The sequence below is a fragment of the Halorubrum sp. ARQ200 genome (assembly GCF_005435115.1).
In the GTDB taxonomy this organism is placed as follows: Archaea; Halobacteriota; Halobacteria; order Halobacteriales; family Haloferacaceae; genus Halorubrum; species Halorubrum tropicale.
The window spans coordinates 217,597-271,540 of sequence record NZ_SGTZ01000002.1; the positions used below are offsets into that span (position 1 = coordinate 217,597).

General features: G+C 70.6%; 60 protein-coding genes, 4 tRNA genes and 2 pseudogenes (2 of these 66 running past the window's edge). 41 read left to right on the top strand and 25 right to left on the bottom strand.

Going from position 1 to position 53,944, the window contains the following annotated elements; all coding sequences use genetic code 11:
- Both EXE50_RS04385 and EXE50_RS04390 read right to left on the bottom strand, forming a co-directional pair.
- On the bottom strand, positions 1-272 hold the 5' portion of the coding sequence (locus EXE50_RS04385; protein ID WP_137704457.1) for a hypothetical protein. It extends 133 nt beyond the left edge of the window; 272 of the gene's 405 nt are visible here — the first part of the coding sequence; the start codon lies at positions 270-272; its stop codon lies beyond the left edge, outside the window.
- Positions 269-877, bottom strand: a complete 609-nt coding sequence (locus EXE50_RS04390) for a class I SAM-dependent methyltransferase (protein WP_137704458.1) — start codon at positions 875-877, stop codon at positions 269-271. Before EXE50_RS04390 ends, EXE50_RS04385 begins: the two co-directional genes overlap by 4 nt.
- Positions 878-992: 115 nt before the next feature.
- Here EXE50_RS04390 and EXE50_RS04395 point away from each other — a divergent pair.
- Positions 993-1,070 (top strand): annotated as a pseudogene (locus EXE50_RS04395) (pirin family protein); the annotation flags it as partial.
- A 49-nt stretch (positions 1,071-1,119) separates the two neighbouring features.
- Complete coding sequence (locus EXE50_RS04400) at positions 1,120-1,644, top strand: hypothetical protein (RefSeq protein WP_053772762.1); 525 nt, start codon at positions 1,120-1,122, stop codon at positions 1,642-1,644.
- Between the two features lie 24 nt (positions 1,645-1,668).
- On the opposite strand, the gene EXE50_RS04405 is transcribed toward EXE50_RS04400, so the two are convergent.
- Positions 1,669-2,706: a succinylglutamate desuccinylase/aspartoacylase family protein gene (locus EXE50_RS04405; RefSeq protein ID WP_053772763.1), complete on the bottom strand. Its 1,038-nt coding sequence runs from the start codon at positions 2,704-2,706 to the stop codon at positions 1,669-1,671.
- Between the two features lie 112 nt (positions 2,707-2,818).
- Between EXE50_RS04405 and EXE50_RS04410 the strand changes: the two genes are divergently transcribed.
- Together EXE50_RS04410 and EXE50_RS04415 are read left to right on the top strand one after the other, a co-directional pair.
- On the top strand, positions 2,819-4,174 hold the full coding sequence (locus tag EXE50_RS04410) for a RimK/LysX family protein (protein WP_053772764.1): 1,356 nt from the start codon (positions 2,819-2,821) through the stop codon (positions 4,172-4,174).
- A 78-nt stretch (positions 4,175-4,252) separates the two neighbouring features.
- Positions 4,253-4,708 (top strand): hypothetical protein, encoded by a 456-nt coding sequence (locus tag EXE50_RS04415; protein WP_121599665.1) that lies wholly within the window; start codon positions 4,253-4,255, stop codon positions 4,706-4,708.
- A gap of 55 nt (positions 4,709-4,763) precedes the next feature.
- Here EXE50_RS04415 and EXE50_RS04420 read toward each other — a convergent pair whose 3' ends face one another.
- Entirely contained in the window at positions 4,764-5,360 is a 597-nt protein-coding gene (locus EXE50_RS04420) for a DNA-3-methyladenine glycosylase (protein WP_053772766.1), read from the bottom strand.
- A 140-nt stretch (positions 5,361-5,500) separates the two neighbouring features.
- On the opposite strand from EXE50_RS04420, the gene EXE50_RS04425 reads away from it, so the two are divergent.
- Positions 5,501-7,483: a 3-hydroxyacyl-CoA dehydrogenase/enoyl-CoA hydratase family protein gene (locus EXE50_RS04425; protein WP_137704459.1), complete on the top strand. Its 1,983-nt coding sequence runs from the start codon at positions 5,501-5,503 to the stop codon at positions 7,481-7,483.
- On the opposite strand, the gene EXE50_RS04430 is transcribed toward EXE50_RS04425, so the two are convergent.
- The 3 genes from EXE50_RS04430 to EXE50_RS04440 form a co-directional block, all read right to left on the bottom strand.
- Complete coding sequence (locus EXE50_RS04430; protein ID WP_137704460.1) at positions 7,446-8,153, bottom strand: class I SAM-dependent methyltransferase; 708 nt, start codon at positions 8,151-8,153, stop codon at positions 7,446-7,448. The genes EXE50_RS04425 and EXE50_RS04430 overlap by 38 nt on opposite strands.
- 70 nt (positions 8,154-8,223) lie before the next feature.
- Complete coding sequence (gene asd / locus EXE50_RS04435) at positions 8,224-9,270, bottom strand: aspartate-semialdehyde dehydrogenase (protein WP_137704461.1); 1,047 nt, start codon at positions 9,268-9,270, stop codon at positions 8,224-8,226.
- A gap of 351 nt (positions 9,271-9,621) precedes the next feature.
- Positions 9,622-10,704: a hypothetical protein gene (locus EXE50_RS04440; protein WP_053772795.1), complete on the bottom strand. Its 1,083-nt coding sequence runs from the start codon at positions 10,702-10,704 to the stop codon at positions 9,622-9,624.
- Positions 10,705-10,895: 191 nt separating this feature from the next.
- Here EXE50_RS04440 and EXE50_RS04445 point away from each other — a divergent pair, with 191 nt between their 5' ends.
- Both EXE50_RS04445 and EXE50_RS04450 read left to right on the top strand, forming a co-directional pair.
- Complete coding sequence (locus EXE50_RS04445) at positions 10,896-11,630, top strand: MBL fold metallo-hydrolase (RefSeq protein WP_053772771.1); 735 nt, start codon at positions 10,896-10,898, stop codon at positions 11,628-11,630.
- 64 nt (positions 11,631-11,694) lie between these two features.
- Positions 11,695-12,405, top strand: coding sequence for a hypothetical protein (locus tag EXE50_RS04450; RefSeq protein WP_137704462.1), 711 nt, complete (start codon positions 11,695-11,697; stop codon positions 12,403-12,405).
- Between the two features lie 20 nt (positions 12,406-12,425).
- On the opposite strand, the gene EXE50_RS04455 is transcribed toward EXE50_RS04450, so the two are convergent.
- Positions 12,426-12,498, bottom strand: a tRNA-His gene (locus tag EXE50_RS04455).
- A gap of 144 nt (positions 12,499-12,642) precedes the next feature.
- Here EXE50_RS04455 and EXE50_RS04460 point away from each other — a divergent pair.
- Complete coding sequence (locus EXE50_RS04460) at positions 12,643-13,098, top strand: DUF5814 domain-containing protein (protein ID WP_053772773.1); 456 nt, start codon at positions 12,643-12,645, stop codon at positions 13,096-13,098.
- Positions 13,099-13,169: 71 nt separating this feature from the next.
- Here the strand turns inward: EXE50_RS04460 and EXE50_RS04465 are convergent, their stop codons facing one another.
- Complete coding sequence (locus EXE50_RS04465) at positions 13,170-14,672, bottom strand: MATE family efflux transporter (protein ID WP_137704463.1); 1,503 nt, start codon at positions 14,670-14,672, stop codon at positions 13,170-13,172.
- Positions 14,673-14,889: 217 nt separating this feature from the next.
- Between EXE50_RS04465 and EXE50_RS04470 the strand changes: the two genes are divergently transcribed.
- From EXE50_RS04470 to EXE50_RS04490, 5 genes are all read left to right on the top strand, one after another.
- On the top strand, positions 14,890-15,786 hold the full coding sequence (locus EXE50_RS04470) for a COX15/CtaA family protein (RefSeq protein ID WP_255510282.1): 897 nt from the start codon (positions 14,890-14,892) through the stop codon (positions 15,784-15,786).
- Between the two features lie 112 nt (positions 15,787-15,898).
- Positions 15,899-16,702 (top strand): basic amino acid ABC transporter substrate-binding protein, encoded by an 804-nt coding sequence (locus EXE50_RS04475; protein ID WP_053772776.1) that lies wholly within the window; start codon positions 15,899-15,901, stop codon positions 16,700-16,702.
- A 1-nt stretch (position 16,703) separates the two neighbouring features.
- Complete coding sequence (locus tag EXE50_RS04480; RefSeq protein WP_053772777.1) at positions 16,704-17,510, top strand: amino acid ABC transporter permease; 807 nt, start codon at positions 16,704-16,706, stop codon at positions 17,508-17,510.
- Positions 17,507-18,253: an amino acid ABC transporter ATP-binding protein gene (locus EXE50_RS04485; protein WP_137704464.1), complete on the top strand. Its 747-nt coding sequence runs from the start codon at positions 17,507-17,509 to the stop codon at positions 18,251-18,253. Before EXE50_RS04480 ends, EXE50_RS04485 begins: the two co-directional genes overlap by 4 nt.
- Positions 18,253-19,179 (top strand): amino acid ABC transporter permease, encoded by a 927-nt coding sequence (locus EXE50_RS04490; protein WP_137704465.1) that lies wholly within the window; start codon positions 18,253-18,255, stop codon positions 19,177-19,179. The genes EXE50_RS04485 and EXE50_RS04490 overlap by 1 nt, the downstream gene beginning before the upstream one ends.
- A 3-nt stretch (positions 19,180-19,182) precedes the next feature.
- Here EXE50_RS04490 and EXE50_RS04495 read toward each other — a convergent pair whose 3' ends face one another.
- Complete coding sequence (locus EXE50_RS04495) at positions 19,183-20,259, bottom strand: zinc-dependent alcohol dehydrogenase family protein (RefSeq protein ID WP_137704466.1); 1,077 nt, start codon at positions 20,257-20,259, stop codon at positions 19,183-19,185.
- 158 nt (positions 20,260-20,417) lie between these two features.
- Here EXE50_RS04495 and EXE50_RS04500 point away from each other — a divergent pair, with 158 nt between their 5' ends.
- Positions 20,418-21,560 (top strand): PAS domain-containing sensor histidine kinase, encoded by a 1,143-nt coding sequence (locus tag EXE50_RS04500; protein ID WP_199241330.1) that lies wholly within the window; start codon positions 20,418-20,420, stop codon positions 21,558-21,560.
- Positions 21,561-21,575: 15 nt separating this feature from the next.
- Here the strand turns inward: EXE50_RS04500 and EXE50_RS04505 are convergent, their stop codons facing one another.
- A complete protein-coding gene (locus EXE50_RS04505) occupies positions 21,576-23,066 on the bottom strand; it encodes a replication factor C large subunit (RefSeq protein ID WP_137704468.1) in 1,491 nt (496 codons plus the stop codon).
- Positions 23,067-23,363: 297 nt separating this feature from the next.
- On the opposite strand from EXE50_RS04505, the gene EXE50_RS04510 reads away from it, so the two are divergent.
- From EXE50_RS04510 to EXE50_RS04520, 3 genes are read left to right on the top strand one after another with little or no spacing between them, the layout of a single operon-like run.
- Positions 23,364-24,062: a hypothetical protein gene (locus tag EXE50_RS04510; protein WP_053772783.1), complete on the top strand. Its 699-nt coding sequence runs from the start codon at positions 23,364-23,366 to the stop codon at positions 24,060-24,062.
- Positions 24,062-24,319, top strand: coding sequence for a hypothetical protein (locus EXE50_RS04515; RefSeq protein ID WP_053772784.1), 258 nt, complete (start codon positions 24,062-24,064; stop codon positions 24,317-24,319). Before EXE50_RS04510 ends, EXE50_RS04515 begins: the two co-directional genes overlap by 1 nt.
- 3 nt (positions 24,320-24,322) lie before the next feature.
- Positions 24,323-26,509, top strand: coding sequence for a type B DNA-directed DNA polymerase (locus EXE50_RS04520; protein ID WP_137704469.1), 2,187 nt, complete (start codon positions 24,323-24,325; stop codon positions 26,507-26,509).
- 272 nt (positions 26,510-26,781) lie between these two features.
- On the opposite strand, the gene EXE50_RS04525 is transcribed toward EXE50_RS04520, so the two are convergent.
- Entirely contained in the window at positions 26,782-27,624 is an 843-nt protein-coding gene (locus EXE50_RS04525; RefSeq protein ID WP_241982628.1) for a hypothetical protein, read from the bottom strand.
- Between the two features lie 76 nt (positions 27,625-27,700).
- Between EXE50_RS04525 and EXE50_RS04530 the strand changes: the two genes are divergently transcribed.
- Positions 27,701-28,339 (top strand): helix-turn-helix domain-containing protein, encoded by a 639-nt coding sequence (locus EXE50_RS04530; RefSeq protein ID WP_053772786.1) that lies wholly within the window; start codon positions 27,701-27,703, stop codon positions 28,337-28,339.
- 260 nt (positions 28,340-28,599) lie between these two features.
- On the opposite strand, the gene EXE50_RS04535 is transcribed toward EXE50_RS04530, so the two are convergent.
- The 6 genes and pseudogenes from EXE50_RS04535 to EXE50_RS04560 all read right to left on the bottom strand — a co-directional run bounded on the left by EXE50_RS04535 (position 28,600) and on the right by EXE50_RS04560 (position 32,023).
- A tRNA-Pro gene (locus EXE50_RS04535) sits at positions 28,600-28,670 on the bottom strand.
- A 46-nt stretch (positions 28,671-28,716) separates the two neighbouring features.
- Positions 28,717-28,941 (bottom strand): annotated as a pseudogene (locus tag EXE50_RS17940) (deacylase); the annotation flags it as partial.
- The gene (locus EXE50_RS04545; protein ID WP_053771110.1) at positions 28,942-29,940 is read right to left on the bottom strand and encodes an RNA-guided pseudouridylation complex pseudouridine synthase subunit Cbf5; all 999 of its coding nucleotides are present in this window, start codon (positions 29,938-29,940) and stop codon (positions 28,942-28,944) included.
- 19 nt (positions 29,941-29,959) lie between these two features.
- On the bottom strand, positions 29,960-30,538 hold the full coding sequence (gene cmk / locus EXE50_RS04550; protein WP_053771109.1) for a (d)CMP kinase: 579 nt from the start codon (positions 30,536-30,538) through the stop codon (positions 29,960-29,962).
- Positions 30,539-30,624: 86 nt separating this feature from the next.
- Entirely contained in the window at positions 30,625-30,993 is a 369-nt protein-coding gene (locus EXE50_RS04555; protein ID WP_053771108.1) for a hypothetical protein, read from the bottom strand.
- Entirely contained in the window at positions 30,983-32,023 is a 1,041-nt protein-coding gene (locus EXE50_RS04560) for a zinc-binding dehydrogenase (RefSeq protein ID WP_137704470.1), read from the bottom strand. Before EXE50_RS04560 ends, EXE50_RS04555 begins: the two co-directional genes overlap by 11 nt.
- Before the next feature lie 229 nt (positions 32,024-32,252).
- Between EXE50_RS04560 and EXE50_RS04565 the strand changes: the two genes are divergently transcribed.
- The 13 genes from EXE50_RS04565 (at position 32,253) to rpsB (ending at position 38,471) form a co-directional block, all read left to right on the top strand.
- Positions 32,253-32,338: transfer RNA gene (locus EXE50_RS04565), tRNA-Ser, on the top strand.
- A 55-nt stretch (positions 32,339-32,393) separates the two neighbouring features.
- On the top strand, positions 32,394-32,915 hold the full coding sequence (locus EXE50_RS04570; protein WP_053771106.1) for a 30S ribosomal protein S13: 522 nt from the start codon (positions 32,394-32,396) through the stop codon (positions 32,913-32,915).
- Positions 32,912-33,439, top strand: a complete 528-nt coding sequence (locus EXE50_RS04575) for a 30S ribosomal protein S4 (protein WP_053771105.1) — start codon at positions 32,912-32,914, stop codon at positions 33,437-33,439. The genes EXE50_RS04570 and EXE50_RS04575 overlap by 4 nt, the downstream gene beginning before the upstream one ends.
- Positions 33,440-33,445: 6 nt before the next feature.
- Positions 33,446-33,835 carry a 30S ribosomal protein S11 gene (locus EXE50_RS04580; RefSeq protein WP_004046448.1) on the top strand — a complete coding sequence of 130 codons (390 nt, stop codon included), beginning with the start codon at positions 33,446-33,448 and terminating at the stop codon, positions 33,833-33,835.
- Position 33,836: 1 nt separating this feature from the next.
- Positions 33,837-34,589 (top strand): DNA-directed RNA polymerase subunit D, encoded by a 753-nt coding sequence (locus tag EXE50_RS04585; RefSeq protein ID WP_137704471.1) that lies wholly within the window; start codon positions 33,837-33,839, stop codon positions 34,587-34,589.
- A gap of 149 nt (positions 34,590-34,738) precedes the next feature.
- Positions 34,739-34,823: transfer RNA gene (locus EXE50_RS04590), tRNA-Leu, on the top strand.
- A 39-nt stretch (positions 34,824-34,862) separates the two neighbouring features.
- The gene (locus EXE50_RS04595) at positions 34,863-35,216 is read left to right on the top strand and encodes a 50S ribosomal protein L18e (protein WP_053771103.1); all 354 of its coding nucleotides are present in this window, start codon (positions 34,863-34,865) and stop codon (positions 35,214-35,216) included.
- Entirely contained in the window at positions 35,213-35,662 is a 450-nt protein-coding gene (locus tag EXE50_RS04600) for a 50S ribosomal protein L13 (protein WP_053771102.1), read from the top strand. The genes EXE50_RS04595 and EXE50_RS04600 overlap by 4 nt, the downstream gene beginning before the upstream one ends.
- On the top strand, positions 35,656-36,054 hold the full coding sequence (locus tag EXE50_RS04605) for a 30S ribosomal protein S9 (RefSeq protein ID WP_053771101.1): 399 nt from the start codon (positions 35,656-35,658) through the stop codon (positions 36,052-36,054). Before EXE50_RS04600 ends, EXE50_RS04605 begins: the two co-directional genes overlap by 7 nt.
- Before the next feature lie 12 nt (positions 36,055-36,066).
- A complete protein-coding gene (locus tag EXE50_RS04610; RefSeq protein ID WP_006628058.1) occupies positions 36,067-36,261 on the top strand; it encodes a DNA-directed RNA polymerase subunit N in 195 nt (64 codons plus the stop codon).
- 2 nt (positions 36,262-36,263) lie between these two features.
- The gene (locus tag EXE50_RS04615; protein ID WP_006628057.1) at positions 36,264-36,440 is read left to right on the top strand and encodes a DNA-directed RNA polymerase subunit K; all 177 of its coding nucleotides are present in this window, start codon (positions 36,264-36,266) and stop codon (positions 36,438-36,440) included.
- Positions 36,440-37,642: a phosphopyruvate hydratase gene (gene eno, locus EXE50_RS04620; protein ID WP_137704472.1), complete on the top strand. Its 1,203-nt coding sequence runs from the start codon at positions 36,440-36,442 to the stop codon at positions 37,640-37,642. The genes EXE50_RS04615 and eno overlap by 1 nt, the downstream gene beginning before the upstream one ends.
- A 16-nt stretch (positions 37,643-37,658) precedes the next feature.
- Entirely contained in the window at positions 37,659-38,471 is an 813-nt protein-coding gene (rpsB, locus tag EXE50_RS04625; protein WP_053771099.1) for a 30S ribosomal protein S2, read from the top strand.
- Between the two features lie 82 nt (positions 38,472-38,553).
- Here rpsB and EXE50_RS04630 read toward each other — a convergent pair whose 3' ends face one another.
- The 6 genes from EXE50_RS04630 to EXE50_RS04655 all read right to left on the bottom strand — a co-directional run bounded on the left by EXE50_RS04630 (position 38,554) and on the right by EXE50_RS04655 (position 42,602).
- Positions 38,554-38,904, bottom strand: a complete 351-nt coding sequence (locus EXE50_RS04630; protein ID WP_053771098.1) for a DUF4870 domain-containing protein — start codon at positions 38,902-38,904, stop codon at positions 38,554-38,556.
- Between the two features lie 232 nt (positions 38,905-39,136).
- Positions 39,137-39,826 carry a metallophosphoesterase family protein gene (locus EXE50_RS04635; protein ID WP_053771097.1) on the bottom strand — a complete coding sequence of 230 codons (690 nt, stop codon included), beginning with the start codon at positions 39,824-39,826 and terminating at the stop codon, positions 39,137-39,139.
- 99 nt (positions 39,827-39,925) lie between these two features.
- Positions 39,926-40,360, bottom strand: a complete 435-nt coding sequence (locus EXE50_RS04640) for a hypothetical protein (RefSeq protein WP_053771096.1) — start codon at positions 40,358-40,360, stop codon at positions 39,926-39,928.
- Positions 40,361-40,373: 13 nt separating this feature from the next.
- On the bottom strand, positions 40,374-40,787 hold the full coding sequence (locus tag EXE50_RS04645) for a hypothetical protein (RefSeq protein ID WP_053771095.1): 414 nt from the start codon (positions 40,785-40,787) through the stop codon (positions 40,374-40,376).
- 44 nt (positions 40,788-40,831) lie between these two features.
- Positions 40,832-41,635 (bottom strand): hypothetical protein, encoded by an 804-nt coding sequence (locus EXE50_RS04650; protein ID WP_137704473.1) that lies wholly within the window; start codon positions 41,633-41,635, stop codon positions 40,832-40,834.
- A gap of 13 nt (positions 41,636-41,648) precedes the next feature.
- The gene (locus EXE50_RS04655) at positions 41,649-42,602 is read right to left on the bottom strand and encodes a halo transducer protein (RefSeq protein ID WP_137704474.1); all 954 of its coding nucleotides are present in this window, start codon (positions 42,600-42,602) and stop codon (positions 41,649-41,651) included.
- Between the two features lie 207 nt (positions 42,603-42,809).
- Between EXE50_RS04655 and EXE50_RS04660 the strand changes: the two genes are divergently transcribed.
- The 10 genes from EXE50_RS04660 to EXE50_RS04705 all read left to right on the top strand — a co-directional run bounded on the left by EXE50_RS04660 (position 42,810) and on the right by EXE50_RS04705 (position 52,986).
- Positions 42,810-44,057, top strand: a complete 1,248-nt coding sequence (locus EXE50_RS04660; RefSeq protein WP_053771092.1) for a PstS family phosphate ABC transporter substrate-binding protein — start codon at positions 42,810-42,812, stop codon at positions 44,055-44,057.
- A gap of 159 nt (positions 44,058-44,216) precedes the next feature.
- Complete coding sequence (gene pstC / locus EXE50_RS04665; RefSeq protein WP_053771091.1) at positions 44,217-45,350, top strand: phosphate ABC transporter permease subunit PstC; 1,134 nt, start codon at positions 44,217-44,219, stop codon at positions 45,348-45,350.
- Positions 45,350-46,978, top strand: a complete 1,629-nt coding sequence (gene pstA / locus EXE50_RS04670) for a phosphate ABC transporter permease PstA (RefSeq protein WP_137704475.1) — start codon at positions 45,350-45,352, stop codon at positions 46,976-46,978. The genes pstC and pstA overlap by 1 nt, the downstream gene beginning before the upstream one ends.
- Positions 46,979-46,984: 6 nt before the next feature.
- The gene (gene pstB, locus EXE50_RS04675) at positions 46,985-47,908 is read left to right on the top strand and encodes a phosphate ABC transporter ATP-binding protein PstB (RefSeq protein ID WP_053771089.1); all 924 of its coding nucleotides are present in this window, start codon (positions 46,985-46,987) and stop codon (positions 47,906-47,908) included.
- 4 nt (positions 47,909-47,912) lie between these two features.
- On the top strand, positions 47,913-48,584 hold the full coding sequence (gene phoU / locus EXE50_RS04680; RefSeq protein WP_053771088.1) for a phosphate signaling complex protein PhoU: 672 nt from the start codon (positions 47,913-47,915) through the stop codon (positions 48,582-48,584).
- Positions 48,585-48,586: 2 nt separating this feature from the next.
- Positions 48,587-49,597 (top strand): AbrB/MazE/SpoVT family DNA-binding domain-containing protein, encoded by a 1,011-nt coding sequence (locus EXE50_RS04685; RefSeq protein ID WP_137704476.1) that lies wholly within the window; start codon positions 48,587-48,589, stop codon positions 49,595-49,597.
- Positions 49,598-49,667: 70 nt separating this feature from the next.
- A complete protein-coding gene (gene mvk / locus EXE50_RS04690) occupies positions 49,668-50,684 on the top strand; it encodes a mevalonate kinase (RefSeq protein WP_053771086.1) in 1,017 nt (338 codons plus the stop codon).
- Positions 50,681-51,496, top strand: coding sequence for an isopentenyl phosphate kinase (locus tag EXE50_RS04695; RefSeq protein ID WP_053771085.1), 816 nt, complete (start codon positions 50,681-50,683; stop codon positions 51,494-51,496). The genes mvk and EXE50_RS04695 overlap by 4 nt, the downstream gene beginning before the upstream one ends.
- A gap of 81 nt (positions 51,497-51,577) precedes the next feature.
- Positions 51,578-52,615: an Mrp/NBP35 family ATP-binding protein gene (locus EXE50_RS04700; protein WP_137704477.1), complete on the top strand. Its 1,038-nt coding sequence runs from the start codon at positions 51,578-51,580 to the stop codon at positions 52,613-52,615.
- Entirely contained in the window at positions 52,612-52,986 is a 375-nt protein-coding gene (locus EXE50_RS04705; RefSeq protein WP_137704478.1) for a hypothetical protein, read from the top strand. Before EXE50_RS04700 ends, EXE50_RS04705 begins: the two co-directional genes overlap by 4 nt.
- Positions 52,987-53,034: 48 nt before the next feature.
- On the opposite strand, the gene EXE50_RS04710 is transcribed toward EXE50_RS04705, so the two are convergent.
- A protein-coding gene (locus tag EXE50_RS04710; protein WP_137704479.1) for an aldehyde ferredoxin oxidoreductase family protein crosses the window boundary here: on the bottom strand, positions 53,035-53,944 show its 3' portion. 950 nt of this gene lie beyond the right edge of the window; only the last 910 of its 1,860 coding nucleotides appear in the window; its start codon lies off the right edge, out of view; its stop codon occupies positions 53,035-53,037.

Consider the following 53,944-nt stretch of genomic DNA (forward strand, 5'->3'; position numbering starts at 1 on the left):
AAGCCGACCGCGCCCGCGGCGGCGACGCGTCGGGGGCGCCACGCCCGCGAGTCGGCGGTGTCCCCCGCCGGACCGAGGACGCGGTCGCCGGAGGCGACGACGACGTGGCCGAGGCCGAACACGGCGCCGAGCGCGGCGGAGCCGGCGAGGTCGACGGCGACGCTCGTCTCGAAGAGGCGGTACCAGAGGACGTGCGCCAGCCGCGCGGCCGCGCCGAGCGTCAGGGCGAGCGCGAGGTCGAAGCCCCCGGCCGCGACGCGGCGGGGCGTCACGGGAGCGTCCCCACCAGGGCGTAGAACGGGTCCTCGCCCGGGCGCTCGGCGATCCGGTCGGCGACCGCGAACCCGCCCGCGTCGAGGTACCGCTCGACGAGGTCGGCGCGCTCGGCCATCGAGGCGGCGCGCCACGCGCGGACGGCCTTCGTCGGGAACATGCGGTTCGAGAAGCTCACGACGACCGTCCCGCCGGGCGCGAGGACGCGCGCGAACTCCGCGAACACCTGACCGGGGTACTGGAGGTACTGGACCGACAGCGCGCAGCAGACGGCGTCGAAGGATCCGTCGGCGAACGGGAGCGACGGGTCGGCGTTGAGGTCGCTGACGACGAACTCGTCGAGGCGGTCGTTGGCGGCCAGTTCGGCCTCGTTGAGCCCGTGGCCGACGACGCGCTCGTAGTCGGTCTCGGGCAGGTGCGACACCCAACTGCTCATCGCGTCGAGGACGCGGTCGCCGGGCTCGGTGACGGAGGCGTACAGCGCGGTGAGCCGGGCGAGGAACGCGTCGTCCGCGTGGGTGACGAACCGCGGATCGTCGTAGAACGTCCCGTCCGGCCGGTCGTCGCGCTTGCGGCGCTCAAGGTCCGAGAGGACGGTCGTCACGGTATCGAAACGAGGTGCGCGGGACACAAGAGCGCGTCGCCCCCACCGGACCGCTTTTTAACCGCGTAATTTTACAAGTCGGTAATGGACTCCACCACCGCCGCCGACCGCGGGCGACGAGGGCGCGACGGTCGTGGCGTTCCTGGTGGACCCCGACGCGCCCGTGACGCGGCAGGGGACGATCGGTCGGTAGCGCGGCGGCGACCCCGAACGCTCAACTCCCGGCCCGCCGAACGCGGCGTATGCGCACCCCGCTCGCGGCCGCCGGGCTCGCCGCGCTCGGCGTCCTCCTGATGGCGAATCCCCTCTACCTCCCCGTCGCCGTCGGCGAGCCGAGCCCCGCCTACACGCACACCGTCCAGCCGGTGACCGAGGGGTCCGTCGCGGGCTTCGAGTCGCCGGCCGCGAGCGGGGGGAACGGGTCGGACGCGTCGGACGCGGTCGTCGCGTACGCCGACCTCCCGCCCGACGCCCGAGAGGCCTTCGACCGCGCTCGCGACTCGCCCGAGGGGGGCTTCGGCGTCGAGGACCCCGCCGAGCGCGTCGACTCGCTGTCGTACCCGACGGAGCCGGCGCTCGGGGACGGGATCCTGATCGTCGAGCGCGACGGCGAGCGGTACGAGTTCTGGACGCGGACCGTCGAGCGCGAGCCGGGCGCCGTCGTCGCGCAGCGCGTCCTCCTCCAGCCGGCGGCGTTCCTGATCGGCTTCCTGGCGCTCGTCGCCGGCGCGGCGGTCGGACTCCGTGGACGGCTCGGTGGTGAGTGACGGGAGGCGCGCCGCCGCGACCCCTCACTCCGAGGGCGTCGGCTGGCCGACGGGGCTGGGCGCGTCGCCGGCCTCGATCGCCCGGCGGGTCGACGCGCCGATCTCGACGAGGTGACACAGGGGGTTGCCGGGGTAGACGACCGGGTTCTCCAGGAGGCCGATCAGGAGACCGGTGAAGGGGGCCTCGACCCCGACGGCGTCCTCCTTGAACGGGTTGGTGATCGTCGCGATGCGCTCGCCCTCGCGGACGAGCGACCCGCTCTCGAAGTGGGTGTCGACGATGCCGCCGGAGTCGGCGCGGAGCCACGTCTTCTCGCCCGCGCCGGCGACGATGGTGCGCCAGCCGGGCCAGCGCACCGCGTCGGTCTCCAAGAGCCCGTACTCCGCGAACACGGAGCGGACCCCGTCGAGCGCGTCGTCGATGAGCGGGCGCTGGAACCGGTGCGCCTCCCCCATCTCGACCGTGATCGTGGGGATGTCGTCGTCGGTCGCCTCGCCGCGGAGGGTGCCGCTCGGCCCGTCGCTGTCGATGACGACCTTCGAGCCGAACGCCATCGCGAGACGGTAGACGGCCTCGTCGGTCATGTCCGCGCGGACGTGGAGCATGTTCGTCCGGCCGCGGGTGGAGGTGTGGAAGTCGAGTCCGAAGTCGCACGGCGCGATGAAGTTCTCGTAGATCTGGTGGGCCATGCGCTTCGAACTGGTCGACCCGGGCTTCCCCGGGAACGACCGGTTCAGGTCCCGGTCGTAGACGGGGAGGTACCGCTGCTGCGCGAGGAACCCGGGGACGTTGAGCACGGGCAGGCAGACGAGGGTGCCGGCCAGCTCGGAGAGGTCCCACTCGTGGGCGACCTCGCGGACGACCTCGATCCCGTTCAGCTCGTCGCCGTGGGCCGCGGCGGTGAGGAACGCGGTCGGCCCGTCGCGCTCGCCGTTGACGATGGTGACGGGGATCCGCACCGGGTCGCCGAGGTACGTCTCGCTGATGCCGTAGCGGATGTTCTGCGTGTCGCCGGGCGGCACCGCCCCGCCGTTGTACGTGAACGCCCGGTCGTCGCTCATGCCTGAGCGGAGCGGGGGGCGGGCTATATATATGGCGACCCGTCACTCCCCGGGCGGCCCGTCGGCCGAGTCGATCGGTCGAACTTTTACGCACGCCCGCGCAGGAGTCGCTATGAGTTCGGACCCGGTTCGGGTGGGAGTCCTGTCGCTGCACAACAGCAAGGAGACGAAGGCGATCTGTAACGCGGTCGAGGACCTCGGCCACGAGCCGGTGTGGCTCCGCGAGGAGAACGCCGCGGTCAGCGTCGAGGACGGCGACGTCTCCGTCGAGCCCGCGGTCGACGTGATCGCGAACCGCCTCCTCCTGTCGAACACCGACCAGCCCGCGGAGCTGCTGGGGCTGGCGGCGACGTTCGAGCGCATCCGCCCGATGCTGAACGAGCCGAACGCGGTGCTGGCGTCGATCCATAAGTTCGCCACGGCCGCGACGCTCGCCGACTGGAACATCCGCGTACCCGACGCGCTGCTGGCGCTGTCGAACGACCGCCTCAACGAGGGCCGCGAACGGTTCGGCGACGTGGGCGTGTACAAGACCGCGATCGGCACCCACGGCGGCGGGACGTGGAAGGTGGACCTCACGGAGCGGGTGAACCCGAAGGTCGGCAACCGGCAGGCGTTCCTCCAGAAGCTCATCGACCGCGACGACGAGAAGCACCGCGACCTGCGCGTGTACGTGGTCGGCGACGAGATCGTCGGGTCGATGTACCGCTACGCGCCCGAGGGCGACTGGCGCACCAACGTCGCGCTCGGCGGCGCGGTCGAGGATGCCACCGACGACATGCCCGAGGAGGCCGCCGACACCGCCCTCTACGCCGCCGAGGTGATGGGGCTCGACTACGCCGGGGTCGACCTCGTGGAGGGGTACGACGGCTGGTACGTCCTCGAAGTGAACCCCACCGCCGGGTTCAAGGGCCTCTTCGAGGCGACCGGGACGAGCCCGGCCCCGTACATCGCGAAGCACGCGATCGAGACGGTCGGCGGCGAGGTGGACGAGGCGGCGGTCGAGCGCGTCGCCGCGACGCTCGACGACTCGCGGCCCTCCTGCGCGCCCGCCCCGAAGCCGAGCACGACCGAGCAGCCCGACATCGGCTACATCGAGGAGGTCGTCGTCACCGGCACCTCCGGCTCGACGCAGGCGCTCGCGAAGTCCGACACGGGCGCGACTCGGACGAGCATCGACACCCAGCTGGCCGCCGAGATCGGCGCCGGCCCGATCAAGAGCATGACCCGCGTCAAGTCGGGCAGCGTGAAGGGCGGCAAGGCCCGCCCGGTCGTCGACCTCGTCATCGGGATCGGCGGGAACCAGCACACCGTCACCGCGAGCGTCGAGGACCGCGGCCACATGGAGTACCCGCTGCTGCTCGGCCGCGACATCCTCACCGACTACCGGGTCGACGTGCGCCGGCGCGCCGACACCGACGAGGCCGAGCGCGGCGAGGCGGGCGAGATACTCGAAGAAGAGGAGTAGACCGTCCAGACGGCGCCGGTTCGGGCGTCGGGCCCGTCTGGCGAAGGTATAAGACCGGGGGTGTCAATGTGACGGCATATGGTGAAGAGCACGGTTCGATTCCCCGAGCCGGTCGTCGAGGAGATCGAGTCGCTCGTCGACGAGGGGCAGTTCGAGAGCAAGTCCGAGTTCTATCGGTTCTCCGCCGACTACGTGCTCTCGCGGACGCTCGACGAGTACGATCCGTCGACGATCGACTACGACGCGATCGAGGCGGAGGTGATCCCCGAGACGGAGCGGAAGCTCGGCGGCGACGACGGCGAGACTGGGGAGCCGCCGTTCTTCGACTCGGTGGCGTTCGTCCGGAAGCTCGCGCTCCGCGGACGGTTCAGCGACGCCGAGGACTTCATCGACCACCAGTACGTCCCGGGCGACCGGCACGCCGTCCTCCTCGAAGAGCTGCTCCGGCTGTACCGCGAGGACGCCGCCGGCGACGAGCCGGCGCCGGTCGAGGGCGAGGGGCGGCGCCCGCGACAGGGCAGCGAGACCAACTGAGCCGCACGTCTACGACCGACTCCCCGCGCTCGACCGCCGCCGGCTCGTCGCCGACTCACGACTCGTACTCGGCCCAGACGTACCGCGTGCCGTAGCTCCGGTAGGGGCGCCACGCCTCGCCGATCTCGCGCATCTCCGCGCGCGACAGCTCCTCGCCGTCGTTGTAGATCCGTTCGATTCCCTTCCGCACTGCGAGGTCGCCGAGCGGCAGCACGTCCTCGCGACCGAGCGCGAAGATCAGGTACATCCGCGCCGTCCACTCGCCCACCCCGCGGATCTCCGTGAGCCGGTCGACGACGGCCGCGTCGCTCAGGTCCGCCAGCCCCTCCCGGGTGAGGTCGCGCTCGCCGTCGCGGAACGCGTCGGCGGCGTTCCGCAGGTACTCGACCTTCGTGGCGCTGAGCCCGGCCTCGCGCAGCGCCGCCTCGTCGGCCGCGAGGACGCGGTCGGGCGTCGGGTCGCCGCCGAGGGCGTCCACGAACCGCTCGCGGATGGCCGCCGCGGAGGCGGTCGAGAGCTGCTGGTTCACGATCGAGGCACAGAGCCGCGCGAACTCGTCGCCCGCGGGCGCGACGTCGAGGGGGCCGTGACGGTCGATCAGCGCGGCCATCGTCGGGTCCTCGCGCAGGGTGGCCGCGACTCGGTCGTCCATGTCGGAACCCGGGGACGCACGCGGGAGTACGATTCGGTTCGGACCGCCGCGGCGGGGGCGGCCCGCCCGAATAAACTTACTTCGAGTTTGGCGTTTGGAAGATGGAAACGTTCAACCATGACGGTTCCGACCGTTCGAGTATGCAACTCGAAGACGTCCAGCGCGTGGCAGTGCTCGGCGCCGGGAACATGGGACACGGCATCGCGGAAGTGGCCGCCCTCGCCGGCTACGACGTGTCGCTCCGGGACATCAACGACGAGCTCGTCCAGAAGGGGTACGACCAGATCGAGTGGTCGCTCGGCAAGCTCGCCGAGAAGGACCGGATCGGCGACGACGAGGCCGACGCGGCGCTCGACCGCGTCGACGCCTTCGTCGACCTCGGAGACGCGCTCGACGGCGCCGACGTGGTCGTCGAGGTCGTCCCCGAGAAGATGGCGATCAAGAAGGACGTGTACGACGAGGTCGTCGAGCACGCCCCCGAAGAGGCCGTCTTCGTCACCAACACCTCCAGTCTCTCCATCACCGAACTGTCCGAGGTCACCGACCGGCCCGAGCGCTTCTGCGGCATGCACTTCTTCAACCCGCCGGTGCGGATGGACCTCGTCGAGGTCATCTCCGGGAAGCACACGAGCGACGACACCCTGGAACTGATCGAGGGGCTCGCGGAGTCGATGGGGAAGACCCCCGTCCGCGTCCGGAAGGACAGTCCCGGCTTCATCGTCAACCGCATCCTCGTCCCGCTGATGAACGAGGCGGCGTGGATCGTCGAGTCCGGCGACGCGACGATGGAGGCCGTCGACTCCACGACGAAGTTCGACATGGGCCTCCCGATGGGCTCGTTCGAGCTGGCCGACCAGGTCGGCATCGACGTGGGCTACCACGTGTTGGAGTACATGCACGAGGTCCTCGGCGACGCCTACCGCCCGTGCCCGCTGCTCGGCGAGAAGGTCGAGGCGGAGGACCTCGGCAAGAAGACCGGCAAGGGGTTCTACGACTACGAGGACGGCGACGGCGCCCAGATCCCGACCGACGCGGTCGACGCCGACGTCCGCCGCCGCCTGCTCGCGGTGATGGCCAACGAGACGGCCGGCCTCATCGGCGACGACGTGGCCGACGCCGACGACATCGACGAGGCGGTGAAGCTGGGCGCCGGCTTCCCTGACGGCCCGGCCAAGCTCGCGGACGAGGAGGGGCTCGCCGCCCTCGTGGAGACGCTCAACGCGCTCGCGGAGGAGACCGGCGAGGCGCGCTACGAGGCGACCGACTACCTGCGCGAGGCGGCCGAGGAGGGCGGGTTCCGCGGCGACGGCGACGCCGACGCGGACGACGGCCCCGACTACGAGGTGCTGAACGTCGAGGTCGACGCCGAGAGCCGGGTCGGGCACGTCGAGATCGACCGCCCGCACCGGATGAACACGATCAGCGGCGAGGTCCTCGACGAGCTCGCCGACGCGGTCGACCGGCTGGACGACGACGACGAGGTCCGAGCGATCCTGCTCTCGGGCGCGGGCGACCGCGCCTTCTCCGCGGGCGCCGACGTCCAGAGCATGGCCGCCGGCGGCGCGGACCCGATCCACGCGGTCGAGCTCTCCCGACAGGGCCAGCAGACGTTCGGCAAGCTGGAGTCGTCCGACAAGCCCGTGATCGCCGCCATCGACGGCTACTGCCTCGGCGGCGGGATGGAGCTCGCGACCGCCGCGGACATGCGGATCGCCTCCGAGCGCTCCGAGCTGGGCCAGCCCGAGCTCGACCTCGGCCTGCTGCCGGGGTGGGGCGGCACGCAGCGGCTCGCGCGGATCGTCGGCGAGGGGCGCGCGAAGGAGATCATCCTCACCGCCGACCGCTACGACGCCGAGACGATGGCCGAGTACGACTTCGTCAACGAGGTCGTCCCGGACGACGAGCTCGACGAGCGCGCGCGGGAGCTGGCCGAGCAGCTGGCCGGCGGCCCGCCGATCGCCCAGAAGTACACGAAGCGCGCGATCCACGCCGGTCGCACCGACAACGAGGCCGGCCTCGAAGTGGAGGCGATGGGCTTCGGCCACGTGATGAACACGGACGACCTCATGGAGGGCATCACGGCGTTCATGGGCGACGGCGAGCCGGAGTTCGAAGGGAAGTAACGACGGACCCGGCCGCGGTGCGGGTCTCCCACCGGACTGCGGTCTGGCCCTCCAACCGCGCCGTGAAGAACGTCCAGCGCGCGTCGTCGCCCTCCGCGAGCGAGTCTCCCGCCCTCGACTCCCGTTCGACGACGAAGCCGGCGGTCCGGAGGTGTCGCCGGGGCGCTTCCGCCCCCGCGATGTCCCACTGCATCTCGACGCCGGTGTCTAGCCAGTCCGCGTTCTCGCCGTGCCACGGTTCCGGTCCCTCGGAACAGAGGAGTCGCCCGCCGTCGACGAGGACGCGCGCGAACTCGTCGACCACGGCCTGATGCTGTTCGGCCGGAACGTGGATCAGCGAGTGGTACGCCGTCACCGCGTCGAAGGCGCCGTCGCCGAAGGGCAGCCGAACCATGTCGCCCTGCGCGAGCGCCGCGTCCGGGACGCGGTCCGCGGCCAGCTCCAGCTGCCGGCGGGAGACGTCGAGTCCGGTCGCGGTCGCCGACGCGCTCAGATCGCTGAGGACGGGGGTACCCTGTCCGCACCCGGCGTCGAGAACGCGCGCCGACGCGGGGAGCGCGCCGAGGAAGTCGGCCAACACCTCGCGTCCGCGGCCGGTCTCGTTGCGGTCCGCTGCGTACGCCTCGGCGAGCCGGTCGTACCCGCGGCGTACCGTCTCCTTGTCCACCATGGATCCGAGACGTGAGGGCGGCCGGTTCAATACTTCGCTGAGGTCGCCCGCCGCATCCGACGGCGACCGCTCAGACGTACCCTTCCTCGACGAGCAGCTCGCCGTTGAGCAGCGAGGCGCCGGCCGCGCCGCGGATCGTGTTGTGCGCGAGGCAGTTGTACTTCGCGCCGGCGTCGGTCGACTGGACGCCGCCGGCGACGATCCCCATCCCGTCGGCGTACGTGCGGTCGAGGCGGGGCTGCGGGCGCTCGGGCTCGTCGTCGCCGAACACCTTGATGAGCTGGTCCGGCGAGCTCGGCAGGTCGCCGACGCCCTCGAACGAGCGCATCGCCTCGCGGAGGTCAGCGGCCGAAGGGTCCTCGGCGAACTCCGCGAAGACGTTCTCAAGGTGGCCGTCGAGCGTCGGGATCCGGTTACAGGAGGCGGCCACGTCGGCGTCGTGGAGCGCGACCTCGGCGCCGTCGAACTCGCCGAGCAGCTTGCGCGACTCCGTCTCCATCTTCTCCTCCTCGCCGCCGATGTGCGGGATGGCGTTGTCGATGATCTCCATCGAGGTGACGCCGGAGTAGCCGGCGCCGGAGACGGCCTGGAGCGTGGAGACGCGGACGCTTTCGAGGCCGAACTCGTCGATCGCCGCGAGCGTCGGCACCATCGTGATCGTCGAGCAGTTGGGGTTCTTCACCAAGGCGCCGTCCCAGCCGCGCTCGTCGCGCTGGACCTCGATCAGGTCGAGGTGGTCCGGGTTGATCTCGGGGATGGTGAGCGGCACGTCCGCGGCCATGCGGTCGTTCGAGGAGTTCGAGGAGACGACGTAGCCGGCCTCCAGGAACGCGGGCTCGACCTCCGCGGCGACGCCCGAGGGGAGCGAGGAGAAGAGGAGGTCCACGTCGGCGTCGGCGATCCCCTCCGGGGCCGTCTCCGCGACCTCCATCTCGGCCGCGTCCGCCGGGATCGGCGTGTCGACGCGCCACTTGGCCGCCTCGCGGTACGTCTCGCCCGCGCTCTCCGAACTCGCCGTGACCGCGGCGAGGTCGAAGGTCGGGTGGTCGTCGAGCAGCTGGATGAATCGCTGGCCCACGGCGCCGGTGGCGCCGAGGATACCGACTCGGACAGACATTGCGCGTGGGTCCGTGACAGGGACGTAAGTGCGTTCGGATAGGCGTCGATACCGCCGGACGCCCGAGGCCGGCGGCGAGCGGGGCCGTTAAGCCCCTCCGGGCGCAACGTCGGCTCGCGCGCCATCAGTCCCCGCCCGAGTACTCCCCGATGGGAGCGATGACAGCGCGGAGAACCCAGGCGCGTGACATCGGTCGCACACGCGACCCGCCCGTCGCCGCGCAGGCGACCGCCCGCCACGAGGGTTTCCCGGTCGACGCGGCACGCCGCCGGAGATGAGACCGGTCGTTAGTGTCGCGGGCGACATCTTCCGCCGCCGAGCGCGCGGTCTCCCCGAGAGCGACCGCGCTCGCTACTCGGAGTCGCGCAGCACCAGCGGCCCGATGGCGAGCGTGCGCTTCGCGAGCGTGAGCACGCGGAGCAGGTAGGAGACGAAAAGCGAGAACGGGAGGAGCGCGACCGCGAACGCGCCGCCGACGGCGAGCGTCACGTGGGCGACGCCGAGCGTGCTCCCCGGGAACGTGCCGGCGTCGACGACCGTGACCATGAGGCCCGCGACGGCCAGCGCCGGCACCGCGGCGTACAAGATCAGGCGCGAGAGGTCGATCAGCGCCCACTGGAAGTACAGCGTCTTGACGTGCTCGCGGGCGGGCCCGTACAGCGACACGGTCGCTTTCAGCTCCCCGAGGAGCCCGCGCTCGTCGTCGGTGAGGGCGTCGTCGTGCTCGGTGGCGATGCGCTCTATCTGTCCGATCTTCGGCCCGTAGTCGAAGTTGAGCGCGGCGAAGACGACGTCGAAGGAACCGAACTCGGCGCCGTCGAGCTGGCCGCGCACGGCGTCGGCGTTCCCGGTGAGTCCGGTCGCGAGGTCGTCGACCTCCGCTCGGAGCGCGTCCCGACTGGACCCGTCGCCGTCGTCTCCCTGACCCTCCACCGAGTCGCGGAGATCCCGAGCGCGCCCCGCCGCCGCGCCGAGGATCGCGTCGAGGAACGCGGCCGGGTCCGTGGGCGCCGGCCCGCCGGTCAGGTCCGCGATGTCGTCCCGGACGGCGAGCGTGTCGTCCATGCGGTCCCGCTGGTCGCCGAGCGGGCCGTTCTCCTGCGTGAGCACGAGCTGTCCGATCGTGACGACGAGCGTCGCCCCCGTGACGATCGCGGTGATCATCGACGCGAACAGCGTCTCGATGGGGTCGCTCGATCCGACCTTCGTCGCGAGCGACGGCGAGAGCGCGACCGCGACGGCGACGAACGCGACGAAGACGGCCAGCGTCAGCACCGCCGCGACGACGAGCCGGTCCGCGCGCAACAGCAGCCAGAGCTTCACCCGGTTCTCGCCGGCGCGCTCGCGCATCGTGTCGGCGGTGTCCGTTTCGCCCGCGTCGGCGGCGTCCGCGTCGTCGCTCGCGCTCGACGACCCCTCGGACGACCCGCTCATCCCGACCCGACGCCCGTCGCGCGGTCGCCACCGGTCCCGTCGCTCGTGGAGCGCAGACCGCGCGGGCTCACGTCGACTCACGTCCGTTCATGACGCAGGGGTTGACCCGCGGCCGACAAATAACTCGCGGACGCCGCGGTCGGCGGCGGTCCCGCCGCAATCCACAACATGCCGCTCGTCGAAGGGGCGGTATGTCGACCGACGCCGCCCTCGACGTCACCCTCGTCCGCAACGCCACGGTCCTCGCGACCGTGGACGAGACGACATTCCTCGTCGACCCGGTGTTCGCCGAGCGGGGCGCGCTGCCGCCGATCGACGACACGCCGAACAAACGGAACAACCCGCTCGTGCCGATGCCGGACATCGACCTCGCGCACGACGCGGTGGTCGTCACCCACCGCCACCCCGACCACTTCGACGAGGCGGCGGTCGAAGCGCTCGACCCGGACGTGCCGCTGTTCTGCCAGCCGGCCGAAGCGGACGCGTTCGTCGAGGACGGCTTCACCGACGTGCGGCCGGTCGAGGGGCCGGCGTCGTTCGACGGCGTCACGCTCCGCCGGACGCCCGGCCGCCACGGACACGGGGAACTGGCCGAGGCGATGGGCCCCGTCTCCGGGTTCGTCTTCGAGGGTGCGGAGACGCTGTACCTCGCCGGCGACACGGTCTGGTACGAGCCGGTGGCGGAGACGCTCGCGCGGGTCGAGCCCGACGCGGTCGTCCTCAACGGCGGCGCGGCGCGGTTCAATCGGGACGAGCCGATCACGATGGGCGTCAACGACGTGCGGGCCGTGCGCGATGCGACCGACGCCGCGGTCGCCGTGGTCCACATGGAGGCGATCAACCACTGCCTGCTCTCGCGCGAGGAGCTCCGGGCGGCGACCGAAGACGTGCTGGTCCCGGAAGATGGGGAGCGGATCGGGTTCTGACCGCCACGCCGTCCCGCGCTGCGGACCCCCGGCGGTTTTGTGTGTCACCCCGGTACGCAGTCGTATGTCCCGCGCTTCGGACCTCGATCGGTTCTACGACCTCCTCGATCGTCTCGAAGCGAACGTCGGCGGGAAGCGGCGTCTCGCGGAGTGTACCGGGCGCATGGACTGGCCCGAGCGAGGGGTCTACTTCTTTTTCGCGAGCGGAGGGGCCCGAGAGGCGACAGACCAGCTGCGAGTCACGCGCGTCGGCACGCACGCCGTCTCGACGGGGTCCGGAACGTCGCTGTGGACTCGGCTGCGGGCGCACCGCGGAGCGAACCGCGGGAGCTACGAGGGCGGCGGGAATCACCGCGGCTCGGTGTTCCGCAGGCACGTCGGCCGGGCCATGATCGAACGGGACGAGCTCGGCGACGAGTACCCCCGCTGGGGCAAGGGGTCGACCGCCGACCGCGAGCGTCGCCTCGCGGAGCTGGCCCACGAGCGCCGAGTCAGCGAGTATATTCGCGACCTCCCGTTTCTGTGGGTCCACATCGGGGACGAGCCGGGCCCCGAGAGCGACCGCGCGTACGTCGAACGGAACGCGATCGCGCTCGTCAGCAACTTCGAGCGAGACTCCGTCGACCCCCGGAGCGACGAGTGGTTAGGACGAGAGAGTCCTCGCAACGAGATAACCGACTCGGGACTGTGGAACATCGCGCACGTTGACGAGCGACATGAAGCGGGGTTTCTGGATCGACTCGCCGACGCGGTCGACGGAACCTCCGGTCTCTGACTTACGCCGATTCAAAGAAGGTCCGGGTGCGAGAATTGAACCCGCGTCTCAGCCTCCACAAGGCTGAAGGATAGTCCACTACCCTAACCCGGACACGCGTCGAAACGTATCTCGCTTCGGTAAATAACGGTTACGACTCCAGGACGGGCGTGGCATCGAGTGGCGTCCCGAGCGGGCCGTCGTCGGCCCCGGTCACCGCGTCGTTTTTGAGGCGCGCCGGCGTATCGACGGGTACCCGTGGCCTTCACCGACAAGATCTACGTGAAAAACCACCGGCAGCTCGCCTCACAGCTGGAGGCGAACATCCCGAAGGGGGCGTTCGCCGGCGCCACCCTCGACCTGCTGTTCACCGGCGACGGGCTCTCGAAGCTCGACGAGACGACCCGCGACCGCGTGCTCGACTTCGCGGAGGACTTCCTCGACTGCGACTGCGATTCGAACCCCTACTGCGGCTGCCCCGAGGAGAAGTTCATGCGCTACGTCCTCGAACTGCGCGCCGAGGGGCTCGGGCCGCAGGCCATCGTCGACGTGATGACCGACGACTACATGGTGTACGCGTACACCGGCGACGTGCTCTCCTTCCTCGACGACTCCGTCCGCAAGCTGGAGGCGATCGAGACGCTCGCGGACGTCGACGGCAACGGCGAGATGTCCGAGCGGGCCCGGAAGGCGAAGCGGGAGCTGTCCGGATAGCGACCGGATCGAAGTCGAGCTGTCGACGCCACGCCCGCTCACTGGGTCCGCGCCCGCGAAAGTTCACGGTGTCAGTCGTCGTCCGGCGACGTCACGTCGGTACCGATCTCGTCGACGGCCGCGCCGTCCTCCGTGAGGTTCCCGTCGCGCCACGTGTCGCGTTCGAACCAGAGGTACGCGACGACGCCGCCGACGACGTTGGAGACCGGGAACGCGATCCAGAGGCCCATCGCCCCGAGCGAGCCGGCCGCGACCCACGCGACCGGGAGCCGGACGAAGCCGAGCGTGATCAGCGAGATGACGGCCGCGATCATCGTGTGGCCGGCGCCGCGGAAGCCGCCGGTGTAGGCGCGCATGGCGCCGATGAACCCGAAGGAGAGACCGCTCACTTGGAGGAACGTCGTCGCGTGGTCGACGACGGCGGGGTCCGGGGAGAACACGCCCGCGATCGGCCGCGCGGCGAGGACGATGACCCCGCTGCCGACCGTGAGCAGCCCGAGCATGGCGCGGGCGCCGAAGTGGTTCGTCTCGGCGGCGCGGTCCGGCTCCCCGGCGCCGATGTTCTGCCCCGTCATCGTCTCGATCCCCTGCGAGACGGCGAGCGCCGGCAGGAAGATGACCGAGAAGATCCGCGTCCCGATGCCGTACGCCCCGCTCACCGCGTTCGGGAAGTTGGCGACGACGAGGAGGAGCGCGGTGATCGAGACCGAGCGGGCGGCGCCCTCCGCGGAGGCCGGCAGCCCGATGCCGAGGATCGTCTTCCCGAACTCCGGGTCGGGGAGCATCTCCGAGAGCCGGATCTGGACCCCGCGGTCCCCGCGGACCATGATCCGGAGTCCGACGAGGAGCGCGAGCGCCCGGGACCCGACCGTCGCGATCGCGGCGCCGCCGATGCCCCACCCGGTGAACCCGGTCGCGTCGAGGGCGGCAGCCTCGACGCCGCCGAGGCCGAGCGCGCCGAACAGCGGGTTCGCGTCGAACCCGAAGATGAATATCGGGTCCAGGAGGATGTTGAGGACGACCGAGCCGGCCATGACGTACATCGGCGTCACGGTGTCGCCGTAGCCGCGCATCAGCGACATGAACACCGCGAAGCCGAACACGGCGAAGAGGCCCACCGCGTACACGCGCATGTACTCGACGACGAGCGGCGCGACGGTCTCGTTCACGCCGAGGAGCGCCGTGATGTCGTCGACGAGGACGTAGCCCAGCACGCCGAAGACGACGGAGATGACGGCGGCGTACGCCATCGTCTGCGAGGCGGCGTAGGCGGCGCGCTCCTCGTTGCCGGCGCCGGTGTGTTGGGCGACGAGGACGCTCCCGGCGACGGAGACGCCGAGCGCCAGCGAGATCATCAGGAAGACGATCGGGAACGCGAACGTGATCGCGGACAGCGCCTCGGTGCTGTAGCGCCCGAGCCAGAAGGTGTCGGCCAGGTTGTACAGCACCTGAAAGAGGTTCTGGACGACGATCGGGAGGGAGAGGAAGAACAGCGGCCACCCGATGTCGCCGGAGGTGAGGTCGAGCTCGTCGGCGCCCTTGAACAGCGAGCCGACGGCGTCGCGGAGGCCCATCAGGCGATCGCCTCCGCGTGGGTCGGGCCGTCGCGTTCGGGGAGGGGACTGTGCGGGGGATCGGGGCTCCGGCGGTCCGTGTCTGCCATTCGGTGTACACCGATACTGACTGACTGGTCAGTCAAAAGCGTTCGGAAGCCGGCGGCCCGCGGCGAGCGCTTCCCGGCGACGAGGAGCGGCCGAACGGTCTAAGTGCGCGCGCGCCCGAATCCAGCCAATGAGTCTTCGGCCCGCGTGGCTAACGTTCAGGCGATACGCGGCGGCGACGACGGGGATGACGCTCGTCCTCTTCTCGCTCGGCGTCTACACCGCGGCGACGGGATCCGGGCTGGCGTGCCAGGCCCAGTGGCCGCTGTGTTCCGACCAGCTCATCCCCGCGCTGACGATCAACCCCGACTTCATCGAGTGGTTCCACCGCGCGTGGGCGATGGTGACCGGCTTCCTCATCATCGGGGTCGCCGGGTGGACGTGGCTCGGCTCGGGGTTTGAGCGCCGGACCAAGCTGGCGGCGACGCTCGCGGTCGCGATCCTCCCGCTCCAGATCACCGTCGGCGCGATCACCGTCACCCTCAGCGGGCTCGTGCCCGGCGGGTACACGGTGTCGACGCACGCCGCGCACCTAGTCGTCGCGCTGACCATCTTCACGCTGCTCGGACTGGCGACCATCTGGGGCGGCGGGCGCGGGACCGCGCGGCTCCTCCGGGCGGCGGGGGGGATCGCGGTCGCCGGCGTCGTCGCCAGCGCGGCCTTCTCGCGCGCGGTGCCGTTCCTCACCTACGCGCCGCCCGCGCAGGCGGCGTTCTACATCACGGGCCTCGCCGGTCACCTCGGGCTCGTCGCGACGGTCGCGTACGCCACGGAGGCCGTCCGCGTCGGGTACGACGGGCTCGACGCCGGCACCGCCGGCACCGTCCGCGCGCTCGCCGTTGGCTCGATGGGCGCGCTCGTGGGCACGCTGCTGCTCGGCCGCGACCTGGTCCTGTACACCGCCGTCTGGCAGCAGGTCAACCTCGTCGCGCTGGGCGTCGCGATCGCGCTCGCCGCGGGCGCGGCGTGGACCCTCCGCGGGGCCGACGAGATGCGCGACGGCGCCGCGCCGATCGGCGGGGACTGAGCGGCGCAGTTTTTGCCAGATCCGTCCGTCCGAGCCCGGTCTCCCCGTCGATACGTGGAAACCACCGTCCGAGGGAGGAAAGGTTAAAACCAATCGCCGCACTCGCACAGGTATGACACACCACGCCGATTCCGACGTGAGCCGTCGGACGTACCTGAAGCTGACCGGCGGATCGGCCGCCGTCGGACTGACCGGCGTCGCCGGCTGCCTCGGCGACAGCGGGAGCGCCACGACGATCACCCCCGGAACCGCGCCCGGGTTCCCGCCGTTCGAGATGCGGCAGGACGGCGAACTGGTCGGGTTCGACGTCGACCTGCTCGAAGCGGTCGTCGCCGAGACCGACTACGAGATCGGCGAGTGGGCGACCTTCGAGTTCGAGGGGCTCATCCCGGCGCTCACGCAGAACGAGGAGATCGACGTCATCGCCGCCGCGATGACGATAAACGAGGAGCGCCGGCAGACGATCGCCTTCTCTGACCCCTACTGGGAGTCCGACCAGGCGATCCTCGTGCGCGAGGGGGGCGACTTCCAGCCGTCCGGGTGGAGCGACTTCGAGGGCACCCGGGTCGGCGCGCAGTCCGGCACCACCGGCGCGAACCAGGTGGAGACGAACCTCGTCGACGAGGGGATCATCTCGTCGGACAACTTCTCGACGTACGGCAGCTACGTCCTCGCCGTCGAGGACCTCGCGAACGGCAACATCGACGCTGTCGTCGTCGACAACCCCGTCGCCGAGACCTTCGCCGCGAACCGCGACGTGACGATCGCGTTCGTCGAGGAGACCGGCGAGCAGTTCGGCTTCGGCATCCGGCAGAACGAGTCGGAGCTCCAGTCCGCGCTCAACGACGGCCTCCAGACCGTCCGCGACGACGGCACGTACCAGGAGATCACCAACACCTGGTTCGGGCAGGAGTAGGATGTCGGTCTCGGGGTCGCTCGCGCTCGCCGCGGCCGCCAGCCTCGGGGCCCCGGACCCGACGGCGAGCGGCGCCCTCCTGTCGGCCGTCGAGTCGATCGACTGGTGGCTCGTCGGCGACCCCGCGGACTGGTGGTTCGTCGTCCGGAACGCCGACTACCTCGGCGGCGGGCTCCTGTTGACCGTCGGGCTCACCGTCGCGTCGATCCTGCTCGGCTTCCTCGTCGGCTTCCCGGCCGGCGCGGTGGAGGTGTACGGGGACGGGCTCTCGAAGCGCCTCGTGGAGACGGCCGGCGTCGTCCTCCGCGGGACCCCCATCGTGGTCATCCTCCTCGTCATGTACTTCGTCCTCGGCGTCCCGCAGGTGAACCTCGGCGTCGGATCGATCTCGCCGGCGATCTCGGCCGGGATCTTGGGGCTCGGACTGCGGAGCGCGGCGTACCAGTCGCAGATCTTCCGCGCGTCCCTGTCGAGCGTCGACGACGGGCAACTGGAGGCGGGCCGGGCCGTCGGTCTCTCCCGGTTCGAGGCGATCCGCTACGTCGTCGTTCCGCAGGCGCTCCGCCGGTCGATCCCGGGGTTCCAAAACGAGTTCACCATCGTGTTGAAGGACACGAGCATCGTCTTCGCGATCGGCCTCGCGGAGCTTCTGACCCGCGGCTACGACCTGTTCACGGAGCAGACGACCGCGGTCCTCGAAGTCATCCTGTTCATCAGTGCCATCTACTTCGTCCTCACGTTCACGACGAACCGCGCGCTCGATTACCTCGGCACCCGCTACGCGATCCCGGAGGGTGAGTCGGCGTGACTGACGACGGCTTCCTCCGCGTGAGCGAGGTCTCGAAGTGGTACGGCGACGAGCAGGTGCTCGACGAGGTCTCCTTCGGGATGGACCGCGGCGACGTGACCGTCCTGATCGGGCCGTCCGGCTCCGGGAAGTCGACGATGCTCCGCTGCGTCAACCGGCTCGCGGAGGCCCAAGAGGGGTCGATCACGCTCGACGGCGAGGAGGTGCTCTCGCCCGACACCGACGTCGACGAGCTCCGGCGCGAGGTGGGGATGGTGTTCCAGAGCTTCAACCTGTTCGCGCACCTCACCGCGGTCGGCAACGTCGCGCTCGGCCCCCGGCGCGTGCTCGGGCTCTCCGAGGACGCGGCCCGGGACCGCGCGGCGGACCAGCTGGAGCGCGTCGGGCTGGCCGCCCAGCTGGACTCGTACCCCGCGGAGCTGTCGGGCGGGCAACAGCAGCGCGTCGGGATCGCCCGCGCGCTGGCGATGGAGCCGAAGCTCATGCTGTTCGACGAGCCGACGAGCGCGCTCGACCCGGAGCTCATCGGCGAGGTGCTGGAAGTGATGCGCGGGCTGGTCGACGACGGGATGACGATGCTCGTCGTCACCCACGAGATGAGCTTCGCGCGGGCCGTCGCCGACGAGGTCGTGTTCCTGGACGACGGCCGGGTCGTCGAGCGCGGGCCGCCCGAACAGCTGTTCGAACGACCCGAGCGGGACCGGACCGCCCGGTTCCTCGACCGCATCGCGAGCCACGAGTGATGGCGGGGGCGACGCGACCGCGGACGGTCGGCGAGCGCGTGGCCGACGCGGACGAGTCCGCCGGCCGGCTACTGCTGGTCGCCGCCGGCGCGCTGTTCTGGGGCTGGCTCGTCGTCAGCTGGGGCAACCGGTGGCTCGGCGGCGCGATCGCCCCGGTCGGCGAGCCGCTCGTCGCACCGGACGCCGTCGAGGCCGCGCTCGCCGGCGTGCCGGGGCTCGCCGGGGTGGCGGCCGACGCCGCGTTCGTGGTCGAGCTCACGCCGGTCCTCGCGCAGGGGACGTGGCTCACCGTGGTCATCACCGGCGTGAGCCTCGTCTGCGGCTTCTTCATCGCCGTGCCGCTGGCCGTCGCGCGGGTGTACGGTCGGTTCTCCGCGTGGCTCTCCTTGGGCTACACCGAGCTGTTGCGCGGCACGCCGCTCCTCGCGCAGCTGTTCGTGCTCTACTACGGGCTGAACCTGGCGGCGTCGGTCCCGGCGGTGCTGTCCGGCGTCTTCCCGCGCGAGGTGGTCTGGGTAGCGATCCTCGGGTTCACGCTCAACGGGGCGGCCTACCAGGCCGAGTACATCCGCGGCGCTGTCGAGAGCGTCGACGACGGGCAGATCACCGCGGGGCGGGCGATCGGGCTCTCGAAGCTGGAGTCGATATACCACGTGGTCCTCCCGCAGGCGCTCCGCTACGCGATCCCCTCGTGGACGAACGAGTTCGTCTACCTGATCAAGTACTCGTCGCTGGCGGGCTTCATCACGGTCCCGGAGCTGTACTACATGGCCAACCAGGTCGCGAGCGACACCTTCCGGTACACCACCGTCTTCCTCGTGCTCGGCGCGATGTACCTCGCGCTCGTGTTGACGGCGTCGAAGGTCATGGAGCGCGTCGACGAGCGCGTCGCGATCCCCGGGCTCGGGGCGGACCGCGAGCGGTGACGCTCACCCCTCGAAGTCGGTGACGACCTCGACGCCCCGCACGTCGTACTCCTCCATGGCGGCGAGCCGGTCCGACACCTCCGACAGCGACAGCTCCCGGGCGACCAGCGCGCCGGGGTCGATCCCGGTCGCCTCGATCAGCGCGAACAGGTCGTCGTAGCTCGTCGGGGGCATCCCGCGCGAGCCGAGGAAGGAGATCTCCCAGCGCGTCATCCAGTCGGTCGGCAGCGACACCTCGCCCCGCTCCGCGTCCGTGGTGAGCCCGACCTGGACGTGCGTGCCGCGCGGGCGCAGCGACCGGACGGAGTTGCGGCAGGTCTCCGCGATCCCCAAGGCGTCGAGCGAGGCGTCGGCGCCGCCGTCGGTGAGGGCGCGGACCCGCTCGGGGACGGACTCGTCTCCCGGGAGCGACCCCGCGTTCACGGTCTCGGCCGCGCCGAACTCGGCCGCGAGCGCGAGGGCGTCGGGGTCGAGGTCGACCGCGATCACGCGGGCGCCCAGCGCGGCGGCGATCTGGACCGCGGAGAGCCCGACGCCCCCGCAGCCGTGGACCGCGACGGCGTCGCCCCCGCCGACGGTCGCCCGCTCGGCGAGGGCGTGGTACGCGGTCATGTAGCGGCAGCCGAGCGCAGCGGCCGCGGTCGCGTCGAGCCACTCGGGGCGCTCGACGAGGTTGTAGTCAGCCGCCGGAACCGCCACGCGCTCCGCGAACGCGCCCGGCGCGGCGGCCTCGAACCCCAGCGCCCGGCCGTCCTCGCAGACGTTGCCGGCCCCGCGGCGGCAGTGCGGGCAGGTGCCGTCGCCGAGCGAGAAGGGGACGACCACGCGGTCGCCAGGTTCGAACCGATCGACCTCCCCGCCGACGGCGACCACCTCGCCGGCCGGCTCGTGGCCGAGGACCTGGCCGCGCGCGACGCGGTCGGCCGCCCACTCGCCGTGGCCGGCCCAGGCGTGCCAGTCGCTGCGGCAGACGCCGCAGGCGTCGACGCTGACGACGGCGCCGTCCGGGCCGGGGTCGGGCTCGGGGAGGTCGCGGACCGCGAGCGGCTCGCCGTACTCTCGCAGGATCGCTGCGCGCATACGGCGATCCACCGGGGGCCGCGACAAAGGTCTCTCGGCGTCGCGGGGGCCTGCCCTGTTATTTTCGCACTTTTCAGACTTGATCTCAGCGTATGACAAGTGATAGTCGAGTAAGGTTTATACTGACCGAGTAGCCTCGTTGACACGTGTCCGCAGCGATGGAACGACGCCCCGGAATCGCCTACCGCCGGCCTGCGGGGGATCCGGCGCGGTTCGTGATCGAGGCGTCCGGGGAGTCTCGGATCGAGGTCCCGGAGCGCGCGGAGGGCGGCTGGCTCGACTGCGTGGTCGACGAGGACCGCGAGCGGCTCCGCGAGGCGCTCGACGCCGCCCCGGTCGACGTGGTGTACCGCGTCGTCTCCGGCGGCGAGCCGCAGTGGGTCCACGAGCGCGGCCGGGCGACGGAGGGCGGCGACGTGGTCGGGTACCTGTTCCCCGCGGACGAGCGCGTCGAGCGGCGGAAGCGGCTGGAACGCCAGCGCGAGCGGCTCGACGAGTTCGCGAGCGTCGTCTCGCACGACCTCCGGAACCCGCTCTCCGTCGCGTTCGGGAACGTCGAACTGGCCGCCGAGCTCGACGGGGACGCGTCGAACGAGCGGCTGGACCGCGCCCTCGACGCGCTCGACCGCATGGACGACCTCATCTCGGACCTCCTGACGCTGGCCAAGGAGGGGAAGACGGTCCGGACCGCCGAGCCGACCGACCTGCGGTCGGTCGTGGACCGCGCGTGGCGGACCGTCGGCGAGCCGGCCGATGCCGCGCTCGTCGTGGACGGACCGCTCCCGACCGTGACGGGCGACTCGGAGCGGCTCCGGCAGTGCCTCGAGAACCTCTTCCGGAACGCGATCGAACACGGCGCCCCCGACAGAGCCGGCGCGGGCGCCCCCGCCCACGGGAACGACGGAGCGGGCTCAGCCGGGGGAGTCACGCCGGGCACGTTCGCGACGGGTTCGGGATCGGCGGACGCCGACCCGAGCGACCCCGACGCCGCCGCGGTCCGCGTCCGCGTCGGACGGACGGACGGGGGATTCTACGTCGCGGACGACGGCCCGGGGATCGACCCCGGCCAGCGGGACGCCGTCTTCGAGCCGGGCCACACGACCGCCGCCGACGGCACCGGCTTCGGACTGGCCATCGTCGAGCGGATCGCGGCGGCGCACGACTGGACCGTCTCGGTGACCGAGAGCCGCGAGGGCGGCGCGCGGTTCGAGTTCCGCTGCGCGGACGCGGTCGACTCCCCGACGCCGAGCGGAAGCGACGCGGATCCGAACTCGCCCCGGCTCGGCGGCGGGAGCCTGTGAGCGACCGCCGCCGGGTCACATGAAGTCGGTCAGTCCCGCCTGATCGTCGTCGCTCTCGTTCGGAGACTCGTCGTCCGCCGGCTCCTCCCCCGAGTCGGCCGGGTCGCTCTCGGGGTCAGTCGATCCGGAACCGTCGCCGTCGCGGTCCGCGGCCGCGTCGCCCTCGTCGCCGCGGCGGGCGCCGTCGACCGCGAAGGCGCCGTCGGCGTGTTCCTCGATCAGCTCCTCGCGGCGGGCCTGCGCGTCCTCGACGATCGACGCCACCTTGTTCGTCGACTCGCCGGAGCCGGTGACGAAGGCGACGCCCGCCTCGTCGAGGTCGTAGGCGGCCGCCATCGCGACGGTCAGCTCGCGGGGCTTACAGTGGTGGGTGACGGCCTCGAGGAACGGCAGCACCTCGCGGCGAGCCGTCGCGACGCTACACCCGCTCGCGGCCGCGATCTTGCCGACGACCTCGTCCGCGGTCGCGTCCGACGACGACCAGAACTGCGGGCGGCCGTACCGCGTCCACCCGCCCTTCTCGCCGTCGCGGGCGGCCGCCACGCCCGCGGCCGCGTTGTCGGTCGCGTACCGCCAGTAGGAGTAGTTCTGCGTGGCGCGCACGCGGCCGAGCCACACGTCCGCGTTCGCGAGGAAGTCGTACGCGCGGACCGCCTCCGCGGGCTCGTACACGTCGAGGACGTTGTTCTCGATCCAGCGCGAGATGTCGTCCGGCGTCTCGTCGACGGCGTACGCGGACTGGAGCGCCTCCTCCGCGGACTCCTCCTTGAGGACCGCGTCGAGGAACGGGAAGAGGCCCAGCGCCTTGTCCCGGTCGCCGGTGACCACGTCCTCGACCGTGACCGAGTCGCGTCCCTGCGTCGCGGCCTGGAGGTCGTTTATCGCGCCGCGGAGGTCGCCGCGGTTCCCCTCCGCGATCCGCTGGAGGGCGTCGGACTCGAACTCGATCCCCTCCTTGCGACAGACGTCGCGCAGGACGGGGACGATGGAGCGCGCGGAGACGTCGCGGAACTCGATCTCCTGGGTCGCGTTCCGGAGCCCGCGCGACATGTCGTAGTAGTCGTTGGCGATGAGCACGATCGGCTGGCCAGACTCCTTGACCAGCTTCGTGATCGCCGAGGCGCCGCCGCGGTCGTAGTTGCCGTGGATGTTGTCGGCCTCGTCGAGGACGACGAGCTGGCGCGAGGCGGTGTCGCCGCCGGCCGCGCCGCCCCCGGCCGCGCTCCCGCCGAGGGTGGCGTTGCGCGCCGCGCGCCCCGCGAACCGCTCGATGACGTCGGCGGTGCGCTGGTCGGAGGCGTTGAGCTCCACGGTCTCCCACCCCATGTCGTTCGCGAGCGCGTGGGCCGCGCTCGTCTTCCCGACGCCCGGGCTCCCGTGGAGGACGACCGCCTCGCGGTGGTCGTCCCACGACCGGGCCCACTCCGCGAACGCGTCGCGGGCCTTGTCGTTGCCGCGCACCTCCGAGAGCGTGCTCGGGCGGTACTTCTCCGTCCAGTCGGCCATTACCGGAGCAAGGAGCGAGCCGCGTTTAGTGGTTGCGGAGCGGGCGGGATCGCCGACCTCCAGAGCAAACTGACTCCTGGGTGAGCGGTAATCGGTGCGGAGTACTCGAGCAGGCCCGCCTCCCATTCCGCGGGTCCGCGATCCGGAACGCCGCCAGGTACTTTGTCTCGTCACAACCCCGAGATCCGTCTCGTGTGCGTCCCCCGTCGTTCGACGGGTCCAACCCTCGTCACCACTTCCACTTTCACCGCCCGTCCATGGCTCACCCCTTTTAGGTAATTCCCCGTCGGCCCTACCATGTCCACTCGTTCCCGACGACCGACCGCCGACCTCCCGGAGCTCGCGCCCGGCGTCACGCTCGTCGACGTCGACGACGAACTCGGCGTCACGCCCGTCCAGGCGCTCCTGCTCGACCGCGTCCTCGGCGCCGACGGCCCCGCGTTCTGGGTCGACGGCGCGAACAGGGCCAACACGACGCGCCTCCGCGAGCTCGCCCCGGCCGACCGCGTCCTCGACCGCATCGAGGTCGCCCGCGGGTTCACCGCCCACCAGCACACCTCGCTGCTCGACCGATTGGGCGGGCGGCTCGCCGCCCGCGAGTCGCCCTCGGTCGTCGTCGCGACCGGCCTCGACGGCATGTACCGCGCCGCCGACGTCGACGCCGACACCGCCGAGCGGCTGTTCGTCCGCGCGATCGCGTCGGTCGCCCGCGTCGCTCGCGTCCACGACGTGCCGGTCCTCGTGACGCGGTGCCGCGACGACGAGTTCTCGACGCCGGTGCGCCGCGCCGCGGCGACGCATCTCACCTGCCGGCAGACGCCGTTCGGCCCGCGCTTCGAGGACGCTAACGGCGACACGGAGACGCTCGTCTACCACACCGACGACGGCTGGCTCCAGACGACGCTCGCGTACTGGCAGGAGGTCCTCGAACACCGCGCCCGGATGTACGAGGGAGCGACCGTCGACCGCGCCGCGGCCGCGCCGAGCGTCCGGTAATGGGTCGGACGAACCCGACGTACCGGGATCAGTTGAGCGCGATCGAAGACGACTGGCGCTCGTTCCGACGCGTCCTCCGCCGGCAGGACAAGCCCCGATTCGACCGGCTGTTCGCGTACGCTCGCGACCACGCCGACGCGGCGGGGAACCTCAACCCCGCCGACCCGCTGGCGCCGGTGTGGATGGCGATCGCGCTCGAACAGGAGCGCCGGATCGCCGAACTGGAAGACGAAGTCGAGTCGCTCACCGAGGCGTAGCCCGTGACGCTCACGCTGGAGTACCTCGGTGACGGCCGCGTCGCCCGATGGACGCTCACCCCGGACGGCGCCGCTCGCGAGGTCCACGAGGACCACCACCCGACGCTCTTCGTCGGTGACTCAGCGGGCGATCTCTACGGTCGATCGGGCGGCCCAAATCCGACGCCGCCGTCCCGCGACGGGCTCTCGGACGCGCTCCGCGACCTCTGGTCCTTCCTCGACGGACAGGACGCGGTCGAGCGACTCGGCGTCGAGGCCCACCGGCAGACGTTCCGGACCGACGCCCGGCCGCTGCTCCGCGTCGACGCCGCCTCGATCGACGCGGTCAGAAGGGTCGCGAGCCGAACCGAGCAGTTCGGACAGCCCGACGCCTACACCTGCTACAACGTCGATTTTACCCGCCAGCTCCGCTTCTGCCTCGAAACAGACACGCCCGCCGCTCCGGACCGCTCGGTGCGCGACCTGCGGACGCTCCACCTCGATTTACCCCGGCACGAGTCGGGCATCGAGTCGCTGCCGCAGCTCGCCGTCGACGGTGACCGAGTCTGGTCGTCGCCCGCCGAGACCGTCGCCGGCGTTCAAGCGGCGCTCGACGAACGTGATCCCGACGTCCTGGTCGTCTCGACGGCGGACCTCGTGCCCCTGCTGTTCGAGGCGGCCGACGCCTACGGCGTCGATCTCGAACTCGGTCGGCGGGACGGCTACACGAAGCTCGCCGGCGAGTCGACGTACGCCTCGTACGGCAACGTGGGGCACTCGCCGGCTCGGTACTCGGTCCCCGGACGCGCCATCATCGACGAGTCCAACTCGTTCTTCTACCATGAGTCCGGGCTGGAAGGCTGTCTCGACCTCGTCGAGCGCTCCGGGCTCCCGTTACAGGAACTCGGGTGGGCGTCGATAGGGCGAGTGCTGACGGCGATGCAGATCCGCGAAGCGAGGGACCGAGGCGTGCTCGTGCCGTGGCGCGCGTGGCGTCCGGAACTGTTCAAGCGGGCGTCGACGCTCGACGACGCCGACCGCGGCGGCACGACGTTCGCCCCCGACGTCGGCGTCCACGAGGACGTTCACGAACTCGACTTCGCATCCCTGTATCCCAACATCATCAGGACCCGGAACATCTCGCCCGAGACCGTCCGCTGCGGGTGTTGTGACACCGACGACGTGCCGGGGCTCGGCTACTCCGTTTGCGACCGGGACGGCTACCTGCCGGAGGTGCTCGGCCCGCTGATCGACGCCCGGAGCGAGATCAAGGAACGGATTCCCGACGCCGCCGGCGACGAACGGGAGCGATTGGAGGCCGCCTCCTCCGCGATCAAGTGGATCCTCGTGTCCTGCTTCGGGTATCAGGGCTTCTCGAACGCCAAGTTCGGGCGCATCGAGTGCCACGAGGCGATCAACGCCTACGCTCGCGAGCTCCTCCTCAATGCGAAGACCGCACTGGAGGCGGCCGGCTGGCGCGTGGTCCACGGCATCGTCGACTCCATCTGGGTGACTCCGGCCGACGGTCGCGAGCAGCGCCCCTTGGAGGAAGTCGCAGCCGAGATCAGCGAAGAGGCGGGCATCGAGTTGGAGTACGAATGCGCGTTCGAGTGGGTCGCGTTCTGTCCGATGCGGAACTCCGAGTCGGGAGCGCTCACTCGGTACTTCGGCAAGCGCCGCGGTGAGGACTACCCCGAGACGGGAGTCGGCGACGCGGTCAAGACGCGAGGCATCGAGGGGCGACAGCGCTCGACGCCGGAATGGGTCGAAGCGGTCCAGAGCGAGGCGCTCCGCGTGTTCGACGAGACGCGCTCTCCGGAGGCGGTGTGCGACGTACTCCGGCGGCGCCTCGGGGACCTACGAGAGGGGACGGTCGACCCGGACGCGCTCGTCGTCGACAATCGCGTGTCGAAGGACCCAGACGAGTACTCGATGGAGACGCTCACCGTCGCGGCCCTGAAGCGGGCGCAAATCGAGGGCGCGGGGCTCGCCCCGGGACAGACCGTCCGGTACGTGGTCGTTGATGCCGACGCACGAGGTGCGTCGCGGGTCAGATTGGAGTTCGAAGAGATACCACGATACGACGCCGCGTGGTACGAGGACGGCGCTGTCCGCGCCGTCGAGAGCGTGTTGGCGGCGGTCGGTTGGGACGAGGGAGCGATCCGGCAGTATCTCGGTGAGACGAGAGACGAGACGCTGGCGAGCTTCTGAGAACTGGTATCTGATTCTCCGGTCCCTCTGGCCCTAATCAGAACTGATCTTGTGTCGCCTCGGTCGGCAGGGATTTCGACTCCATCCCCCGCGGGGGTGGGGAGGCTGGCGCACACGCGGGCGCGAAATCTCGTCGGAGAGACGTTCAGTCTCGATTGGCGTGAAATCGCCATGTGCCGCAGTTCCTCTCGGCGCGTGGTGATGTGGCTGCTACTCAGGTATCAATATCTGCTGCTGTAAGCGTTATCGCCCACGCTTCGTGAGATCCCTCGTCAGATGAGGACCGGTGCGACGCCGAGGGCGGCGGTCACGAGAAGGACCGCGACGTATCCGGCAGCGACGAGGTATACGACGCGTCGCGGATAGTCGACGAGGCCTCGACGGTGTCCAACTGCCGCGAGGTAGCCGGTCAGCGGCAACAGCTGGAGGGCGTGGAGGCCGACGAAGTGCGCCCGGCGGAAGTCGCCGACGAGCTGCCAGCCGACGACCGGGACCGTCGGCTCCGTCGTCTCGACGACCCGGGACTGGATCGCGATCATCGCCGCCCCCTCGAACGCGCCGACGACGAACCACCCGACCCCGAGGAGGATGCCCGCGGCGAACGCCGGGTGGACGTCGAACTCGTCGCCGCGTGCCCGGACGGCCAGCGCGGCGATCGCGACGGTGACGATGACGATTGTAACGCCCATGACGCCTCCGATCGCCCCGTCGATGACCGTCGCCCGATTGAAGTGAGAACCGACGCCGCGCGCGGCCTGTCCGCCGATAAGGACGATTTCGATGAGGAGACCGACGCCGACGATCCGGGAGACACGGCGGCGAACGTCCGGGTCGACCGGGAGGTGAACACCGAGCCAGCCGAGCGTCGCGCACACGAGCGCGATCGAGCCGGCGAACTTCGCTGGCTTGAGCCACGCCGGTTCCCCGTTGACGACCATTGGGTCCAAGACGGTGCCGACGGCGAAGGCACCGAACAGGACGGCGTTGATCGCGGCCACGGCGGACAAAACCGGATCGCGGCGCCACAGCTCTCCGATCGGTCCGGTGATCGTCCGTGCCATCGTCCGCAGCGTCGCCCGTCCGCTCGTGGCCGCACCGGCCGACTCGGAGTTCATACTACAGTGTTGCCGGGCGATTCATGTGTGAATGACCCCAACGTGTTGGTATCTGTCCGAGGCGGCAGTACCCAGCATGATCGACGCCCGATTCCGCATTCGCCTCCCGCCGGACCTGTACATCGCCGACCTGTCGGAGGCGTTCCCCGATGCGACCTTTCGCCTGCTGTCCGGCGTCCGCAGTGGCGCCACCGCGAAGGAACTCGGAGAGGTGCTGACTCGAACCCCGGAGTCGGTCGCAGCAGCGTTTCGCGAACACGGGGCGGTCGACGCGTACGAGGTGTTGGAATGCACCGACGACCGGCTCCTCGCGACGTACGAGACGACCGACGTCGACCTCTACGCCTTCGTCGAGTCCGGAGGGTTCCCGCCCGAGTTTCCGATCGAAGTTCGGAACGGGTTCTACGAGTTCGACCTGACCGGTACGCGCGAGGAGTTCGACCAGCTCCGGAAGGCGCTGGAATCGAGCGGTACCGAGTACGAACTCCTCTCGAAGGTGGAGAAGAAGCGGTCGGACCGACTCCTCACGCGGCGACAGGAGGAACTCCTCGCCGCCGGGCTCAGAGAGGGATACTTCGAGGTCCCGCGAGAGTGTACCCTCGCGGACCTCGCCGACGTGGTCGGCGTGGACAAGTCGACCGCGTCGGGGATTGTCCGCCGGGCACAGGCGCGGCTTATCGCGTGGTACCTGACCGACGTGACGGCCGACAGCTGACGATGGCCTCGAGGGAGCACCAGATCTCGACGCCGCACGTGCGATGGATCCCTGACGAGAGCGGGTGTTACGCTCGACCGAGGTGGTCGTAGACGCGCTCGGTCGCCTGACTGCTCGCGTGTCTGACCCGACTCCGAACGTCGTCTCCCGCGTCCTCGACGGGCGTAACTGACGGGTGAACCGGGCGGTCACTGTCGTACCAAACCATCGTCATACCGGTCTATCTGGCCGGTTTCGGACAGTTCGTGTAAAATTTCGTATGGGACCGCTGAGAGTCGAACTCAGGTCATACGGACCCCATCCGCATAGGATACCACTACCCCACGGTCCCTGACTACACGCAGACGAACGGCGGTCCGGTAATTAAGGACTTCGCTTCACTCGTCGGCGGCGTCCCGCGACGCCACGGGGTCGCCGCCGTCCCGGACGGCGAGACTCCCGATCGGGTCGCCCTCGTAGACGGCCAGCCCCTCGCACCGGCCGAGGACGTACCCGTCATGTTCGGCGCGGACCGTCGCGCGTGACGTTCCCGCCGCGTCGACCGCCTCGGCGAGCGCGTCGCTCTCGTCGAACGCGTCGCCGGCGTCGACGCGGTGGCGGACCTATAAAAGAACGCGCTCCAAGTCGACGACCTTCCCGCCGTCCGCGCTCGGGTCGCCGACGACTCGCCCCAGACAGACCGCGGTGCCGTCCGGGGTGAAACACGCGACGAGCGGCGGATCGCCCTCGTCGGCGTCGGGCTCCCGACCGCTGACCGTTCCGGGGACCGCCGCGTCGTCCGCGTCGATCACGCCGGGCGCGTACACCGGCGCGCCGGTCGCGACGCTGCGGGCGGCCGACCGCGCGACCGCCACCGCGGGGAGGTGCGTCAGGGCGTCCTCGGCGGGACGGACCACCTCGCGGAGGAGCGCGTCGTCGCCCTCCTCGGCCCAGGCGAGCGCGTCCACGAGGTCCTGGAGCGGGCGGAGGTCGCGGTCGTCGAACGGGTCGGTGGCGGTGCGGCGGAGGTGGCCCATGTGCGCGCCGACCCCCGTCGCGAGCCCGATGTCGTGACAGAGCTTCCGGACGTACGTCCCCGACTCGCAGCGGATCCGGAGGAGCGCCCGGCGGTCGGCGACCTCCAGCACGTCGAGGTCGTGGACCGTCCGCGTGCGGAGGCGACGGCTCACAGCGCTCTTTCGGGGCGGCTTCTGGTACACCTCGCTCTCGAACTCCGCGACCACCTCGCGGAAGTCCGCCGGCGGGGCCCCGTGGAGCTCCAGCACCGCGACGTACTCCTTCGCGCCTTCGAGGAACACCTGCGCCATGCGCGTCGCGTCCCCGGTCAGCGTGGGGAGGCAGCCGGTGACCTTCGGGTCGAGGGTTCCGGAGTGGGCGACGCCGCCGGTGGGGGGACCGGCCGGATCGAGCGCGGCGAGCGTTTCGTCTATCGCGTCGCGCACCCACGCCGACACCTGATGCGATGAGGGGCCGGCGGGCTTGTCGAGGTTGACGACGCCGAACCGGAGCAGTTCCGGCACCGAGCGCTCGCCCGGCGGCGCCCTGAGCGGGTCCTCCCCGTCGGCGAGCGCGTCGGCGTCGGAGTCTGAGGCGTCTGTCATGCGGAGGCGGGTTGGGGACTCAGAAGTCGTACGCGACGCCCTCGACGGGCGATTTCCCCTCGTCGTCCTCGGGGTCGTACGCCTCGACGGTCGCGACGAGGACATCGAGGAACGGTTCGGGGCCCCAGCGGGCGGTGTTGTACGCGGCGTCGTAGATCGAGAGATCCTCGATGTCGATGTTGTAGTACTCCCGATACCGCTTGCGCTCGGAGGCCTCGCGGCGCTCCGTCTCCGTTCGCGCGCGGTCGACCGGCTTCGCCTCGCGCGCCGCGATCCGCTCGGCGCGGACCGACAGCGGCGCGTCGAACCAGAACCGGAAGTCGGCGTGGTCGGCCGCGAGCCACCCGGCGAGCCGCGATTCGAGGACCACGTCGTCGCGCTCGACGGCGATCTCGCGGAGCCGGCGGTCGAGGTCGCGGTCGATCTGTGGGTCCTCCTCGGCGAACTCGTTGAACTCGACGGGCGTCATGTCGCGTTCGGCCGCCATCTCGCGGAAGATGTCGCCGCCGGAGACGTGTCCGAGGCCGAGCGCGTCCGCCAGTTGGACGGCGTTAGTGCTCTTCCCGCTGCCGGGCGGGCCGGAGACGGTGATCAACATATCACCACTGCGCGGGTGTCGTTCAAAACGGTTGTCGTTCGGCCGCGGCGGGGCCGTCCGTTCGCGGGCAATCCGGCCCCGCTCGGTCAGGGCTCGTCGTCGGCCGTCGCGGCCGTCATCGACCAGACCGCGACGAGGCCGAGGAGGAGCGCGGGGACGAGCGGGAGCGCGAGGTACGTCGCGAAGAAGGGGAGACCGAACCAGCCCGCGGCGTACGGGTAGACGTAGATGATCCCGGGGATGACGAGCGCGCAGATGAATATCGCCGCCGTCAGCGCCCACCCCTTGCGGCCGAAGCCGTCGGCGGCGGGCTCGTCGGCGGCGGTCGGGCCGCCGGCGCCGGCGCTGTCGGTCGCGTCGGCGCCGTCGTCGGTGCCCGGGACGTGGACGTAGCCGCCGTCGGTGGTACCGTCGGCGGTCGCGTCCGCGTCGTCGTTGTCGGTCTCAGAGCTCACTGTCCGGCTTTAGCACCACCTTGCCAAAGCCCTCACGGTTTTCGATCATCTCGTGTGCGCGCGCGGCCTCGCTCATCGGGAGGACCTCGCGGACGCGGGGCTCGAAGGTGCCGTCCCAGACGAGTTCCAGCACGTCGTCGACCTCGCCGGGCGTCGCCATCGTGGAGCCGATGACGGAGAGCTGGTTCCAGAAGATGCGGTTGAGCCCGGCGCCGGGGTTCGGGCCGGTCGTGGCGCCGCAGGTGACGAGCCGGCCGCCCTTCGCCATCGACTTCAGCGAGTTCGGGTAGGTGGCCTCGCCGACGTGGTCGACGACCACGTCGACGCCGCGCTTGCCGGTGAGCGCGGCGACCTCCTCGGCGAAGTCGTTCGCCTCGTAGTCGATGACGTGGTCTGCGCCGCAGTCCTCGGCGTGCGAGAGCTTCTCCTCGGTGGAGGCGGTCGCGTACACCTCACAGCCCGCGTGGTCGGCGATCTGGACCGCGGCGTGGCCGACGCCGCCGGAGGCGCCGAGGACGAGCACCTTCTCGCCGGCCTCGATGTCGGCGCGCGTCTGGAGCATGCGCCACGCGGTCTGGAAGACGAGCGACGCGGAGCCGGCGACCTCCCAGTCGACGCCGGACGGGACCGGGACGAGGTTCGCCGCGGGCACCGTCGCCTTCTCCGCGTGGACGCCGCGGACGTGCTCGCCGATGATGTGGAAGGAGACGCACAGCGACTCCTCGCCGTTGCGACAGAACTCGCAGTCCCCGCAGGAGACGCCGGCGCTCACGGCGACGCGGTCGCCCGGCTCGAAGCGCGTCACGCCGTCGCCGACGGCCTCGACGACCCCCGCGGCGTCGCTGCCGGGAACGTGCGGCATCTCCAGGTCGATGCCGGGCATCCCGCGTCGCGTCCAGACGTCGAGGTGGTTCAACGCGCCCGCCTTCACGTCGACGAGCACCTCGCCGGGGTCCGGCTCCGGGTCGGGGAACTCGCCGTACTCGATCACGTCGCGGTCGCCGTGGTCGGCGAACTGAACGGCCTTCATGCTCGGACCCTCCCGCGGGACCCACTAAACACTACGCCTCACGGAAACGGGGGACCGGCCCCGCGAACGGAGACGCGAACCCGCGGGACTGCGCGCGAACTGACCGTGCGAGACCCCCACAGCGACCCGACCGTTTCGTGATGTTTAAGTACCGAAGGCGGGAGCATACGAACGCACGAACTGCAGGGGCGTCGGGCCCCGAGTCCGCAAGGGCGATGATACAACGCGGGTTGCGGTAGCCAAGCCTGGCCCAAGGCGCAGGGTTGCTAACTCTGTGGCGTCACTGCCTCCGGGGTTCGAATCCCCGCCGCAACGCTCGAACGGACGAGTACCGCCGATTCGCGTCGGTAGGGCTCACCACAACCAACACATGAGCACGGAAGAATCACAGGACGACTCGCCGGAGGAGGAGGAAGACCTCCAGTACTTCGTTCGGATCGGGGGCGCGGACCTCGACGGGACGAAGACGGTCGAGCGAAGCCTGTCCGAACTCGACGGCATCGGCACGCGCACGGCGCGGCTGGTCGCCGAGAAGGCCGACGTGGACCGCAACGCCACGTTCGGGCTCCTCGACGAGGAGGACATCGACGCGGTGGTCGACATCGCCGAGAACCTCGAAGACCACGTCCCGTCGTGGATGACGAACCGACAGAACGACTTCTTCACCGGAGAGACGACGCACCTCGTCGGCACCGACGTCAGCGAGAAGCGCCGTCACGACATCAACCGGATGAAGGTCATCGAATCGTACAAGGGCGTGCGCCACAAGCGCGGGCAGAAGGTCCGCGGCCAGCGCACCAAGTCCACGGGTCGCTCGGAGGGGACCATCGGGGTCAACGTCGAGGAGATCCGCGAGGAGATGGCGGACGACGAAGGCGGTGACGACGAATGAGCACCGGAAAGAACACCAAGGGCTACGAGACGCCGAACCACCCGTACCAGGGCGAGCGCATCGCCGAGGAGTCCGATCTCCTCTCGCGGTACGGCCTGAAGAATAAAGAGGAGTTCTGGCGTGCCCAGTCCGAGCTGCGTAACATGCGTCGGGAGGCCCGACGGCTGCTCGGCGAGGCGCAGGGCGACGTCGAGGCCGCCCAGGACGCCGGCGCGGAGTTCGTCACTCGACTTCGCCGCATCGGCATCCTCGGCGACAACGACGACATCTCGACGGTCCTGTCGCTCGACGTGACCGACCTCTTGGAGCGTCGCCTCCAGACGGTCGTCTACCGACAGGGCTTCGCCTCCTCGACCCAGCAGGCCCGCCAGTTCATCGTCCACGGCCACATCACCGTCAGCGGCGCCCGCGTCACGCGCCCGTCGGTGAAGGTGGACGTCGACGACGAAGGCGCCATCGCCTTCGACGAGACGAGCCCGCTCGCGGACGATCTCCACCCCGAGCGCGCGGAGTCACAGGAGTAACCAACCATGAGTGAATCCGAGGACGGAAAGTGGGGCATCGCCCACGTGTACGCGTCGTTCAACAACACGCTCATCACGGTCACCGACGAGACGGGCGCCGAGACGATCGCCAAGTCGTCCGGCGGCACCGTGGTGAAGCAGAACCGCGACGAGGCGTCGCCGTACGCCGCCATGCAGATGGCGGAGGTCGTCGCCGAGCGCGTCAAGGACGCCGGTCTGGAGGGCGTGCACGTTCGCGTGCGCGGCCCCGGCGGCAACCTCAACAAGTCCACCGGTCCCGGTGCGCAGGCGACGATCCGCGCGCTCTCGCGTGCGGGCGTCGAGATCGGGCGCATCGAGGACGTCACGCCGATCCCGCACGACGGGACGAAGGCGCCGAAGAACAAGCGAGTCTGACATGACCGAAGACGAATTCGACGTCCAGTACGTCGAACGGGACGAACGCAGCGCGCGGGTGCTGATCCGCGGGCTCACGCCGGCGTTCGCAAACGGCATCCGCCGCGCGATGATCGCCGACGTCCCGACGTTCTCGATCGACACCGTTCGGTTCGTCGAGAACTCCTCGGTCATGTTCGACGAGATGATCGGCCTGCGTCTGGGGCTCGTGCCCCTGACGACGCCGCTCGACGACTTCGAACTCGGCGACGAGGTCACCCTCGCGCTCGACGTCGAAGGCCCGGCGACGGCGTACTCCGGCGACGTCGAGAGCAGCGACCCGCTCGTCGAGGTCGCCGACGAGAACGTCCCGATCATCGAGCTGAAGGAGGGACAGCGGTTGGAGTTCGAGGCCGACGCGGTCCTCGACACCGGCAAGGAGCACGCCAAACACCAGGGCGGCGTCTCCGTCGGCTACCGCCACCTCCAGCGCGTCACGGTCGAGGGCGACCGGGGTGAGTTCGACGACGACGAGCCGAACATCCTCCGCGGCGTCATCGAGACGCCCGAGGGCGACATCGAGCTCACGGACGAGTTCGACAACGACCTCTCGGAACGGTTCCCCGGGAAGGAGGTCGCGGTCGAGGACGTGCCGGGCGCGTTCGTCTTCCACATCGAGACGGACGGCTCGTTCGACGTCGAGGAACTGCTGCTCCGCGCCATCGACTCCATCGAGGAGCGCGCGGACGAACTACAGACGAAAGTCGCAGTCTAAGGAAATGACGGCCCTTCGAACCAACACCCTGACCGTCGCCCCCGCCGACAGCCGCGGCCCCGCTCCGACCGCCGGAGCGCCCGCGGCCGACGCGGCGGACGGCGGGACCGAAAGTGGTTTGAAGGGAGCCGGAATACGATGGAGTGCACGCAGGGATAGCCAAGTCAGGCCAACGGCGCAGCGTTCAGGGCGCTGTCCTGTAGAGGTCCGCAGGTTCAAATCCTGCTCCCTGCACTCCGTTTTCCACGAACTCTCCGTTCAGGAGGGACAGCTATGAGTAGCAAGACGAACCCGAAACTACAGAACCTCATCGCCGATCTGAAGTCGGTCTCGCGTGGCTCCGGTGCCAACGTGTGGCAGGACGTCGCCGACCGACTGGAGAAGCCACGGCGCACGCACGCTGAGGTCAACCTGGGCCGCATCGAGCGGTACGCTCAGGAAGACGAGACGGTCGTCGTCCCCGGCAAGGTGCTGGGCAGCGGTGTGCTCGAAACGAACGTCACCGTCGCCGCCGTCGACTTCTCCGGGACCGCCCGGACGAAGATCGACCAGGCCGGCGAAGCGGTGACGCTGGAACAGTTCATCGAACAGAACCCCGAAGGGAGCGACGTGCGGGTGATCCGATGAGTCTCGCGAAGATCGACGCGGACGTCGTCGTCGACGCCCGCGACTGTATCCTCGGTCGCGTCTCTTCCGAGGTCGCGCAGCGCGCCCTCGCCGGGGAGACCGTCGCCGTCGTCAACGCCGAGCGCGCCGTCATCACCGGCAACGAGGAGTCGACGATGGAGACGTACCACAAGCGCGCGGAGCTCGGCTCGGACAGCGGGCCCTACTACCCCAAGCGCCCGGACCGGATCTTCAAGCGCGCCATCCGCGGCATGCTGCCGTACAAGTCGGAGGACGGCCGCGAGGCGTTCTCGAACGTGCGCGTGTACGTCGGGAACCCCTACGAGCGCGACGAGGACGTCGAGAGCGTCGTCCTCGACGGCACCTCGCTCGACCGCCTCTCGAACATCAAATTCACCACGCTCGGGGACATCTCCGAGTCTCTGGGAGCCAACGTCACATGGTAACGAACACCTCAGGCAAGAAGAAGACGGCCGTCGCCCGCGCCACCGTGCGCGAGGGCGAGGGCCGCGTGCGCATCAACTCCCAGCCAGTCGAGCTGGTCGAACCGGAACAGGCGCGGCTCAAGATGCTGGAGCCGTTCCGCATCGCGGGCGAGGAGCTCCGCGAGGGCGTCGACATCGACATCGACGTCGAGGGCGGCGGCTTCAGCGGGCAGGCGGACGCGGCCCGGACCGCGATCGCCCGCGGCCTCGTCCAGCACCTCGGCGACGCCGAGCTGCGCGACGCGTACATGAACTTCGACCGCACCCTGCTGGTCAACGACGTGCGCCAGTCCGAACCCAAGAAGTGGGGCGGACCCGGCGCGCGCGCTCGCTACCAGAAGTCCTACCGCTGAGGTGATCCAGTCATGATGATCCCGGTCCGGTGTTTCACGTGCGGCAACGTCGTGGGTGAACACTGGGAGGAGTTCAAAGAGCGGGCTCGCGAGGGCGACGAGGACCCCGGCGAGGTGCTCGACGACCTCGGGGTCGACCGGCACTGCTGCCGGCGCATGCTGGTCAGCCACCGCGACCTGGTCGACGTCGTCTCGCCGTACCAGTAAACATGTCAGGACAGCGATACAATCGATACGAGAAGGCACGCATCCTCGGCGCGCGAGCGCTACAGGTGTCCTACGGGGCGCCCGTGCTGATCGACACCGACCAGACGGAGCCGATCCTCGTCGCCGCGGAGGAGTACGACGCGGGCGCGCTCCCGTTCACGGTCCGGAGGGAGAGCTGATGACGCGGATCACCAGCGTCTCGCTCCGCCGCGTCCTCGACTCGCGCGGGAACCCGACGGTCGAGGCCGACGTGCTCACCGAGTCCGGCGGCTTCGGCCGCGGCGCGGCCCCCAGCGGGGCCTCGACGGGCGAGTACGAGGCGATCGAACTGCCCGCGAGCGAGTCCATCGCGAAGGCCCGAGAGCACGCGGTGCCGCGCCTCGAAGGCGTCTTCGCGGGCGACCAGCGCGCGGTCGACAACGCCTTGCGCGCCGCCGACGGGACGGACGACTTCTCCGCCATCGGCGCCAACAGCGCGGTCGCCATCTCGATGGCGGCGGCGAAGGCGGCGGCCGACGTGCTGGGCGCGCCGCTGTACCAGCACCTCGGCGGCGCGTTCCGCGGCGAGAACTTCCCGATTCCGCTCGGCAACGTCGTCGGCGGCGGGGAGCACGCCAAGGAGGCGACCCACATCCAGGAGTTCCTCGCGGCCCCCGTCGGGGCGCCGAGCGTCTCGGAGGCCGTCTTCGCGAACGCCGCGGTCCACGCGGCTGTCGCGGACGTGCTCGACGAGCGCGGCGTGCCCGCGGCGAAGGGCGACGAGGGCGCGTGGGCGCCACCGATCTCGGACGCGGAGGCGTTCGAGGTCGTCGACGAGGCGGTCGACCGGGTCGAGGAGGAGGTCGGCTTTGAGATCCGCTGCGGGCTCGACATGGCCGCCGCCGAGCTGTACGACGACGACCGAGAGGCGTACGTCTACGGCGACGAGACGAAGTCGGCCGACGAGCAGATCGAGTACGTCGCCGGCCTCGTCGACGAGTACGACCTCGCGTACGTCGAGGACCCGCTCGACGAGAACGACTACGAGGCGTTCGCGGAGCTGACCGAGCGGGTCGGCGACCGGACGCTGATCTGCGGCGACGACCTGTTCGTCACCAACGTCGAGCGACTTCAGGACGGGATCGACGCGGGCGCGGCCAACAGCATCCTGATCAAGCCGAACCAGATCGGAACGCTGTCGGACGCGTTCGACGCGGTCGAACTCGCCGCCCGCAACGGGTACGAGACGGTCATCTCCCACCGTTCGGGCGAGACCGAGGACGCAACCATCGCACACCTCGCCGTGGCGACCGACGCCGGCTACATCAAGACCGGCACGGTCGGCGGCGAGCGCACCGCCAAGCTGAACGAACTGGTCCGCATCGCGGACGACGCGGTATGACGGGCCCACACCACGCATGAGCGAAGACAACGACGCGGTCGAACTCGACGACGACGCGGAGACCGAGGCGGTCGACGCGGCGGTCGAGGAGGAGGCCGACACGACCGAGGAACCGACCGCCGACGCGGGCGCCGAGGGGGCGTCTGCCGACGCCGAAACTGGGGCGTCTGCCGACGCCGAGAGCGAGGCCGCAGAGGAGGCCGAAGAGGAGGCCTCCCCGTTCGACGACGACGTCATGCCCGACGACGACGTCGACCTGCTGATTCCCGTCGAGGACTACCTCTCCGCCGGTGTCCACATCGGGACCCAGCAGAAGACGAAGGACATGGAGCGGTTCATCCACCGCGTCCGCGACGACGGGCTGTATGTCCTCGACGTGAGCCTGACCGACGAGCGGATCCGCACGGCCGCGGACTTCCTCGAGAGCTACGACCCGGAGCAGATCCTGGTCACGTCCTCGCGGCAGTACGGCCGGTTCCCGGCCGAGAAGTTCGCGGACGCCATCGGCGCCCGCGCCCGCACCGGGCGCTTCATCCCGGGCACGCTGACGAACCCCGACTACGCCGGCTACATCGAGCCGGACGTCGTCGTCGTCACCGACCCGATCGGTGACGCGCAGGCCGTCAAGGAGGCCATCACCGTCGGCATCCCGGTCATCGCGATGTGCGACTCCAACAACCAGCTGTCGAACGTCGACCTCGTCATCCCGACGAACAACAAGGGCCGCCGCGCGCTGTCGGTCGTCTACTGGCTCCTCGCCAACGAGACGCTCGACCGCCGCGGGGCCGACACCGTGTTCGCCCTCGAAGACTTCGAGGACGAACTCTAACGCGGTCGGTTTTCGAGTCCACTTCCGTTTCGTTCCGTCACCGCCCGCTAGCCGCCGGCATCGCGCTGAAGGGACGACGACCTCAGACGATGTCCGGCGTGAACGGGTACGAGTAGACCTGTCCGTCGTTGGCCTTCACGGTCGCGAGAAGCACCAGTACCAGGTCGACAACCGCGATGATCGGGAACAGCAGAAGCCCGACGAACACGAAGCTCAGCACGGCGGCGAGCATGAGCGCGGCGAAGACGACGATCTGGAAGTTCAGCGAGTTCTTCGCGTTCTGCGTGACGAGTTCGTCGTCGTCGTCCGCGAGGATCAGGAACAGGATCGGCCCGAGGAAGGAGGCGAACAGCGCCGACGCGTGAGAGAGCGCCGCCAGCGTCGTGTCGCCGTCGACGCGACCGTCCCCGGCGTCTGTGGCTGGTGTTGACATAGCAGGAGTTTGGTTTCGTAGCTGAGAGATAAGCTTTGGGAGAGGGCGGGCCGCCCGGCGGGAGCCCGTCGACCGCCGCCCATGTCAGTCGGCCGTCGACGCGATCGTCGAGGTGACAGGCGTGCGGCCGGCCGGTCGTCGATGCCGGGAGCGAGCGCGTCGTATCGGCGAGAGCGCGGCGTTCCGAGGAGGACTCTCGCGGTCGCTGCCGGCCGAGCGGGCGCCGAGCGGCTCAGCCCAGCTCGGCCACGTCGACGATCTTGGCGTCGCTGCGCTCAACGCCGCCGCGGAGCGCGGGTACGGCGGTCACGGACTCGTTCCGCAGGTCGTAGGCCGTGAGCGACCCGCCGTAGACGCAGCCGGTATCAAGGCCAACCGCGCCCTCAGTGAGGACCGGGTCGTCGAGGACGGTATGACCGAAGAACACGCGCGGCGGCCCCTCGTACTCCTCGTACCAGTACGGAGAGTCGTAGCTGCCGCCCGGGACCAGCGACCGGGTGGTCTGGAGGTCATCGATCGTGTGCGCGTCGAGCGGCTCGCGCGGGTCGACGCCGCCGTGGACGATCAGGTTGTCTCCGATCTCGATCGCGACCGGCAGCGACGCCATCCACTCGAGGTCCGCTTCGGACAGCGCGTCGAGCGACTTGTCGCCGCGCAGCAGCTTCTCCTCGTTGTTCCCCCGGACGGTGAACATGTTGTCCGCCTCGCGGACGCGCTCGACGACCGCCGCGCTGTCGGGGCCCTTCCGGACCAGGTCACCCACGAACACGACGAGGTCGTCGTCGGTGACGCGTAGCTTCGACAGCAGCCGGTCGAGCGGCTCGGGACAGCCGTGAACGTCACCGACGACGTACGCGTCTTCGTACTCGTCGATGTCGATATCGAGGTGGTTCGGTTCGACGTCCGGGTGGAAGCGACCCATTGCCCATCGATACGGCTGAGCACCTATTAAGCGCCGCTAAGACCCGTATATATTGATATATAACGTTCCGAAGCCGTTTCCTCCGGCGTCGCTCCCGGCTCACGCCTCGGTGACGTGCTGACAGTCGGCCTCCAGCCGCAGGTCGGGGCCCTGGTCCGGGGCGGACTCGATCCAGAGCTCGACGCCGCTTCTGTTCGGCCCGTCGCAGGGGAGGGACGCCCGCTCGAACCCGGGCCAGTCGCGCTCGAACCGGGCGTCGTCGACGGTCACGACGACCGTCTCCGGCTCGGCCGGCCCGGGGAACGTCGCGTCCTCCTTGGCCTCGTTGTCGTCGGAGAGCCGGTACGACTCCTCGAACAGCGTCGCGCCGCTCGCGTCGAGGACCGTCACGGTCACGTCGCGCGTCGCCTCGCGGTCGGCGAGGTAGACGCTCACCCAGTGGGGGGCGGCGTCGGCGTCGTCGCGGCCGACGCACCCGGCGGCGACGACTGTCGACAGCCCGGCGGCGAACGCGCGGCGAGTTGTGGAGGGCATCGGTTCCGATCCATCAGCAGATCCACTTAAACCGGTCGCTCGCGTTCCGTCGCGGCGTCTCGGTCACGAGCAGGTCGACCGGTACCCGTTCTCCGGGCCGTCGGAAAACACGAAGGAGTGGCTCAGCGAGTTCCGCGGACAGCCGGCGCACCGTAGCGTTCCGCGCCGCACCGAGCAACAGGTCGTAGTACGGTCCCGCGGCGTCCAGCCGAACGAGTTCGATCGTCTCCCGCGTCCCGGCGCCGTCCGTCACGCGGACGGTGAGGTCACCGGCGGCGACCCGGTCGTCGATCAGGTATGCGGTCATCCGGTACGACGTCGACTCGGCGTTCTCGACCGTCGCGTCGGCCGCGGAGCCGCCGGGCGCGGTACAGCCGGCGGTCGCGATCAAGAGGACGCAACAGAGGGCGAAGGTGTGGCGGGGCACGGTTCCTCGGTCGCGTTGCGGATGAATCAACGCTTTCCCGGCGCCTAGGCGTCCGCTCGCGCCGCGGGGAGCCACGCGGGCGGCGCGACCTCACTGTCGGCGGAGCGGGGAGCGACCGCGTACTCGAACCGCTTGGACTCGCCCGCCCGATCGTACGCGAGGACGGCCTCTCGGACGACGCCGTTCCGGTCGACGGTCAGGTAGCCCCGGATGTCGGTCGCGTTTCGGACCGCGACGTCCGTCGGCGCGTAGCGGATCAGCCGCTCGCCGTCCTCGTCGACGGTCCGGACCGCGCGGAAGTCCGCCACGGTCAGGATCCGGGAGGCGACCGCCCACATCGAGTCGGCCGCGCGGTACCGCGTCTCCGCCAGCGAGCCGTTGGACGCCTCGAAGGAGACGTCCCTGTTCCGGGCGCTCCGGCTGTACCGGACGCCCCCGTCGACGTACACCTCGCTGCGCGTGACGTCGACGTACCCGTTGTGAACGTCGAGTCGGAACCGGGTCCGCTCCGAGGTTGCGTCGTACTCGTAGTCGGCGTACGCCCCGGCGCGGAAGCGCTCGACCGCGGCCCCTGTCACCGGCTCCGTTCGGAGGAAGGTCACGGACCGCTCGCGCGCCGTCGCGATGTCGATCCCCGTCCGGGAGAACCCCGCCGGAAACGGGACGTCTACGAGCCGCTCGTCTGCGGTCTCGTTCGGCTCGGAGTCGATCGGCGGCGAGTCTGGCGGCGAGGCGTCGGGCGGTGCCGCCCCGCCCGGAACGACGCCGCCGCAGCCGGCGAGCAGGAGGAGGAGGGCGACCGCGGTCGCGGCGCGAGCCCGCGTCGACGCGTCGCCTCCTTGCGACATCGCGGTAGTCAAACTACTGACGAGCCCGGTCGGCGGGCGCTCCGCCGTCGTCGGACAGCGCGGACCGCGCCTCCGCGACCGTCTCGTCCACCCGCGCCCACGCGACGGGCGGCTCGATCGCCGCGAGCTCCGCGTCGAGCGCGTCGAGCCGCTCGCCGAACCGGTCATCCCGGTCCGCGCCGTCGGCGAGCGCCGCGCCGTGTGCGGCCACCTCGGCCTCAAGCTCGTCGAGCCGCGCGTCGACGTCGTCCGGGAAGGCGACGCCGTCGCGCTCGGCCCACGCGCGGAGGTCCTCGGCCTCGGCGCGGAGGTCGGCGACGACGAGGTCGAGGACGCGCGCCTGGACGCCGGCTTCGAACCGTCGCTCCGGGTCGGGCTCCTCGGCGGCCCGGAGCGCCTCGACGGTCTCCGCGAGGGATTCGGCGGACTCCTCGGCGGCCTCGACCTCGTCGACGAGCCCGTCGTGGCGGCGGTTCGCGGAAGAGAGCCACGCCTCGAACGCCTCGAGTTCGGTTTCGAGGTCGTGGGCGACGCGGACCACGTCCTGTGCGCCGGTCGTCACCTCGTGAAGCTCGACCGCGGCGCGGTAGACGTCCATCGGCGACTCGGGGTCCGCCCTGGCCGCCCCGAGGTCGTCGGCGAGCGCCTCGACCTCCGCCCGGAGGTCGTCGAGCCGCGCCCCGAACGCCCGTCTGCGGACCTCGACGACGTCGAGGTCGGGCGCGTCGGCGGCGGCCGCGGTCGCGTCCTCGTGAGCGCGCGTCGCGAGGTCGACGCGGGTCTCGGCGGTGGCGAGGATCTGCGACACGTCCGTGACGGTCGACTCGAAGGCAGCGGCCGTCACGGTCCCGTCGTCGGTGACGGGGTCGAGCCGACGGCGGATCGACTCCGGATCCGCGTCGACTCGATCGGAGACCTCGTCGACAAGTACGTCGACTGAAACGTCTTCCGTCGCGGGTCGAGACATGCACGTCCGTTTTCGACGCGGCGGAGTAATACCTTCGGTCAGATACGTATTTATGCGATAGAGGCCAGCAGAGCGCTATATTTGTCTATATATCCTATTGAACCCGATATTACTAATATGGGATCTACAGACGCCTCTACCCGGCCACGGATACCGACATATCAGAAATATAAACCAGTTTAATACACTACTGCCTGTCTCCAATCGATGTCAGACCGGAACTGGGTTGACGGAGGCGTGTCGCGGCGGAAAGTTCTCATCACGTCCGGGGCGCTCGGGTCCGCCGGATTGGCGGGCTGCGGGGGCAGCAGCGACGGTGGTGACGGCGGTTCGGGCGGTTCCGGCGGCGACGGAAGCGACGGAAGCGACGGAAGCGACGGAAGCGACGGAGGGTCCGGCGGCGACGACGGCTCCGGTCTCAACACGGCGCTGCTCAACGCCGAGGGCTCCTCGACGGTGTACCCCATCTCGAACACGGGGAGCTCCTACTGGAACTCCAACGCGCCGCCGAGCGACGGCGAGTACTGGGGGTCGAACGACGAGGGCTCGGTCCCCGGCTGGGACCAGCTCTCGTCCGACGGCGCGGGCGACATGAAGATCGCCGACTACTTCGCGGCGAAGTTCGGCTACGAGCCGACCGACCAGCGCTCCTCGCCGCCGTTCCCGACGACGGTCGGCCTGAGCCACTCGGGGACCGGCTGCGAGGCCGTCACCGAGGGGCTCGTCGACATCGGGAACTCCTCCGGCCCGATCACGGCCGAGCTCGACTGGAGCGAGGAGAAGGCCCAGAGCACGGTCGTCGACAACGTCGTCGGTCGCGACGGCCAGCCGGTCGTTATCAGCTCCGACGTCGCCGACGCCGGCGTGAGCCAGCTGACGGGCGAGGAGATCCGCGCGATCTACCAGGACGAGATCACCAACTGGAGCGAGATCGACGGCGTCGACTACGACCAGGAGATCTACGTCATCGGCCGCGCCGAGGGCTCCGGGACGGACACCTCGTTCCGCCTGAACATGCTCGGGAGCGCCGACGCCTCGATGTCCGGCGTCGACACGCGCTTCGGGCAGAACCAGCAGGTCGCGCAGGCCGTCGCCCAGAACGAGGGCGCCATCGCGTACATGGCGCTCGCGTTCACGGGGCCGGAAGTGACGCCCATCGCGATCGAGTTCGACGGCACGCTGTACGAGACCAGCCGGGACGCGGAGAACACCATCTTCGACAGCGAGTACCCGCTGAACCGCGACCTCCACATGTACACGCTCATCGAGGAAGACAACCCCGACGGCGGCGGGTACGACGCGCGCGAGGCGGCGTTCGTCAACATGTTCCTCAACGAGTTCGGACAGACCGTCTTCGTCGAGGGGAACAACTACATCCCGCTCCCGACCAGCGACCTTGAAACGATGAAAGAGCAGGTCTCGTCCGTGGCCACGGAAGACCTGCTGATGCCGTAGACCGGTTCCGCCTCGACGCTCGGTCACGCGATGCCACGTGATCCGGCGCGGCCCGCCCGGGCCGTCGTCCGCAGACTCCGGGACGCGCAAACTCCCCTCTCGACGTAAACACCACTTCTATAATACACGCAAGACGCAAATGGCACTCATAACAGATTCATGGCAGAGGTAACAGACTCTCAGAGCGGACGAATAAACAGCGCTGTAAGCGCCCAGATCCGGCGGACCCGCGAGTTCGTCGAGGACACGGAACCGGCCGCGCTCGCGATCATACTCGTGATGGCGATGTCGCTGCTCGGAACGCTCGTCGGGTTCTTGGCCGTCTCGGACCTCACGATCGTTCCGTTCGTCGTCTTCCTCGGCGCCGCGGGGATCGGCTGGTTCCGGTACCAAGAGGAGACGGCGTACACCATCGCGCTGATGATGACCATATCGACGATTCTCATCCTCGGGCTCATCATCGTGTTCATCTTCCGGGAGTCGGTCCCGGTCATCCAGTACGAGAGCGCGACGGTGTTCGGCGTCACCGTCCCCGGGCTCAGGATGTTTATCCAGCCGAACTGGGACGCCGTCTCGCCGCCGATCCGGTACTCGATGGTACCGATGATCCACGGGACGGTGATGGTGACGCTCATCGCGTCGGCCGTCGCCGCGCCGCTCGGGGTCTCGGCGGCGCTGTTCCTCTCCGAGATCGCCCCGCCCACCGTCCGCGAGGTCGTCAAGCCCGGCGTCGAGATCCTCGCCGGGATCCCCTCGATCGTCTACGGGTTCATCGGCTTCACCGTGCTCGGCCCGTGGGCCTCCGACCAGTTCCAGACCACCGGGCAGGGGTCGTACCTGTTCGTCGGGATCGTCGTCGGCCTGATGGCGCTGCCGACGGTCGTCTCCGTGGCGGAGGACGCGCTGAGCAGCGTCCCTGAGTCGATGAAGAGCGGCTCGCTGGCGATGGGCACGACCGACTGGCAGACGATGACCTCGATCACGCTCCCGGCGGCGTTCTCGGGGGTGTCGGCCGCGGTTCTGCTCGGCGTCGGCCGCGCCATCGGCGAGACGATGGCCGCCACGGTGATGCTTCGCGGCGTGCCGCGGCTCACGGACCCGCTCGTCAACGTCTTCTACGGGCAGGAGACGCTGACCTCGATCATCGCGCGGAACTACGGCGAGGCGGACGGGCTCCAGATGGACGCCCTGTTCGTCGCGGGCGTCATCCTGTTCGTCACCGTCCTCGTCATCTCGATCGGCGCGCAGTACATCGAGTGGCGCATGTACAAGCGGCTGGGAGGTGAGGTCTGATGGCTGGTGCCAGCGAGACCGACGCGAAGCTCGTCGAGTCCGAGACCACCGAGACGGACGCCGTCGCCGGCGTGGCCGTCGGTCTCTCTGCGACCCTCTTCGCGCTCGCCGTGGCGGCGCTGTTCGAGCGCGTCAGCCTCACCGGGTCGCTGCTCGGCGTCCAGACCGTGACGCTGCTCGGCGGCCTCCTGACCGCGCTCGGCGTCGCGGTGATCGCCTTCGGCGCCGGGTCGCGGCTCGGCTACGTCGAGACGGACCCGGACCCGAGCGCCGGGCTCATCGCGGGCTTCGGCGCCGCCGTCCCGTGGGTCGTCATCGGCGGCAGCGTCGTGAGTCAGACGCTCGGGCTCGGCACCGCCGTCGGCGTCCTCGGCGGCGTCGCGGTCGGCGGCCTCGCGTTCGCGCTCACCGTCCTCCCGCGGGAGGACATCGGCTCGACGCTCCCGCTCGGGGCCCTCCTCGCGCTGACGGGGCTCGTGTTCCTGACCGGCGTCATCGGTCCGGAGTGGGCGTGGGAGCTCGACTGGGCCCAGCAGGCCGCCATCACCGCCGAGTTCCTCATCCCCGCGTCCACGCTGTTCGCCTCCCTGTACGGCGGCTGGGCGTCGGCGAAGGCGTACGGCGGCTTCGGTGCTCGCGGGCGCCACATGGGCGCGTACGTGCTCGTCTACCTCAACGCGCTCTCCATCGTCGCGTTCCTCTTCATCCTCGTCGCCTTCGTCGTCGTCCAGGGGATCCCCGGCCTGTTGAACGGCGCCGAGTTCGGGTTCGGCAGCGGGCCGACGATGTCGGTCTTCGGCGTTTCGGTCGCGCTGCCGGTCTCCGTGCCGTTCGTGATGAACGGCGTCGCCCTGTTCAACGACTTCCAGGGCGTGCTGCCGGCGATCGTCGGCACTGTCTGGCTCGTCATCGGCGCGGTCGTGCTGGCGGTCCCGCTCGGCGTCGGCGCGGCGCTGTTCCTCACCGAATACGCCGAGCGCGGCCGGTTCACGCAGGTCGTCGAGGTCGCCACCAACGGGCTGTGGAGCACCCCGAGTATCGTCTTCGGGCTGTTCGGGTTCGCGTTCCTCATCCCGCGGTTCGGTAACGGGAAGTCGCTGCTCGCCGGGATGATCACGCTCGGCTTCATGCTGTTGCCGCTCGTGGTCATCACGTCGCGCGAGGCGATGCTCTCCGTTCCCGACGAGTACCGCGACGCCAGCGCCGCCCTCGGCGTCTCGAAGTGGCAGACGATCCGCAGCGTCGTGCTGCCGGCGGCGCTCCCGGGCGTCGTCACCGGCGTCATCCTCGGCGTCGGCCGGATCGCCGGCGAGACGGCGCCGATCCTGTTGACGATGGCCGGCGGGACGTTCATTCCCGGCTCACAGACGGTCGACGTCCTCGGGAGCTTCCAGTTCACGTCGGCGCCGCCGTTCGTGGCGAATCCGGCGCTGATGGAGGCGACGTCGGCGCTGCCGTACCAGCTGTACGCCCTCATCACGGCCGGCGTCGGCGCGAGCAGCAACGTCGGCAACGCGGACGAGTTCCGCTGGGCGACGGCGTTCGTGCTGCTCGTCGTCGTCCTCTCGTTCTACGCGGTCGGCATCGTCACGCGTTACTACTTCCGGCGCCGCCTCAAGCACACGTAACTACCAATGAGCGAAAACACCAACCCACAGACCCAGACCGACACCGCGACGACGGACAGCGACCAGCCGCTCACGACGACTCCCGGCGAGACTGTCGAACAGACCCAGTCCGAGTGGACCGACTACGAGTTCCGGGGCGAAGCGAAGATGTCCGTGGACGACCTCCACGTCCACTACGGCGACGACCACGCGCTGAAGGGCGTCTCGATGGAGATTCCCGAGAAGAGCGTCACCGCCCTGATCGGCCCCTCGGGCTGCGGGAAGTCGACGTTCCTCCGGTGTCTGAACCGGATGAACGACCGCGTCAGCTCCGCCCGGATCGACGGCTCGGTGAGGCTCGACGGCCAGGAGATCTACCAAGACGGGGTCAACCTCGTCGAACTCCGGAAGCGGGTCGGGATGGTGTTCCAGTCGCCGAACCCGTTCCCGAAGTCGATCCGCGAGAACATCGCCTACGGCCCGGAGAAGCACGGCGACCTCGACACGGGCCTGCTCGCTCGGCTCCTGAACCGGAGCGACGCTGAGGAGCGCGACGAGCTGGTCGAGCGGTGCCTCCGCGACGCGGCGCTGTGGGACGAGGTGAGCGACCGGCTCGACGACAACGCGCTCGGCCTCTCCGGCGGGCAACAGCAGCGCCTATGTATCGCCCGATGTCTCTCCGTCGACCCCGAGGTCATCCTGATGGACGAGCCGGCCTCCGCGCTCGACCCGATCGCCACCGCGAAGATCGAGGACCTGATCGACGACCTCGCGGAGGAGTACACCGTTATCATCGTCACGCACAACATGCAGCAGGCGGCCCGCATCTCCGACCAGACCGCGGTGTTCCTCACGGGCGGCGAACTGGTCGAGTACGGCGACACGGACCAGGTGTTCGAGGACCCCAACAGCGAGCGCGTGGAGGACTACATCACCGGCAAGTTCGGGTGATTCCGTGCCCCGAGAACGGTACCAGGAGTCGCTCGACGGGCTCCGCTCGGAGGTGCTCGCGATGGGCGACCTCGTGACGGAGCGGCTCGGAGACAGCCTGGAGGCCGTCGAGAACCGGGACGAGTCGCTGGCGCGGGAGGTCGCCGCCGGCGACGACGAGGTCAACGAGACGTACCTCGAGTTAGAGGACCGCTGCGTCGACCTCTTCGCCCTTCAGCAGCCGGTCGCCGGCGACCTCCGGTTCGTCACCGCCTCGTTCAAGATCATCACCGACTTAGAGCGGATCGGCGACCTCGCGGTGAACCTCGCGAACTACTCGCTGGCGGCGCGGGAGACCGTCGCCCCGGAGGTGGCGGTCGACGCGATCGGCGCGGCGTCGCTCGACCTCCTCGAACGGAGCCTCGCGGCGTACGAGACCGGCGACCCCGCGGCGTGCCGGGCAGTGTCCGCCGACGACGACGAGGTGGACGCGCTCTGCCAGCGCGCGAGCGAGAGCGTCACCCGCGAACTGATCGCCGAGACCGACGACGACGGGTGGGCCGCCGAGCGGCTGTTGGACGACGTGTCTCGGCTGCTGTTGACCGTGCGAGACTTAGAGCGGGTCGGTGACCACGCGGTGAACATCGCGGCGCGAACCCTGTACATGGTCGAGAACGACCCGGAGCTACTCTACTGAGCATGGAAACCCGCAAGGTCCAGACCGTCGGAAACGGAACGTACACCGTCTCGCTGCCGAAAGAGTGGGCCGAGTCGCAGGGCGTCACCGCCGGCGACACCGTCAGCCTCCACGATCACATCGACGGCGTGCTGGCGGTCCAGACGCCCGAGGGCTGCGACGCCGACGCGCCGGCCGCCGGCCGGATCGAGTCGGCCGAGCCCGAGGTGATCGCGCGGGCGCTGCGAGCGGCCTACGCCGCCGGCCTTCGAGAGGTCACGATCGAGTGCGACGGGGCGCTCACCCCGGCGCAGCGGCGCGTCGTCGAGCGGACCGCTCGGGGTCGGATCGGGATGTCCGTGGCCGCGGAGTCCGAGACCGAGACGACGGTGCGGATCATGTTAGACTCTGAGGAGGTCTCCGTGAGCCAGTCGCTCCGCCAGCTGTCGTTCACCGCGCGCTCGATCCACGCGGACGCCGTCGAGTCGCTCGAGGCGGCGCCCGACGAGTCGCCGGTCGGCTCCAGAGACGACCAGGTCGAGCGCCTCGCGGCGATGATCGAGCGGTCCGTGTCTCGGGGGGCGGCGGACCTGAGCGAGGTCGACGCGCTCGGCGCGACGCGGCCGGAGCTGTTCGAGTCGTGGACCGCGATGCGCGAGCTCCGCCGGTTCGGGGACGCCGCGTCGGAGATCGGCGCCGCCGCCGCCGCGCTCGACGAGCCGCCGGAGGGACCGCCGCTGGAGGCGTTCCGCGAGGTCGGCCGAACGGTCCGCGACGTCGTCGTCGACGGAGTGGGCGTGACCCTCGGCGACGACCCCGTCGCCGCCGCGCGGGACGCGGTCGTCGCCGCCCGCGAGGCGCGCGAGCGGATCGACTCGTTCGACCGGTGGTTGGACGAGGCGGGACCGAGCGCCGCGGAGCTGCGTTGGGCCTCGCGTGCGCTCCGACGGACCGCCGAGCGCGCCGGCGACGTCGCCGAGGTCGGGCTCCGGCGGGCGGTCCGGTCCGGCGAGCCGGTACGCGACGCGGAGTAGGGGTGCGACCGCGGAACGCGCCGCTCCGGCAAGCGCAACGACTGTAAGCCCGCGGAGCGACCGTCGTCGTATGACCGTTTGCGAGGCGCCGGGGAAGGTGTACCTCTTCGGCGAACACGCCGTCGTCTACGGCGAGCCGGCCGTGCCGGCGGCCATCGAGCGACGCGCCGCGGTGACCGCCGAGCCGCGCGAGGACGACCACGTGCGCGTCGAGGCGGAGGACCTCTCCTTGGACGGGTTCACCGTGGAGTACTCCGGGGGGACGAGCGACCGTCCGGACGTGGACGTGCCGACGCCGCTCGTCGAGGCCGCGATGGGGTACGTCGACGCCGCCGTCGAGCAGGCGCGGGACGCGGCCGACGCCCCCGACGCCGGCTTCGACATCACCGTGGAGAGCGACATCCCGCTGGGCGCGGGGCTGGGGTCGTCCGCGGCGGTGGTCGTGGCCGGCATCGACGCCGCGACGCGCGCGCTCGGCGAGCCGCTCGACCGCCGAGAACTCGCCGAGCGGGCGTATCAGGCCGAGTTCGAGGTCCAGGACGGGCAGGCCTCCAGGGCGGACACCTTCTGTTCGACGATGGGCGGCGCGGTCCGGGTCGAGGGCGACGACTGCGAGCCGATCGACGCCCCCAACCTCCCGTTCGTCGTCGGCTTCGACGGCGGCGCGGGCGACACGGGCGAGCTGGTCGCCGGCGTCCGCGCGCTCCGCGCGGAACACGAGTTCGCGGCCGACACCGTCGAGTCCGTCGGCGACCTGGTCCGGGAGGGCGAGCGGCTCCTCGCCGACGCCGACCCCGGGAGCGAGCCCGACCCGGAGCTGCTCGCGGCGCTCGGCGAGCTGATGGACTTCAACCACGGGCTGCTCGCGGCGCTGGGGGTCTCCGCCCGGTCGCTCGACGCCATGGTGTGGGCCGCGCGGGACGCGGGCGCGCACGGCGCGAAGCTCACCGGCGCGGGCGGCGGCGGCTGTATCGTCGCGCTCGACGAGAGCGACGCGACGGAGACCGCGCTCTCGTTCACCCAGGGCTGCGAGGAGGCGTTCCGCGCCGAGCTGGCGACCGAGGGCGTCCGGGTGGTGGAGCCGTGACGGGCCCCGGCGCGGCGGGCGACGGCGCGGACGGCGCTGCGGACCCCGCCGCCGGCGTGCCGCCGGTCGTCCTCAAGCTCGGCGGGAGCCTGATCACCGAGAAGGACCGGCCCGAGACCCTCGACGGCGACGCGCTCGACGCCGCCTGCGACGCGGTGGCCGACGCGCTCGCGGCGGGCGACGTCGACCGGCTCGCGGTCGTCCACGGCGGCGGGAGCTTCGGGCACCACCACGCCAGCGAACGCGGCGTGTCGACGACGGCGGGCACGCGCGACGCGGACGCGGTGGCGGCGGTCCACGGCGCGATGAAGCGGCTGAACGCGCACGTGTTGGACCGGCTCCGCGAGCGGGGCGTGCCCGCGGTGCCCGTTCACCCGCTGTCGCTCGCGGCGCGGACGGCGGGGACGGGCGGCGGGCTCGACCTCCCGCTCGGGTCGACGGCGACGCTGCTCGGCGAGGGGTTCGTCCCGGTTCTCCACGGTGACGGGGTGGCGACGGCGGGCGACGGGGTGACGGTCGTCTCGGGCGACGAGCTGGTCGTCGAGCTCGCCGCGGGGCTCGGCGCGCGCCGGGTCGGCGTCTGCTCGACGGTCCCTGGCGTCCTCGACGGCGACGGCGACGTGATCGACGCGATCGACGCGTTCGAGGCGGTCGCGGACGCGCTCGGCGCGAGCGACGCCACCGACGTGTCGGGGGGGATGGCCGCGAAGGTGCGCGAGCTGCTCGCGCTCGACGCGCCGGCGCACGTGTTCGGCGCGGAGGGGCTGGCGCCGTTCCTGCGCGGGGAGGACGCCGGGACCCGGATCAACTGACCGGTCGACCGCGGTCGCGCCGGGAACGGCGGCGCGCCCGGGTACAGAACCCTTATTCGACCCACGGCCCTCCCCTCGGGCATGAACGAATCGGACGTGCGGGAGCGGCTCGCGGACGTGCGCGACCCGGACCTCGGCGGCGACATCGTCTCGCTCGGGCTGGTGAACGACGTCGCGGTCGAGGACGGGACGGCCCGCGTCTCGCTCGCGCTCGGCGCCCCCTTCTCGCCGACCGAGTCGGCGATCGCCGACGACGTGCGGGACGCGCTCGCGGACACCGGCCTCGACGTGGAGCTGTCGGCGTCGATCCCCGACGAACTCTCGGCCGACGAGCAGGTCCTGCCGGGCGTCCAGAACGTGATCGCGGTCGCCTCGGGGAAGGGCGGCGTCGGGAAGTCGACCGTCGCGGTGAACCTCGCGGCCGGGCTCTCGGCGCTCGGCGCCCGCGTCGGCCTGTTCGACGCCGACGTGTACGGGCCGAACGTGCCGCGGATGGTGTCGGCGGAACAGCGGCCGGAGACGGACGGCGAGACGATCGTTCCCCCCGAGCGGTTCGGGGTGAAGCTGATGAGCATGGACTTCCTCACGGGCGAGGACGACCCCGTCATCTGGCGCGGCCCGATGGTCCACAAGATCATCACCCAACTCGTCGAGGACGTGGAGTGGGGCGACCTCGACTACCTCGTGATGGACCTCCCGCCGGGCACCGGCGACACGCAGCTCACCATCCTCCAGACGCTGCCGCTGACGGGGGCGGTGATCGTCACGACGCCGCAGGACGTGGCGCTCGACGACGCGGTGAAAGGGCTCCGGATGTTCGGCAAACACGACACGAACGTCCTCGGCATCGCGGAGAACATGGCCGGCTTCCGCTGTCCCGACTGCGGCGGGTTCCACGAGATATTCGGCTCCGGCGGCGGGAAGGGGCTCGCGCAGGAGCACGACCTCCCGTTCCTCGGCGGGATCCCGCTCGACCCCGACGTGCGCACCGGCGGCGACGACGGCGAGCCGGTCGTCTTGGAGGACGGCGAGACCGCGGACGCGTTCAAGGTGCTCGTCGAGAACGTCGCGAACAACGCCGGCGTCGTGCGCCGCCGCGGGGTGAGCGAGGGCCGATGACCGACGCGGCGGACGGCGAGACGACCGACGCGGGCGAGGGCGCCCCCGACGCCGAGGGAAGCGGCGGCGCGGACGACGGGGCCGCGAGCGGCGACGACCGCGAGGACCCCCTCGCGGCCGCGGGGGTCGACCCGGTCGTGCCGGACGACGCCGGAGGCGGCGAGTTCGCCGCGGACGAGGAGGTCCGCGAGTTCCTCCGCGAGGTCGCCGAGGACGTGCGCGGGGACAGCTCCGAGAGCAAGCAGCTCTCGGCGATCATCTACCGGGTCTCGGACCTGTACGACTCGGGCGAGGAGACCTCGCCCGAGGAGATATACCTCAACGTCCGGCACATCATGCGGATCAAGTCGGAAGGCGGGCTGCGTCGCTGAGCCGCCCGGGCCCGCGGTCGGCGGTCGGTGCCCGCTCTCCTCCGCCGGTTAGTCGTCCGAACGGCCCGCCGCGGGGTCGATCGGCCCCTCGTCGAGCGGGGTCGCGTCGTCGGCGATCCCCGCGAGGCCGAGGCGGGCGAGCGTCTCGGGCGTCGGGAGCCCGCGCTCGCCCCATCCCCGCGCGGCGTAGTAGCGGTCCAGCAGGCGGTCGAAGGCGTCGGCGTCGACCCCGGGCGTCCCGTCCGCGGCCGGCGTGCGGAGCGGCTCGGGGAGCGCGTCGTCCGCGCGGTCGAGCCCCTCGCGGGCGTTGAACAGCCGCGTGAGCGTCCAGATCCGCTCGCCGGTCCTCGCGAGCGCGTCGACAGGGTCGTCCGCGGCGTCGTCGCCGCGCGCGGCGGGGTCGACCGCGGGGTGGTCGACCGCCGCGAGCCACTCCGCGCCGAGGTCGGCCCCGACCGCCTCGCCGACGAAGTCGTCGACGACGAGGCTCCACAGCACGGAGCGGGCGTTCTGCTCGCCGACCACGTCTCGCACCTGATCGGCGGGAGAGCGGTCGGGGCGGGCGAGCGGTTCGGTGTCCTGCGGCCGCGCGCGGCGGTGGCACGCGCCGCGGTCGCTCGTCGCGTACGCGAGCGCGACCCCGACGGCGGCGCGGGGGTCGAACCCCGGCAGCGCCATCGACTTCACCGTGGGCACGAGGTCCGCGCCGCCGAACCGGTCGACGGCGGCGTCGATCCCGTCGGCGAGCGCGTCCGGCAGATCCGGGTCGACGGCGAGACCGCGCACCGGCTCGCGGGCCGCGATCGACTCCAGCAGCCGCTCCGCGCCGTCGGCGTCGCCGAACGAGACGGGACAGTCGACGACCCCCGCCTCGCCCGCGCGGACCGCCCACGCGACCGCGTTGCCCGCGCCGATCACGTCGAGGCCGAGCCGGTCGCAGACCCCGCAGAGCGCCACG

Excerpts from the sequence above, each read along its gene's own strand:
- EXE50_RS04405 (WP_053772763.1), bottom strand. The coding sequence starts at position 2,706 with ATGAGCGACGACCGGGCGTTCACGTACAACGGCGGGGCGGTGCCGCCC.
- EXE50_RS04600 (WP_053771102.1), top strand. The coding sequence starts at position 35,213 with ATGAGTCTCGCGAAGATCGACGCGGACGTCGTCGTCGACGCCCGCGAC.
- EXE50_RS04400 (WP_053772762.1), top strand. The coding sequence starts at position 1,120 with ATGCGCACCCCGCTCGCGGCCGCCGGGCTCGCCGCGCTCGGCGTCCTC.
- EXE50_RS04630 (WP_053771098.1), bottom strand. The coding sequence starts at position 38,904 with ATGTCAACACCAGCCACAGACGCCGGGGACGGTCGCGTCGACGGCGAC.
- EXE50_RS04650 (WP_137704473.1), bottom strand. The coding sequence starts at position 41,635 with ATGTCGCAAGGAGGCGACGCGTCGACGCGGGCTCGCGCCGCGACCGCG.
- EXE50_RS04450 (WP_137704462.1), top strand. The coding sequence starts at position 11,695 with ATGTCCCGCGCTTCGGACCTCGATCGGTTCTACGACCTCCTCGATCGT.
- EXE50_RS04420 (WP_053772766.1), bottom strand. The coding sequence starts at position 5,360 with ATGGACGACCGAGTCGCGGCCACCCTGCGCGAGGACCCGACGATGGCC.
- EXE50_RS04685 (WP_137704476.1), top strand. The coding sequence starts at position 48,587 with ATGGAAACCCGCAAGGTCCAGACCGTCGGAAACGGAACGTACACCGTC.
- EXE50_RS04610 (WP_006628058.1), top strand. The coding sequence starts at position 36,067 with ATGATGATCCCGGTCCGGTGTTTCACGTGCGGCAACGTCGTGGGTGAA.
- EXE50_RS04500 (WP_199241330.1), top strand. The coding sequence starts at position 20,418 with ATGGAACGACGCCCCGGAATCGCCTACCGCCGGCCTGCGGGGGATCCG.
- asd (WP_137704461.1), bottom strand. The coding sequence starts at position 9,270 with ATGTCTGTCCGAGTCGGTATCCTCGGCGCCACCGGCGCCGTGGGCCAG.
- pstA (WP_137704475.1), top strand. The coding sequence starts at position 45,350 with ATGGCTGGTGCCAGCGAGACCGACGCGAAGCTCGTCGAGTCCGAGACC.
- EXE50_RS04525 (WP_241982628.1), bottom strand. The coding sequence starts at position 27,624 with ATGAACTCCGAGTCGGCCGGTGCGGCCACGAGCGGACGGGCGACGCTG.
- pstB (WP_053771089.1), top strand. The coding sequence starts at position 46,985 with ATGAGCGAAAACACCAACCCACAGACCCAGACCGACACCGCGACGACG.
- EXE50_RS04480 (WP_053772777.1), top strand. The coding sequence starts at position 16,704 with ATGTCGGTCTCGGGGTCGCTCGCGCTCGCCGCGGCCGCCAGCCTCGGG.
- EXE50_RS04580 (WP_004046448.1), top strand. The coding sequence starts at position 33,446 with ATGAGTGAATCCGAGGACGGAAAGTGGGGCATCGCCCACGTGTACGCG.
- EXE50_RS04570 (WP_053771106.1), top strand. The coding sequence starts at position 32,394 with ATGAGCACGGAAGAATCACAGGACGACTCGCCGGAGGAGGAGGAAGAC.
- EXE50_RS04615 (WP_006628057.1), top strand. The coding sequence starts at position 36,264 with ATGTCAGGACAGCGATACAATCGATACGAGAAGGCACGCATCCTCGGC.
- EXE50_RS04575 (WP_053771105.1), top strand. The coding sequence starts at position 32,912 with ATGAGCACCGGAAAGAACACCAAGGGCTACGAGACGCCGAACCACCCG.
- EXE50_RS04515 (WP_053772784.1), top strand. The coding sequence starts at position 24,062 with ATGGGTCGGACGAACCCGACGTACCGGGATCAGTTGAGCGCGATCGAA.
- EXE50_RS04605 (WP_053771101.1), top strand. The coding sequence starts at position 35,656 with ATGGTAACGAACACCTCAGGCAAGAAGAAGACGGCCGTCGCCCGCGCC.
- EXE50_RS04635 (WP_053771097.1), bottom strand. The coding sequence starts at position 39,826 with ATGGGTCGCTTCCACCCGGACGTCGAACCGAACCACCTCGATATCGAC.
- pstC (WP_053771091.1), top strand. The coding sequence starts at position 44,217 with ATGGCAGAGGTAACAGACTCTCAGAGCGGACGAATAAACAGCGCTGTA.
- EXE50_RS04415 (WP_121599665.1), top strand. The coding sequence starts at position 4,253 with ATGGTGAAGAGCACGGTTCGATTCCCCGAGCCGGTCGTCGAGGAGATC.
- EXE50_RS04440 (WP_053772795.1), bottom strand. The coding sequence starts at position 10,704 with ATGAGCGGGTCGTCCGAGGGGTCGTCGAGCGCGAGCGACGACGCGGAC.
- EXE50_RS04595 (WP_053771103.1), top strand. The coding sequence starts at position 34,863 with ATGAGTAGCAAGACGAACCCGAAACTACAGAACCTCATCGCCGATCTG.
- EXE50_RS04410 (WP_053772764.1), top strand. The coding sequence starts at position 2,819 with ATGAGTTCGGACCCGGTTCGGGTGGGAGTCCTGTCGCTGCACAACAGC.
- EXE50_RS04495 (WP_137704466.1), bottom strand. The coding sequence starts at position 20,259 with ATGCGCGCAGCGATCCTGCGAGAGTACGGCGAGCCGCTCGCGGTCCGC.
- cmk (WP_053771109.1), bottom strand. The coding sequence starts at position 30,538 with ATGTTGATCACCGTCTCCGGCCCGCCCGGCAGCGGGAAGAGCACTAAC.
- EXE50_RS04585 (WP_137704471.1), top strand. The coding sequence starts at position 33,837 with ATGACCGAAGACGAATTCGACGTCCAGTACGTCGAACGGGACGAACGC.
- EXE50_RS04705 (WP_137704478.1), top strand. The coding sequence starts at position 52,612 with ATGACCGACGCGGCGGACGGCGAGACGACCGACGCGGGCGAGGGCGCC.
- EXE50_RS04660 (WP_053771092.1), top strand. The coding sequence starts at position 42,810 with ATGTCAGACCGGAACTGGGTTGACGGAGGCGTGTCGCGGCGGAAAGTT.
- EXE50_RS04490 (WP_137704465.1), top strand. The coding sequence starts at position 18,253 with ATGGCGGGGGCGACGCGACCGCGGACGGTCGGCGAGCGCGTGGCCGAC.
- EXE50_RS04470 (WP_255510282.1), top strand. The coding sequence starts at position 14,890 with ATGAGTCTTCGGCCCGCGTGGCTAACGTTCAGGCGATACGCGGCGGCG.
- EXE50_RS04430 (WP_137704460.1), bottom strand. The coding sequence starts at position 8,153 with ATGGTGGACAAGGAGACGGTACGCCGCGGGTACGACCGGCTCGCCGAG.
- EXE50_RS04465 (WP_137704463.1), bottom strand. The coding sequence starts at position 14,672 with ATGGGCCTCCGCGACGCCGTCGGCTCGCTGTTCAAGGGCGCCGACGAG.
- EXE50_RS04445 (WP_053772771.1), top strand. The coding sequence starts at position 10,896 with ATGTCGACCGACGCCGCCCTCGACGTCACCCTCGTCCGCAACGCCACG.
- eno (WP_137704472.1), top strand. The coding sequence starts at position 36,440 with ATGACGCGGATCACCAGCGTCTCGCTCCGCCGCGTCCTCGACTCGCGC.
- rpsB (WP_053771099.1), top strand. The coding sequence starts at position 37,659 with ATGAGCGAAGACAACGACGCGGTCGAACTCGACGACGACGCGGAGACC.
- EXE50_RS04640 (WP_053771096.1), bottom strand. The coding sequence starts at position 40,360 with ATGCCCTCCACAACTCGCCGCGCGTTCGCCGCCGGGCTGTCGACAGTC.
- EXE50_RS04560 (WP_137704470.1), bottom strand. The coding sequence starts at position 32,023 with ATGAAGGCCGTTCAGTTCGCCGACCACGGCGACCGCGACGTGATCGAG.
- EXE50_RS04510 (WP_053772783.1), top strand. The coding sequence starts at position 23,364 with ATGTCCACTCGTTCCCGACGACCGACCGCCGACCTCCCGGAGCTCGCG.
- EXE50_RS04700 (WP_137704477.1), top strand. The coding sequence starts at position 51,578 with ATGAACGAATCGGACGTGCGGGAGCGGCTCGCGGACGTGCGCGACCCG.
- EXE50_RS04530 (WP_053772786.1), top strand. The coding sequence starts at position 27,701 with ATGATCGACGCCCGATTCCGCATTCGCCTCCCGCCGGACCTGTACATC.
- EXE50_RS04655 (WP_137704474.1), bottom strand. The coding sequence starts at position 42,602 with ATGTCTCGACCCGCGACGGAAGACGTTTCAGTCGACGTACTTGTCGAC.
- mvk (WP_053771086.1), top strand. The coding sequence starts at position 49,668 with ATGACCGTTTGCGAGGCGCCGGGGAAGGTGTACCTCTTCGGCGAACAC.
- EXE50_RS04545 (WP_053771110.1), bottom strand. The coding sequence starts at position 29,940 with ATGACAGACGCCTCAGACTCCGACGCCGACGCGCTCGCCGACGGGGAG.
- EXE50_RS04475 (WP_053772776.1), top strand. The coding sequence starts at position 15,899 with ATGACACACCACGCCGATTCCGACGTGAGCCGTCGGACGTACCTGAAG.
- EXE50_RS04425 (WP_137704459.1), top strand. The coding sequence starts at position 5,501 with ATGCAACTCGAAGACGTCCAGCGCGTGGCAGTGCTCGGCGCCGGGAAC.
- EXE50_RS04505 (WP_137704468.1), bottom strand. The coding sequence starts at position 23,066 with ATGGCCGACTGGACGGAGAAGTACCGCCCGAGCACGCTCTCGGAGGTG.